Genomic DNA, 53,814 nt, shown 5'->3' with positions numbered 1-53,814 from the left:
TTGGTGAAGCCGCCGATGGCGATCAGCCAGCAAGCTTCAACCGGTAATTCGATGCTGGCGGCCTTTGCAACGGAATAGAAACCGAGGTTGAGGATGGCCATCAGAATATAGTCGATGTGCGCCTTGATGAGTAGGCCGTAGTCTTTGATCACTCCGCCGTCCACTCCCGGAACCGGGAACCAGCGTGCGAAAGTGCCCAGCCACGCGCAGGTGAGTGAGCAGAAGACGAGAAAAATACCGGCAATCAGCAGAATTTCCATGAGAGTTCTCCCTGTTTAGTTTGTTATTGCTTGTAAAAACGTAACGACTTCGGCTATGGCTTCTTCGTTCACGCGATGCCAGGTCTTTCCGGCAGGCATCAGCCGAACGTTAGGGCCATTGATGCACATACTCATGCAGGCAGATTGCTCCACCGTGACAGGCAAACCCGCTCGCCGGATCGTCTCTTCCAGTTGCGCTGCCGTCGTTCGGCTTCCGCTGTTCCCGCAGGAGCGCGGATTTGGCGGATGGCGCAACTGCGTACAGACAAGAAGCTTCATGGGCGGCCTATCTCATGGGTATGCGTTGATGGATACAGGTCTGTATACATTCGTATCGAACTATACAGACCTGTATATTCTTTGCAATAGCTTGCGTGTGAATTTTTAACGGGTTTGAACGGATGTTCGAGAAAGCCGGCGGTATACGGCTTAGAGCCTATTTCAGTAGTACTCATCCGCCGCGCCCGCAGTCAGCCGGCCCGGACTCGGTGGATGAATACTACTCTTGGTTCTGATGCGAGGTTTTGAACGGATTGTGCTCGTTGAGCTCGCCGATATAGTCGCGCATATGCAGCGATTCGCGCGCCAGGAATTCCTCTATTGCACCGGAGAATCCAGGATGCGCCAGCCAGTGCGCGGAATAGGTTTTAGTAGGTAAAAACCCCCGCGCCAGCTTGTGCTCCCCTTGCGCGCCGCCCTCGAACGTCTTGATGCCGCGAGCGATGCAGAACTCAATGGTCTGGTAATAGCAGGTCTCGAAATGCAGGCCGGGGAAATACTGCTGCGATCCCCAATAACGGCCATAGATCGCTTCGTTATCGAAGATATTGAGCGACGCGGCGATATCCGAATTGCCGTCATTGGCCAGAATCAGCAGCACGCTGTCCGGCATCCTGCGCCCAAGCTCGATGAAGAATTCCAGCGTCAGGTAGGGCATGGAGCGATGTTCGCGGTAAGTATTGATGTAGCAATCGGTAAAAAACGACCAGTCCTGCTCGGTAATTTCTGCCCCGGTAAAATGCCGGAAAACAATGCCCCTCTCGTGAATCTTGCGCCGCTCCTGATGGATTTTCTTGCGCTTGTCGTGACTCATCGCCGCCAGATAATCCTCGAAGTTGCGATAGCCCGGATTGGTCCAGTGAAACTGCACACCCTCGCGGATCATCAATCCCGCATCCTCAAAAATGGCGCGCTCGCTTTCGGCAGGAAACAGGCAGTGGAACGAGGACAGTCCTGCGTTGCGAGCATAGTTCACCGCGGCGACCACCAACAACTTCCGGCAATCGTCGTTCTCGGCCAGCAGACGCGATCCGGCTACAGGCGTGAACGGTATCGCGGACAATAGTTTCGGGTAATAAGAAAGACCGCTGCGCTCGTATGCATCGGCCCAACCCCAGTCGAACACATACTCGCCATAGGAATGATGCTTCACGTACATCGGCATCGCCCCGACCAGGTAAGTCCCCAGCCACAACGTCATGTGCTGTGGCATCCAGCCGGTTTCAAGGCTGGCGCAGCCGGTATCCTCCAGGGCGCGGAGAAAGGCGTGTTGCAGAAAAGGTTGGGTTCCCGCCAGCCGGTTCCAGTCTTGAGAAGTGATCTCGGCAATGCTGTCGAACACCCGGAACGTGGGGCTCAGTTTTGGCCTCCGGGCGCTATTGTTTGAGGCATCGTCCGCCATGGCAACCCTGGCCGCAATCAGGCCGAGGTGTCGATGGTGTCTCCGAGATGCGGCGGGTTGGCCGCCGCCGGTTGTTGCAGGGTGTCGATCAATGTCAGGGTGCTGCTGGCTTGAATATCCAGTGTCTTTTTCAGCATGGCAATGCCAATCGCATCCGCAGTCCGCTGGTTTGCCATAGCCGTCACCAGGCTGGCGATATTATTCACGTCCATGATGACCTCTCGCTAGCAAATGAATGATGAGGCAATGCCTTCAAGAACAGGCACCAAGTATTCCACTTATTTCGACCACCGCATACAGAAGCAAATTCCCTGCAACGCAAAGAGAAGTTCGGCTAATGCATTTATCGAGTTCCCGCACCTATCAGTTCTGATGGGTGTAAAACCGACCACTGCCCCCTAGAATCGCCCACAAACAATTCTAATCAGCCAACAATAAGAAATGCCGAGTCATCCGAAGGTGATCCTTCGGATGAGTTTTTTGCGAGCACCAAGAAAGCAGATGGCTGAATCGCCATCGGCGAGCATGCCGTTCCGGGGATTATTCCACCGCCCAATCCGATCCGACAACCGTGCTGGAAGCATGGAGGTGCGGCGAAGGGCGGCTGATATGGTAGCCCTGCGCGAAATCGATGCCCAGATCGCTCACCGCCTCCAGAATTTCGCCGTCCTCGACATATTCTGCAATGGTCTTGATTTTCAATTCCTTGGCCAGTGTCACGATGCTCTTGATGAAGGCCAGGTAGACCTCGTCCTGCAGCATGTTCCTGATGAATTCGCCCTCGATCTTGATGTAGTCGACGGGGAAGCGCTTGATGTATTGGAACGACGAATAGCCTGAGCCGAAATCGTCGATGGCGAAGCTGAAGCCTTGCAGCTTGATGTCGAGCACGAACTTCTCCAGCAGACTCAGGTTGCTGACGGTTTCACGTTCGGTAATCTCGAAGACGATGCGGCTGGGCTCGATGCCGGATTCCATCGCCAGACGATGCACCCGCCCGACGAATTCCCCGACGATCAGCGCCTTGGGCGAAAGGTTGATGAACAGCATGCCCTGATAGTCTTGCTCTTTGATCTGGATGAAGGCCTTCTCTATCAGCTGGTAGTCCATCTTGTGGACGATGCCCATGCTTTCGGCTTCCTCGATGAAATCGTTGGCAGTCACAACCTGGTCGCCCAACTGGATGCGCATCAGCAGTTCGTGAATGACGATCTCGCCACTGGCAGCGTTGCAGATGGGCTGGAAGAACGGCACGATTTTCCCCCGATCCAGCGCGTTCTGGATCATGATGCTTTTCTCGCCGGCCTTCCTGAACACTTCCGCCATTTCGTCTTCGCTGGGGATGGCGATGGCGTTTTTGCCGGATTTCTTGGCCTTGTACATCATGTTGTCGGCAACCAGGAACAGGTCCTTTGGGTCGTCGCCGTGGTTGGGGCAGATGGCGATGCCTATCGAGGTGGTGGCCTTGATGCGGTTGCCGTCCGGGGTCGCCATGGAAAAGTCATCGAGCAGTTCCGCGATGCGCTGCGCCACCGTGTGTGCCTGGGTGTCGTTGGTCTCGGGCAGGATGACACAGAATTCGTCCCCACCGTAACGGGCCAGCAAATCGCCGTCCCTGACCGCGCCATGCAGCAGTTCGGTGAATGCTTGCAGGAAGGAGTCGCCGAAATGATGGCCGAAGCGGTCATTGATCGTCTTGAAATTGTCCAGGTCGAGCATCATTACGGCAAACTGGTGATGATGCCGTTTTGCCCGCCCGACCTCATATCCCAGCAGTTCCCAGAACATGCGCTGGTTGTAGAGATGAGTGAGCGGGTCGCGCGTGGCGTAGTACTCGAGATCCTTGGTGTATTTGTAAATGGCCTTGACTGACCCCACCAGGTTGAGCAGCGTGGTCAGAATACTGCCGATCACCATGCTGCGCACCTCGTCCAGCGCCAGGGTCGATTGCACGCCGATGCCGACGATGCCGCCGATCCTTGGCGTTTCCAGCAGCAGGGATTTGGTTTGCAGCTCGATGTCCTGGGTGCTCAGCTCGTGCAGTGAGTGATCTTTATCGGCAATGTTGTGGGCGATTTGCAACAGCGTGGCGCCGTGGAGGAACGGATTGTCGCGAAGCTGCTTGTGCAGGTACTCCTCGAATAATTGCACGGTGGCGTCGGAAGGAGTGTGGCGCCAGAAAACCTCGCACTCGTAGGATTCCTCCTCGATGCGGAAAATCGTGACCAGTGCATAGGCGTCGATGATCGGGTTGATGTCCAGCAGCAGGGTCTTGATGAACTCGCGCCAGTCCTTCACCACGTTCGAGGTGATGATGAATTTCTCGAGCAGCCGGATCTCGAATTCGAGCACGTTCTTGTCCACCGCCACGCGCCGGATTTTCTCCACCAGCAGGGCGACGTTGTCGAAGGTCTGGTTGAATTCGTCGAAGCCGAAATCGACGCTGCGGACATCGAACTGGCCGAAATCCTTGACGGAATGAATCAACTCCACCTTGTTGCGGAACAAATCCGTCGAACGCTGGATTCGCCTGCCGGCAAAGGCCGTAATGGCGGCGGTCGTCAGCAGCACCAGCGACCCCAGCAGCAGGAAGAGGCCGACGTAATAGATGCGCACCCTGGGCGTCACCGCCTCCAGGCGGTGCTGCGAGGTGATGACGCCCAGCACTTCCCCTTCGCGGCTGTTGACGTGGCAGCCCAGGCAGCTTTGTTTCGCCTTGACCGGATAGGCGAAACGGACATGGTCCTTGGTCTGGGTGACGATTTCCTTGCCGCTCGCCATGGCTTGCAGCACATCCCGGCTGGCCGGGGCAGACTGGACTCGGCCGTACAGATTGTCGACATTGATGCTGCGATACACGTCCAATTTGTCGATAGAGGACGAAAAAGCGAGTTTGCTGGCGGCGGCCGCCGCCAGGATTTGCTGGTGCGATGCACCGCCACCCAGGGATTGCGAGAGCACGTTGAAATTATGGCGGGAGATTTCCCTGGCGGTTTCCTGCGTGATTTCCGCGAACAGCTTTTCGTAAAGCAGGGAAGAGGCGAAGGTGGCGCCGAGAAAAACCATCGACGCAATGCCGATGGTGGCAACAAACACATATCCTCGCAGGGTATTGAGCAGTTCCAGGGCTTTGCGGTACATGCCGATCATCAGTAGTGCTTCCGATTGATTGTTATAAATTTTTCCTGTCGGCCTGTTGATGCATGATGAATGGGTCGATGGCCGAGGGTAAAGCATCATCGACCGACCACGCATGCACCGATAAAGCACTTTCCGGGGTTTGGTGGACCGGAGGAGGATCGAACTCCCGACCTTCGCATTGCGAACGCGACGCTCTCCCAGCTGAGCTACCGGCCCATAGCGGTGACGCCTGAATTATACTTGCAAACCATTGCGTATAAAACCAACAGGATAGCCTGAAAAATGAAGAGTCTCATGGGGAACATCGTCTGGCTGGCGGTGGCTTTGCTCGGGGCATCGGCGGTCGGCGGCATCGCGCTGAATCGCGGCGAGAGCATCAATGCCATCTGGTTTATCACGGCGGCGGTATGCGTTTACGCGATTGCCTATCGTTTTTATGCCGCCTGGATCGCAGCGAAAGTATTGACACTGGATGAGACGCGGGCAACGCCGGCCGAGCGTTTCGACAACGGGCGCGACTTTGTTCCGACCAACAAGTGGATCGTCTTCGGCCATCATTTTGCCGCGATTGCCGGGCCGGGGCCGCTGGTCGGCCCGACGCTGGCGGCGCAGTTCGGCTATCTTCCCGGTACCTTGTGGATCCTTGTGGGCGCGGTCATCGGCGGCTGCGTGCAGGACATGGTTACGCTGTTCTTCTCGATGCGGCGCGACGGGCGCAGCCTGGGGCAGATGGCGCGCGACGAGCTGGGGCCGGTAGGTGGGTTCGCGGCGCTGATCGGTACGTTTGCCATCATGATCATCCTGATCGCAGTGTTGGGGCTGGTGGTCGTCAATGCGATGAAACACAGTCCGTGGGCGACTTCCACGGTGGCGGCGACGATACCCATCGCGATGATCGTTGGTCTTTACATGCGCAATATCCGACCGGGACGGGTGCTGGAAGGCTCGCTGCTGGGGGTGATTCTGTTGCTGCTGGCGGTGGTCGGTGGCGGTTGGGTGGATCACAACGCAACGCTGCGCGCGTTGTTCGATCATGAAGGATTGCCGCTGGCCTGGGGCGTGATTGCCTACGGCTTCGCGGCGGCGATTCTGCCGGTGTGGCTGCTGCTGGCCCCGCGCGATTATCTTTCCACGTTCATGAAACTGGGCACGGTGATTTTGCTCGCCATCGCCATCGCCATCCTCCAGCCCGAGATCAAGATGCCGGCGCTGACGCAGTTCATCGATGGCACCGGGCCGATTTTCGGCGGCACGCTGTTCCCGTTCGTATTCATCACCATCGCCTGCGGGGCGATTTCCGGTTTCCATGCGTTGATTGCTTCCGGCACCACGCCCAAGCTGCTCGCCAACGAGCGCGACATCCGCATGATCGGCTACGGCGGCATGGCGCTGGAATCCTTTGTCGCCATCATGGCGCTGATTGCGGCCACGGTGCTGGAGCCCGGCGTTTACTTCGCCATCAATAGCCCGGCAGGCATTGTCGGCAAGGAGGCCGCAGCCGCGGTGGCGACGATTTCCGCATGGGGCTTTCCGGTGACGGTCGAGCAAATGGCGTCGCTGGCGAAGCAGATGGGCGAAACCACGCTGTTCGCGCGTACCGGCGGCGCACCGTCGCTGGCGGTGGGCATGGCGAGTATTTTCGGCAATGCGTTCGGCAACGGCATGCTGGCGCTGTGGTACCACTTTGCGATCATGTTCGAGGCGGTGTTTATTTTGACCACGCTGGATGCCGGCACGCGCGTCGGCCGCTTTATGCTGCAGGACATGCTGGGCAATTTCTGGCCGAAGCTGGGGCAGACCTCGTGGATGCCTTCGGTGATCCTGACCAGCGGTATCGTGGTCGGCGCCTGGGGCTATTTCCTCTATATCGGCGTGATCGACCCCAACGGCGGCGTCAATCTGCTGTGGCCGCTGTTCGGCATCGCCAACCAGATGCTCGCAGCGATCGCGCTGACGCTATGCGTCGTCGTGCTCTATCGGATGAAGCGCGAGCGCTACGCCTTTGTCGCCATCGCGCCGACGGCGTGGCTCTATATCTGCACGCTGACGGCGGCCTTCGAGAAAATCTTCCATGACGATCCGCGCATCGGCTTTCTGGCGCATGCGAGAAAATTTGCCGCCGCCGCCGATAGGGATCAGCTGCTCGCGCCGGCGAAGACGCTCGCCGAGATGCAGCGCGTCATCTTCAACGACTATGTCGACGCCACGCTTTGCGGGATTTACGTGACGCTGGTTCTGGCGATGCTCGGCTTCGCGATCCGAGCCATTCGCGCCGCGCGCGCCGCGCAACATGTCACAACGCGGGAGACCGAGGATGAATTGCACGATCTGCAGCCTGCCGGGGCTTGATCTCAATCGTCTCGCGCGCAAGCTGCGCGACGGCGCGAAGCTGATGGTCGGCCAAGGCGACTACGACGCCTATGTCGCGCATGTGGGCGCCCAGCACGAAGGCGCGCCGATCATGACGCGCGACGAGTTTTTCCGGGCGCGCGAGAATGCGCGTTTTGGCGCGGGCGGCGAACGCGCGTTTCGCTGCTGTTGAATCTCGTCGAGCTGCTTCACGCCGCCGCGTCGTCGCACAATAAATCAGCGACGAGGCGGATGTCCTCCGGCGTAAAGGGTTTCTCTATGATTGGACACCCCGAACGCGCGATGAAGCGATCTGCGCCGGGACCCAAGACGTCGCCGGTGACGAAGGCGATACGGTTGGTCATCTGCGGATGTTCGACGCTGAGCCAGTCGTAAAAAGCCGGGCCGTCGCCGTTGGGCATACGGATGTCGCAGAGAATGAGGTCCGCCGGCCGCGCGGCGATCGCTTGTTTCGCGTGGTCGCCGCTCGTCGCGATCTCGCAGTCGAAGCCGAGCCGTCGCAAAATTTCGCCGAGCAGGCCTGCGATTTCGACTTCGTCGTCCACGATCAGCGCACGCCTCTGCTTGATCGTCCGCTGCGTCGCCGCCGCCGCATTTTCGTCAACGGCGGCGTTTTCGATGCTCAATGCGTCGATCGGCAGCCTGATCGCGAAAACAGCGCCCGCGCCCGGCTGCGGCGGCTCCAGAGTGAGCGAACCTGCGTGCGACTCGATGAGACCGCGCGAAACGGCAAGTCCGATTCCGGTTCCCACCCCCTGCGGCTTCGTCGTGAAGAAAGGATCGAAAATGCGGCTGCGGATAGCGTCTGGAACGCCCGGCCCATTGTCGGAAATGTGGAGATCGAGCGTCTGGGCCGCTTGATCGGCGCGCGCGACGATCGAAATCCGTCGTGGCGCCGGCTGCGCTTCGAGCGCCTGCTTGGCGTTCACCACCAGATTGAGCAGCACCTGATGCAACTGGTCGCTGTCGGCCAAGAGCGGCGGCAGGTCCGCAGGGACGTCCTTGGTCACCTCGATGCCGGCCGTCCGCAGTCCATACGAAAGCAGTTCGAGCACGCGCTCGACGAGATCGGGAATCTCCACCCTTCCGCGTTCCGCCTCGCGCTGACGGGCCATGGCCAGGAAAACCTTGACGATTCGCGCGCAGCGGTTGGCGGCTGTCTCGATTTTCGCGCCGCGTTCCGCAAATTCCTCAAAATGCTTGTCGAAACTCGCATGCGACTGAGCCGCCTCGCGCAGCATGAGCGCCTGTCCGATGACGATGGAGAGCGGATTGTTGAGTTCATGCGCCACACCGGCGAGGAGCGACCCAAGGGCTGCGAGCTTTTCGTTTTGATAGAGCGCTTCTCTTTGACCTTCGATTTGCGCCTGCGCTTCTCGCGCCGGACGTAGGTCGCGAAGATGCGCAGTGAAGAGAGCGCTTGGGCCCGAACCAACCGCCGTGATCGCTAATTCGACGGGAATGCGCGAACCGTCGGCGCGCATCGCCTCCAATTCGACGCGCCGCCCGATAACGGAGGCCGGCCCGCCCGCTCGGAAGCGCTCAAGCCCACTGTTGTGATGATCGCGCTTCCACAGGGACGATCAGTTCGGCGACGGTCCTACCGATCGCGTGCTCGCGCGAATAGCCGAATGTCGTCGAAGCCGCAGGGTTGAACTCGACGACACGGCCTTGCGCGTCGATGACGACGATACAATCCAGGGCGGAGTCGACCACCGCCGCATGAATCGCCTCTCGCGTCCTGTGCGATTCCAGCAATTCCAGCCGATCGCTTTCGCACTGCTGCTCGGCGTCGGCCAGCGGGCGCGCGACGCAGACGACGCCCTGCATGACCCCGCCGGGCGTGAACGGCCTGAGTTCCTCTTCGATCCAACGAGGGGCGCCGTCAGCGTCGTCAACGAAACGGCGCAGGCGTTGCGGTTCGTTCGCCGAAAGATTTTGCATCGCCGCTTTGTAAAGACTGGCCGCCTGGGCGCCCAAAACGTCATCGACGAACTTCCCGATGACGCAATCCTCTGTCGCTCCGAGCGCCAAGAGAAACTCGCGATTGACGTAGCGATAACGTAGCTCCACGTCGAGAAAGGCGGCGCGGCCTGGCATAGCGTCGAACAACGCCTGCAGCAGCGCGCCGCCGGTCACCGGCGCTTGCGTCGCCCCTTGCTGGATATTCATTTGAGGCGCTCTCTCAATTTGATGCGCGCTCATTGAGCGCCGCGCTGGAGATCTCGTGCAGCCACAACTGCACCGGCTCGGCGATATTTTTGAGCGCGTGCCGTCGCGCCACGAAGTCCTTGCGAATATTCCCGCGCGTCATCGCGTGCGCCACATCCGAAATCATCACCGAACCGGCCGGCGCGGCTTCCTGTATGCGCGCGGCGAGCGCCACGACTTCGCCGAAGCGGTCTCCGTTCCGAACGACCACGTCGCCAACCGCCACGCCGATGCGCAACTGCAGCGTTTGCGCGTGCCCATGCGCCGTCGCATAAGCACGCGTTTCCGTCTGGCATTCTACGGCCCATTCGATCGCGTTGTGCACGCTGGCGAAATCGATCAGCGCGCCGTCGCCGAGCATCTTGAATAAACTTCCGGAGCGGCGAGGAAGCGATTGCGTGACGACGTCGCGAAAGAACCGGTCGATAAGCGCCAATCCGTTATGCTCGTCGTATTGAATCAAGCGCGTGTAGCCGACGATGTCGATCGACGTGATCGCCGCCAGCCTTTTGCCGGCGAGGGCGGCGCGCGCCATCTTTCTGCGCCGCAGCAGGCCGCGGATACGCGCCAGCATTTCACGCATGTGATAAGGCTTGGTGACATAGTCGTCGGCGCCCGATTCGAGCCCGACGATGCGGTCGATCGCCGAATTGACCGCTGTTGCGAAGATGATGCCCGTGGAGCCGCGCGCATTCAGCCATCTCGCGAGCGACAGCCCGTCTTCGCCCGGCATGTTGATGTCAAGAATGGCGAGATCGATCGCCTCGAATTCCACCATGGCGCGGAATTCCGCGGCGCTCGGCGCCGCGAGAACGCGATAGCCGTTCGTCGATAGAAACTCGGCGAGCAGCTCACGCAAGTCCTGTTCGTCTTCGGCAATCGCGACGGTCTCGAGCATCGGCCGATCTGTCTCATCGAGAAAGAGCTTTGATTTGGCGCAATATAGATTGCGCGTATCGCCGCCGCAAAATGTGCGGCTCCACACCGCTTCGGTTGATCTCGCGCCAGCTTCGTTTAGTCTCAATGTCATGCGCGCCGACCTTCCGGAAAATGCTAACGCCCTCATGGCCTTGCTCGACTGGTATGTTCAAAGCGGCGTCGATCTCGCGCTCGACGAGGCGCCGCACGACCGCTACGCGGATAGCGCGCGCGCGGTCGCGGCGTCGCTGACCGAGCCAGCCGAATCGATGGCGGTGCTTCGAACCTTGCCGCAGCCGACGGCCGCCGAACGCCCGCGCCGCGCCGCGGCGCCGATCGCCGCGCCGGATGAAGCCATTCGCGCCGCGGAGCAGGAGGCGTCCGGCGCGCGCGATCTTGACGATCTCGCCGCGCGTCTGGCCGATTTTCCCCACGCGCCGTTTCGCGACATGGCGCAGCATTTTCTATTCGGCGCCGGCGCCCCCGGAGCGCGACTCATGGCGTTCGACGCCGCGCCGGGCGTGACGGAAGAAACAAGCGGCGAGGCGTTCAGCGGGCTTTCGTCTAAACTCCTCGACAATATGCTGGCGGCGATCGGCTTCGATCGCTCCAGCGCCACTCTCGCCTATGTCTCGCCCTGGCGCCCGCCCGGCGATCGCGCGCTGAGCCCGCATGAAGCGGCGATCTTCGCGCCCTTCGCGCGCCGCCGGGTCGAATCGGCGCGGCCGGACGTTCTGCTGATTTTTGGCGAAGCGCCGGCGAGGATCATGCTGACGACGAACGAGCCGGTCGGAAAGCTGCGCGGCAAGGCGTTTGAAGCGCGCTGCGGCGCGCATGTCGCGCGCGCCTACGTCTTTTCGAGCCTCGAAGCGATGCTGAAAAGCGCGGCGCTGAAGCCCGCCGCCTGGCGCGATCTGCGAAAGGCGGCGGAGGCGCTGGAACAAGAGCATCGCTGATTGGTGCGCTCCCCCTCCCCGTCCCTCCCCCGCTTCGCAAACCGGGTGTTCCCGGTTTGCGCATCGACGCCGAAGTCGGCAACAGCCGACTTCGGATGGGAGAGGGGACCCTAACGAGCCGCATTGCGCGAACAGGATCACGCAAGCTCTTGCGGAAATCGGAATGAAGGCGCGGACTGCTCCCTCTCCCGCGAAGCGGGGGAGGGTTGGGGTGGGGGCGGCGCCTACTCCGCCGCTTCGCCCTTCGCGCCGCCGCCGAAGCGGCGCACGATGTAATCGTCGACGATGCGGGTGAATTCCTCGGCGATGCCCTCGCCCCGCAAGGTCATCGCCTTCTTGCCGTCGATGAAGACCGGCGCGGCCGGAGTCTCCCCCGTGCCGGGCAGCGAAATGCCGATGTCGGCGTGTTTCGACTCGCCGGGACCGTTCACGATACAGCCCATCACCGCGACATTGAGCGTCTCGACGCCTGGATATTGCGCGCGCCAGGCCGCCATCCGCTCGCGGATATGCGCCTGGATGTCGCGCGCGAGTTCCTGAAACACGGTCGAGGTGGTGCGCCCGCACCCGGGGCAGGCCGCGACGAGCGGCACGAAGGTGCGAAAGCCCATGGTCTGCAGAATTTCCTGGGCGACGCGCACTTCGAGCGCACGGTCGCCGCCGGGTTCGGGCGTCAGCGACACGCGGATCGTATCGCCGATGCCGTCCTGCAGCAGCACGCCGAGCGCGGCCGAGGAGGCGACGACGCCCTTCGAGCCCATGCCGGCCTCGGTGAGGCCAAGATGCAGCGCATAGTCGCTGCGCTGCGCGAGCATCCGGTAGCAGGCGATGAGATCCTGCACCGCCGAGACCTTCGCCGAAATGACGATGCGGTCCTTCGCAAGGCCGATCTCCTCGGCGCGCTTCGCCGACATCAGCGCCGAACGGGTCAGCGCCTCGCGCATCACGGCGCGCGCGTCGAGCGGCCTGTCGGAAGCGGCGTTGACGTCCATCAGATAGGTGAGCAGCTCCTGATCGAGCGAGCCCCAATTGGCGCCGATCCGCACCGCCTTGCCGTGCTTGGCGGCAAGTTCGACGATCGAGGCGAACTGCTTGTCCTTCTTTTCCTTGAAGCCGACGTTGCCCGGATTGATCCGGTATTTGGCCAGCGCCTCGCCGCAGGCGGGATGATCGGCGAGCAGCTTGTGGCCGATGTAGTGGAAATCGCCGATGAGCGGGACGTGGCATCCCTTCTGCGCGAGCTTCTCGAAAATATGCGGCACGGCTGCCGCCGCCTCGTCGCGATCGACGGTGATGCGGACCAGCTCCGAGCCCTGCTGCGCCAGCGCCAGAACCTGCGTCACGGTCGACTCGACATCCGCCGTGTCGGTGTTGGTCATGGACTGGACGACGACGGGCGCGCCGCCGCCGACGATCACCGCGGCGGGACCCGCGCCAACAGCCACCGCGCATGTGCGGTGGCGGGGCGCCGGCTCGGCGGCGACCGGGTCGGGCAGTCGGGTCTCGGATGCGGCTTCGTTCATGGGGTCGTTTCGGCGGTCGTTGCGGACGCCGATAGGTCGCCCGTAACGGGTTTGAGGTCAAGCCGCCCAATGCCGAAGGGCGATCGCGGCAACGCCCACGACGACAGCGGCCAACGCTAGGAGTCGAACATTCAGTTTAGCCCTTAGCGCAAGGGATGCCCGACCCAGAGAACATTCCAACTTGAAGGAGGCTCCGCCAAATAGATGTAACATTTTCCACGGCTCCGATTCGCTGGTGGTGGCAGCGTAAGCGATCGGGCGTTTGCGGCTTGTGACGTGGCATCTGCTACCTTGTGAAGGTAATGACATCGTCGTTACGTCATGCTAAAAGTAAGCGAATTGCTGGAGAAAACCGTCATGGCGGCCAACCCTGATGCGAAGCGCGAAACGCTCAATCTTCGAGTTAAGCCTGAGGACCGCGAACTCATCGCGCGCGCAGCGACGCTTCTCGGCAAGACGCGCACGGATTTTCTGCTCGACGCCGGCCGCCGCGCCGCCCAGGACGCGTTGCTGGACCGCACGCTGTTCAATGTCAGCTCGGAAGACTATGCGCGCTTCGTCGAACGCCTCGATGCGCCGCCCGCGCCGAACGAGAAATTGCGGCGCATGATGACGACCAAAGCGCCGTGGGAGTGAAGCCCAGTCCTCCCCGCCCGATATCCGACGCCGACGAACTCTCCGCTTTCGACTGCGGCGTTTCCGCGCTCGACGACTGGCTGAGACGCCGCGCCCGCGCCAATCAGGCGAGCGGCGCGTCCCGAACTTACGTCGTCTGCGATGGTTCTCACGTTGTCGCCTATTACGCGCTCGCCTCCGGAGCGGTCGCGGTTATCGCCGCGTCGCCAAGGCTTCGGCGCAATATGCCCGATCCTGTTCCGGTGGCGGTGCTTGGCCGATTGGCGATCGATCGCACGCGCCAGAACCAGGGTCTTGGTCGCGCGCTCATCCGCGACGCCACCCAGCGCGTTATCCACGCAGCCGAGATGATCGGAATCAGAGGCGTCTTGGTCCACGCCATATCCGCTGAGGCCGCCGCCTTCTATCTGGCGGCGGGCTTCGAACCTTCGCCATTCGAACCCTTGACGCTCATGGCGACGCTTTCTGATCTGCGCGCGGCGAGCATGCGGTAGCCGGCGATGAGGTCCTGCACGGCCGAGACCTTCCGTCTAGGCGCTCGGCGGCTTCGGCGTCATCCAGGCGACGAAGGCGCCGCCCGGCTGCTGCAGCACGGCCATGCGGCCGACGCCGGGGATCTCGAAGGCGTCCTTGCAGATCGTGGCGCCGGCGGCTTTGGCCTTCTCCAGGCGGGCGTCGACGTCATCGACGCCGATATAGGTCAGCCAGTGTTCTGGAACGCTCGCCAGTTCCGGGGCTTTCATCTCGAACATGCCGCCGACCTGCGCGCCCTGCGAACTGATGATCCAGTATGTGGCGCCGTCCATGGGCATTCCCTCGAAGCTCCAGCCAAGAGTTTGGCTGTAAAATTTCTTCGCCCGCTCGACATCGTGGACATTGAGTTCGCTCCAGCACACCGCGCCATGTTTGGGCGGCGCGCCACAGTCATTGGCGTTGGACATAGCCTCTCCTTTTCAGTTCAACATCGTTGCGGACGATCGGAAGGATCGTCCCAGGGCGGTCGCCTATTTTGGCGCCAACCCCAGCCGGCGCGCCATCAGCCAGTCGACGAACCGCGCCGGCAATAGGCTGCGGAGCGTATAGTCCGTAAAGCGATTCCTGACGACCGGGATACGGACGGGCGGGCGCGTGGCCGTCAGCGCCCGCAACACGGCGCGCGCGACGACCTCGGGACCGGGCGCGCGGCGGCCGGCCTCGACAAGCCATTTCAGCATCCTCCGGCCTGGCGCGGCATAGGCCGTGCCCTCGAACATCGCGAGATCGGTCTCTTCGGCCTTGTCCCAGATCGGCGTCGCGATCATCCCCGGCTCGACCAGGACGACGTCGACGCCATACACGATCAGCTCGCGGCGCAGCGCGTCCGACATGCCCTCTAACCCGAATTTCGATGCGGCGTAGGCGCCGAGAAAAGGGGCGGCGGAGCGACCGGCGACCGAACTCATATTGACGATGCGGCCGGGCGCGCCGCGCCGCTGCGCGCCCGCGCCAAGCAGGGGCGCAAAGGCCTGAATGACTTGAAGCTGCGCAACGAGATTGATCTCGATCTGGCGTCGAAAGTCGTCGATCGGCAGATGCAGCAGCGGTCCAGGGACGGCGACGCCGGCGTTGTTGACGAGGCCGGCGAGCGTTGCGCCATCGAGCCGCGCCTCGACGTCTCGCGCGGCGGCCGCGATGGATTCGGCGTCGGTCACGTCGAAGAGGAGCGGAATGACGGACGCGCCATGTCGAGCCGTAAGTGTGGCGGCGTCGGAGTCCTTGCGGACCGATGCGAAAACCAGAAACCCGTTCTCGACCAATAGGTCGACGCAGGCCGCGCCGATCCCGGTCGAGGCGCCCGTCACGACGACGGCCTTCATACGCGTTCCCCGAATGTCGCGAGGAGGTTCGCGAGCGCCACGCGCGTTTCGCCGTCGGCGCGGCCGTCTACTTGGGTGCGGCGGAAGTGGCGCTGAAACGCCTCGACCGCCTGGACCGTCTGCGCGTCATAGACGCCGGTTTGCTCCACGCGATAGCCATAAGCTGCGAGGTCGCGCTGGAGGGAGGCGACCTTGGCGCCCGCGTCGCCAAGCGAGATCGTCGTCGCGCCTGCGCCAAGGCTTTCTTCGACGATTCGCCCGACGCCGCGGCGTGCGAGCTCTTCCCAAGGAAAGAACTCGCCCGGGTCCCGTTTGCGGCCCGGGGCAATGTCGGAATGCGCCAGCACGCGCTCGGGCGGTATCGCATGGCGCCGGCAAATGTCCTTCGCGAGCGCCGCCGTCGCCTCGATCTGGGCCGCCGGATAGGGACGCGGGTCGTCGTGGCCGGGATGAACGATTTCGATCCCGATCGAGGCGGAGTTCATGTCGGTTTCGCCGGCCCAGCAGCTTATCCCGGCATGCCAGGCGCGCCGCGACTCCGGCACGAGCTGCAGCACGCGCCCATCCTCCTCGACGACATAATGCGCCGAGACCTCGGAGCGCGGATTGCAGAGCAGGGCGAGCGCCGCCTCCCCGGTTTGCATCCCCGTGTAATGGAGCACCAGCGACGAGATCGGCCGCAGGCGCGCGCCGTGATTGGGGGAGGGGCAGACGCGCGCGGCGGCGTGGTCCGGCTCGAAAAAACCCTCGCGCTCACGCCAGGGCTGCGTCGTCGATCGCCATTCCCGCGCGCGCGCCTCCGGATCGGCGTTGCGCAAAATGTCGGTGACGACGCAGGCGCTGTCGGCGCCCGCGGCAAGCGCGGCGATGGCGCGCTCCGCGGTCAGTCCGCCGATCGCGACAAGAGGCGTCGCGCCGATCCGCGCCTTCCAGGCGCCCAGCCGGGCGAGGCCCTGCGGCGCAAAGTCCATCTGTTTCAGCAGCGTGGGATAGATTGGCCCCAGCGCGACATAGTCCGCGCCGAGGGAAAGCGCCCGGCCAAGTTCGGCTTCGTCATGCGTCGAAACGCCGATCCTGACGCCGGCGCGGCGCAACGCCGGGATGTCCGCCGCGTCGAGATCGCCCTGGCCGAGGTGGACGAAGTCGCAGCCTTCCTCCATCGCCAGCCGCCAGTAGTCGTTGACGACGAGCTGCGCGCCATGTCGCGCGCAGATTTCGCGCGCTGTCGCGATCTGCGCCCTCACGTCAGGCTCGTCGCGATCCTTCACCCGCAGCTGCACGAGCTTAGCGCCCTGCGGCAGCAGGCGGGAAAGCCAATCGGCGTCGTCGACGATGAGATAGAAGGGATCGAGCCTCAGCGCCGCCACCAGCCGTTTCCCTACGCGAGTCTGTCGAAAGGACGGCCAATGATGGGCGTCGAAGGCTCCGCCATGTCGCGCGGCGTCATCGGCTGCGCGCGGAAGCCGGCGCGGCCCGCTTCGATCGCGAGAGCGAAGGCGCGCGCCATCAAAACGGGGTCGCCGGCGCAGGAAACGGCGGTGTTGAGCAGCACGGCGTCATAGCCCATCTCCATAACGTGCGCCGCGTGAGACGGCGCGCCAAGTCCCGCATCGACAATGAGGGGCGTATCGGGAAAATGCGCGCGCAGCGCCCGCAAGGCGAAAGCGTCGTTGACGCCGCGACCGGAGCCGATCGGCGCCGCCCAGGGCATCAGCACGCGGCAGCCGGCGTCGAGCAGCTTTTCCGCCACCACCAGATCGTCGGTCGTGTAGGGAAAGACCTTGAAGCCGTCGTCGGCGAGCGCGCGCGCCGCTTCGACGAGCCCGAAGACGTCGGGCTGTAGCGTGTCCTCTTCTCCGATCACTTCCAGTTTGATCCAGTCGGTCGCGAAGACTTCCCGCGCCATTTGCGCGGTCGCGATCGCCTCCTTGGCGGTGCGGCAGCCGGCGGTATTGGGGAGCACGCGCACGCCGACGTCGCGGATGAGGCTCCAGAAGGCCTCGCCCGCGCGCGCGCCGCCGGCCTCGCGCCGGAGCGAGACGGTGACGATCTCGCATCCCGATGCGCGAATGGCCTCGGCGAGGATTGCTGGCGACGAATAGCGCGCGGTGCCGAGCAGCAGCCGCGAGGACAGCGCCACACCGTAAAGCGTCACCGGGTCATGATGGATCAAGCTCGCTCACCCGCCCTGTCTCGGCGTTACGATCTCGACGGCGTCGCCTTCGCGAAGCCGCGTCTCGGCGCGGTCCTTGGCGCGCACGAATTCCTGGTTCAAAGCGGTGCCGACGGTCTTTTCATCATATCCCAGCTCGTCCAGCAGCATTTGCAACGTGGTCGCGCTCACATCCTGCGGCCGCCCGTTGATTTGAATCAGCATCCATCACCTCTGGGAAATAACCGTCGTTTACAATGACCTCGGCCGCGCGGCGCGCCAGCGCCGGCGCAAGCAGGAACCCGTGGCGGTAGAGCCCATTGATATAGAGTGTGCGACCCCGCTTCAAAAGACGTGGCAGATTGTCGGCGAAGGCAGGTCGGAGGTCCGAGCCGGTCTCGACAATTTCGGCCTCGGCGAAGGCCGGGTGGACCGCAAAAGCGGAGTTGACGAGTTCGACGACCGACCGCGCGGTGACCCGCGCGCGCTCCTCATTCTCGATCATCGTCGCGCCGACCATGAACAGCCCCTCGCCGCGCGGCACGACATAAACCGGCCGGCGCGGATGCAGCATGCGTACGGGACGCGCCAGAGAAATCTCCTCGCTGCGCAAAATCAGCATTTCGCCCTTCACGCCGCGCAGGCCGGGGAGCGCGTCGCGCGCCGCAAAGCCGCGGCAGTCGATTATCCAATCCGGGATCGTCTCCCGTGCGGCGGCGTCCTGCAGAAAATGCAGCGTCACATTCGGCGTTTGCGCGAGGCGCTCGGTCAGCGCGATAAGCGCCGCGCGGGGATCGAGATGCGCTTCTCGCCGAAAAAACAACGCGGCGTCGAAGCGCCCAGCGAGATCTGGCTCGAGCGCCGCGATATCCTTTGCGTCCAGCGAGTCGAAATTGCGGGTGCGCCGGGCGAAATCGGCGAGTTCGGCGCGCTCCCGAGCCGGCGTCACGACAAGACTGCCGGCGACCGTCGCGACGCCGAGCTCGCGCGACCAGAAGTCGAGCGCTTCTTCGCCGAGCGTCGCGACCAGGGGCTCGGCGCTTTCCAGTTCGCACCAGGGCGCGATCATGCCGCCGGCGAAGCGCGAGCAGCCAAGGCCCGGCGCAGACTCGCGCTCGACGATCTCCACCTCCACGCCCTTCCTGGCGAGCGCATAGGCGGCGCAGAGTCCGGCGACGCCGGCGCCGATCACGCGCGCGAACATGAGCGCCGCCTTTTGGGAAATTTCGCTGACACCATCCCTCCGCCAGTCTCAACTGGATCAGGTTCGAAGGGTCGCCGCCCCCCGCGTTTCGCGCGTCTTGCGGCCTCTCAGCCCCGTGGCGGCGTCGTTGGCGCGCCGCCGGGCGGGCTCCCCCGGCAGAGGCAGGCTGGCGCGAAGCGCAGAGGCAGTCAAGCGCTGCGCTCGACTCCTTTAGGTCGCCGCGCCGCGCCGGGGCTTGCCAGACGTCAAGCGATGGCTCAGTTTGCGCAAAGAAAAGCGCGCTAAAAAAAGCGCAGCATACCGGGAGAAACTCATGAGCTTCATCAGCAAAACGGCCAGCGTCCGCAGGACGTTGGCCGGCGCCGTCCTCTATGGACTGCTCGCCTGCGCGATTTCTGCGGCGCCGGCCGGGGCCGCGCAGCTTGGCGAATATTTTCCCATTCCAAATTCGCTGAGCCTCAGCGGGGTTCCGCGCGCCTCGCTCCTCAATATCCAGTCGAAATGGCTGCAGAACGGCCTCGACAATCTCAAGAAGGCGCGCGCTGAAGCCGAAGCGGCGCTCGAAAAAGCCAAGTCCGACGCTCCGGACCAGGTCGCGGCGGCGGAGGAGAAGGTCAAGAAGCTCGATGCGACGATCGCCGAAACTCAGCAAGAACTCGCGCTGTCCGAGAACAATGATTCGTCGCATGACATTCAGCGAGAGCGCAAACGCAACTTGCTGCTCGCTCTCAATCAGTGGATCAATGAACTCAATCGCCTCGCCACAGAGCAGATGAAAATCGCGATTATGAAGGACGGCGCCGAGGCCATGGCGGCGCAAAACCGAAATTATCAATTGTCGGAACAGGCGGACAATCTCGAAAAAGCCAAGCGCGACCCGAGTTTCGAAGATTGGGGCGTGACGAAGTAATCTTAAGCGGGCAATCCGGGGTCATGACTCATTGACCGAGTGCCGCCGATGAGTCGAGGAGACCAGCGGCTGTCGGCGGGCTTTCCGATGACCCCCACCATTACCGCCTTTGAACGGTCGCCCGATGGCGGCAAGGGACTGGCGCGTGACATGCGCGTTCGCTGGGCGCTCGAAGAAGTGGGCCAACCCTACGACGTTCGTCTTCTTTCATTCAAAGCGATGAAGGAGCCCGCGCATCTCGCGCTTCATCCTTTCGGGCAGATTCCGACCTATGAAGAAGGCGGTCTCGCCCTATTCGAGTCGGGGGCGATCGTATTCCATATCGCGCAGCGCCATGCCGGCCTGCTGCCAGACGATGCGAACGCCCGGGCGCGCGCGATCACATGGATGTTTGCAGCGCTCAGCACGATCGAGCCGCCAATCGTCGATCTTGCATTCGCCAGGCTTCTGGAGCGCGACGAGGCCTGGTACGAGCAGCGTCTGCCTCTCGTCGAGGATCGCGTCCGTAACCGGTTGGGCCAACTTTCCCGTCGCCTTGGCGATGCCGACTGGCTCGATGGTCCGTTCAGCGCCGGCGACCTGATGATGGCGTCGGTGCTGCTCAGGGTGAAAGCGTCGGGTCTACTGGACCAATATCCGAACCTCTCCGCCTATGTCGCCCGCGGCGAAGCGCGGCCCGCATACAAGCGCGCTTTCGAGGCTCAACTGGCGGTTTTCACCGCCGCATCCTGGGCCTAGAGACCATCGTCCGGCGATGCGGCGGGCGGCGACAGTTCGCCATTGAGCTTCACGATCCGGCGCGTCGCGTCGACAAGCGCCTTGGCGGCGCGCGCCGACGCGGCGTCGCTCGCCTTGCGTGCGGCGTCGAACTCGGCGCGCAGCGCAGCGATCTCGGTTTCCGTCGCCTGCGCTTTGGCGCGTGCGTCCGTCGCCTCGTCGGCGATTGCGAGCGCGGCCATCACGATGATGCGCTGCTCGCCGATCTCGCCGAAGCTCTCGCGCATCGACTGGATCTTGCTTTCCACGTAACGCGCGAGCTCTTCGATCCGCTGCTCCTCGCCCTCTTCGCAGGACATGCGATAGGTGCGACCGGCGATGGCGACGACGACGGCGGCCATGTCAATCCTCTTGGGTCGAGGCGACGCCCGCCGCGCCGAGCGCCGCAGTGACGCCTTCGCTCGCGGCTTCAAGCCTTCGCAGCACCTCGTCGCGGCTCTTCTCCAGGGCGTTCTGCCGCGCCAGCGCGGCGTCGAGATCGAGGCCGAGACGCGACCGATCGTCCTGCATGATGGCGAGTTCTTCTTCGAGTTCGGCGCTGGACAGCTCGTCTTCGAGCTTTGCGGCGACAGTGCGCTCCAGTTGAGCGAGCGCCGTCTGCAGCTCTGCGACGGCGGCCTCGAGCCTCTTGGCGTTTTCTTCGTCGCGCTTATCTGAATGGGTCATCGCCGGTCGCGGAATGTGCATGGCTTTGCGGCGCGGCGACCGCGCCGAACGATTCGCTTGCCAGCCTGTTCCTAGCATGAATCGCGCAAATCGAAACCGCGCCAATTGGCGCGACCTTGGCGCGTTGACAGGGGGGCGCGAGGTGCTATCACACGCTCGCCTCCAGAGCCCACAGGCTCGATGGCGAGGGCCGCGGAGTTCCAGCGGCGCAAGGAGATTTTCCAAATGACCGTGAGAGTGGCGATCAACGGATTCGGGCGCATCGGCCGCAACATCCTGCGCTATATCATCGAGACCGGACGCACGGACCTCGAAGTCGTCGCCATCAACGATCTCGGCCCGGTCGAGACCAATGCGCATCTGTTGCGATATGATTCCGTGCACGGCCGCTTCCCGCATGAGGTGAAAGTCGCCGGAAACACGATCGACGTCGGCCGCGGCCCCATCCAGGTGACCGCCATCAAAAATCCGGCCGAGCTTCCCTACAAGGACCTCAAGATCGACATCGCGCTGGAATGCACCGGGCTTTTCACCGCGCGCGACAAGGCGAAATTGCTGCTCGACGCGGGCGCCAAGCGCGTGCTGGTTTCAGCGCCCGCTGAAGGCGCCGACATTACGGTCGTCTATGGCGTCAATCACGACAAGATCACCAAGGACCATCTCGTCATTTCCAACGCGTCCTGCACGACCAACTGTCTCGCGCCGGTCGCCAAGGTGCTGCATGAGGCGATCGGCATCGACAAGGGGATCATGACGACGATCCACGCCTATACGGGCGATCAGCCGACGCTCGACACGATGCATAAGGATCTCTACCGCGCCCGCGCGGCGGCGCTGTCGATGATCCCGACCTCGACGGGCGCGGCGAAGGCCGTCGGACTCGTGCTGCCGGAGCTGAACGGTAAGCTCGACGGCTACGCCATTCGCGTGCCGACGCCCAACGTCTCGGCGGTCGATCTGAAGTTTGTCGCCAAGCGGGCGACGACGAAGGACGAGGTGCACGCCGCGATCAAGGCCGCCGCCGATGGTCCGCTCAAGGGCGTGCTCGGCTATACGAGCGAGAAGCTCGTGTCGATCGACTTCAACCACAATCCGCTCTCGTCCTGCTTCCATCTGGACCAGACCAAGGTCCTCGACGGCAATCTCGTGTCGATCCTGTCCTGGTACGACAATGAATGGGGCTTCTCGGGCCGCATGACGGATGTGGCGAGCGTGATCGGCAAGCTTCTGTAAGCATTGTTCCACCACGTCGGCGCGGACTTTCGGGTCCGCGTTTGCCTTTCAAGCCGCGATTGGACGCCCGACATGACCGCTTTCCACACTCTCGACGACGTCGACGTCAAAGGAAAGCGCGTGCTGCTGCGCGTCGATCTCAATGTGCCGATGGAGGATGGGCGCGTCACCGACGCGACGCGCATCGAGCGCGCGCTGCCGACGATCAACGAGATCGTGGAAAAAGGCGGCAGAGTCATTCTGCTTTCGCATTTTGGCCGACCGAAGGGCCAGCGCGTCGATGAGGACTCGCTGCGCCAGGTCATCCCGACGCTGGAACATTTTCTCAAACGCAAGATCGCCTTTGCCGACGATTGCGTCGGCGACGCTGCGGCGAAGATCGTCGACGGGCTCAAGGACGGCGACGTCGCCTTGCTTGAGAACACGCGTTTCCACAAGGGCGAAGAAAAGAACGCCGCCGACTTTATCGACGCGCTCGCCAAGAGCGGCGATATCTTCGTCAGCGACGCCTTTTCGGCGGCGCACCGCGCGCACGCGTCGACCGAAGGGATAGCCCACAGGCTGCCGGCCTACGCCGGCCGCGCCATGCAGGCGGAGCTCGAAGCGTTGCAATCCGCGCTCGCCAATCCGCAGCGACCGGTCATGGCGATCGTCGGCGGCGCGAAAGTGTCGACGAAGCTCGAACTCCTGGGCAATCTCGTCGCGAAGGTTGAATATCTCGTCATCGGCGGCGGCATGGCCAACACTTTCCTGGCGGCGCAAGGCAAGCCCGTCGGCAAGTCGCTGTGCGAACATGATCTCGCCGGGGCCGCGCGGGAAATCCTCGTCAAAGCCGAGAAAGCCGGCTGCGACGTCATTCTGCCGATCGACGCCACGGTCGCGCAAAAATTCGAGGCGCATGCGCCGTCGCATATCGTCTCTGTCGATCATGTTGGCGAAAATGACATGATCCTCGACGTCGGGCCGAAATCGATCGCGCATGTCGAGTCGCTGCTCGCTGCGTGCAAGACGTTAGTGTGGAACGGCCCGTTCGGCGCGTTCGAACTGCCGCCTTTCGACCAAGGCACCAACGCCGTCGCGCAGACCGCGGCGCGGCTCACCGTCGAGGGCAAGCTGCTCTCGATCGCCGGCGGCGGCGACACCGTGGCGGCGCTCAATCAGGCGCATGTCGCGCAGGAATTTTCCTATGTGTCGACGGCCGGCGGCGCCTTTCTCGAATGGCTCGAAGGAAAGACGCTGCCGGGCGTCGCGGCGCTGATGCAATCTTCACAGCGCTGAAATCGCGGCCGCTTGGTCCGCGTTTCTTGGGAAGGAACGCCTAGAGATGGGCGAGAGTGGCTTCGGCGGTCGAGACCGTCGCTTCGCTCGAATTCTCCTCGACATTGATCCATTTGACGACGCCGTCGTCGATAAGCGCCGAATAGCGCTTGCCGCGCACGCCAAGCCCCGCGTCGGTCAGATCGAGTTCGACGCCGAGCGCTTTGGCGAAGGTCGCCGAACCATCGGCGAGCGCGTCGATCTTGTCGCCGCCTCCCGACTCCTTCACCCAGGCGTCGAGCGCGAAAATGTCATTGACCGCCGTGACCGCCACCGCGTCCACGCCTTTCGATTTGATTTCATCCGCCTTGGCGATGAAGCCAGGCAGATGTTTCTTGTGGCAAGTCGGCGTATAGGCGCCGGGAACGCTGAAGAGCGCCACCCTGCGTCCCGCAAAATAGTCTTTCGTGGCGACCGGCTCAGGTCCATTCTTGCCCATGACGGTCAGCTTCACGTCGGGGAGTCGGTCTCCAGCTTTAATGGTCATGCACGATCTCGCTCTGCTTTAGGGTAAGGCCCAGACTAGATAGCGCGCTTCCTGGCTTTGTGTCGCCTGCGCGGCGCGACCTGCTTGCAGCGCACTTGTGAGCTTCGCTGAGGCGAGGCAACATGCGCAAGCGGCCGGCGCAGACGATTCGCTTCTGGAGGACGGGCCAATGTCGGATTCTCGAAATGGAGGCGGCGGCGAGACGCCCCCCTCCGCATGGGTATGGAGCCAGTATCGCGCCGTGTCGCCTGATTCGCCCGATTCGCCTGCGCGACGCGCGCCGGTCCTCACAAAGAGGAGCGTGCAAACGCCGCCGCCGCGGCCCGCTTCCGATCCGCCGCCGCCACGACGCTCCGGCGGGAGTGGGGGCGGGATCGCCTTCTTGGTGGCGCTCGCAATTCTGACTCTTGCCGCAGCGACGTGGTGGTTCGCCGCCTCGCGGTCGCAGCCTCCGGCCGCTCCCGATGCGCAGCCCGTCGAAGAGAGCGGCGCGTCGAGCGCGCCGCCGCCCGAACCCGAGGCCGCGCCGCCGGCTGAATCCGCTGCGCCGTCTTTACCGGAGGAGGTAGCCCCGCCGGCGCAGCCTTCGCCGCCGGCCGCGGCGCCGTCCGACCAGCGGGCGACGCCGGACGCGACGACCGGCGCGAAGCGGAAAAAGCCCAAGAAAAAGCCGCGCTAAACGGCCGCGCCAACGCGCGCGGTTCAGGTGCGCCAGGGATGCTCGGGAAGATCCCAAACGCCGAGCGTCTCGACGCCCGCCTGCGCGACCGCATGATCATTCTCCACGGCCGAACCGCTGACGCCGATGGCGCCGATCATCACGCCGTCAGCATCGACGATGGGGAGTCCGCCGGGAAAGGTGATGAGCCCGTCATTCGAATGCTCGATGCCGTAGAGCGGTCCGCCCGGTTGCGACAGCTTGCCGATCTGCCCTGTCGGCATGCCGAAGAAGACGGCGGTCTTCGCCTTTTTCATCGCAATGTCGATGCTGCCGACCCAGGCGTCGTCCATCCGCTCGAACGCCTTGAGGACGCCGCCGGAATCGACGACGGCGATGCACATCTGAGTGCCGAGCTCGATGGCCTTCCGGCGCGCCGCGGCGATCGCTCGGTCCGCCTGTTCAATCGAAACATGCATTCGCCGATCTCCCTTTTGAAAAAACAGATGCCTCTGGCCTCGATCGCAAAGCTAGAGCGCTCGCGGCCCGAGGGACGCCAGCTGCGCGATCAATTCGAAGGCGTCTCGAGCGCGCGGGAGATCAGCGCCTTGGCGTCCGCGCTGTCCCAGGCGGCGGGACCGTTCATCAGCCCGATCTGGCAGCCGTCCGCGCCGATCAACAGCGTGGTGGGGAGACCCAGCGCTTTGCCCGATTGCTTCAGCTCATAGAAGAGGTTGGCCTTTGGGTCGCCGTAATAGGTCAGCGACTTGACGCCCGTCTCAGCGAGAAACGCCTTCGCCCTTTCAAGACGGGTCGTATCGACGTTGACGGCGACGACTTGAAAGTCCTGCCCGGCGAAGGCCTCTTGCAGCCTGTCGAGCGCCGGCATCTCGGCGCGGCAGGGCACGCACCAGGTCGCCCAGATATTGAGGAGCGTCGTCTTGCCCTTGAAGGAGCCGAGCGAAACCGGCGCGCCATCGGGTCCGTCGAAGGCATAGTCCGGCATCGGCTCCGGCTGTGTGGCGATCGTCATCGCCGCGACTTCGCCCTTCGCGAGATCTTTGAGAGTGGCGGCGATCTTGGTCGACGTCGCGCAGGCCGCGTTAACGTCGGGCGCCGGAGCCGCGCTCTGATCGGCCGCGCCCGCGGGAGCGCCTTCATCCACGGCGCGTTCAGGCGGTTTCTTGCCGCCCATGCTGCCGATCACGTATAGAAACGCCACGCTTGCCGCGATTGTTATGGAGGCCGCCTTCACGACGAGTAGGAAAGATCGCGGGGGCGGCGGCGGTTTGGCCATGAGGCGTGGGCTCCGAGGTTAAAAATGACGAGCAAGATATGGGGCGGCCGCTTCAAAAGCGCAACCGACGCGGTTCTGGAGGCGATCAACGTCTCGATCGACTTCGACAAGCGCCTCGGCCTGCAGGACGTCCGCGGCTCGCTCGCCCATGTCGCCATGCTCGGCGAAACGGGGATCGTGTCGCGCGACGACGCGGCGAAGATCGCCGATGGATTGGAGCGAGTCAAAGCGGAAATCGAGAACGAGCGCTTCGATTTCTCGCGCGCGCTCGAAGACATTCACATGAACGTCGAGTCGCGCCTTGCCGAGCTGATCGGTCAGGCGGCGGGGCGCCTGCACACGGCGCGCTCGCGCAACGACCAGGTGGCGACCGATTTCCGCCTTTATATCCGCGATCAGATCGACGCCCTCGATGCCGAACTCGCCGATCTGCAACTGGCGCTGGCGACACGCGCGCGGGAAGAGGCGGCAAGCGTCATGCCCGGCTTCACGCATCTGCAATCGGCGCAGCCGGTGACGCTCGGCCATCATCTCCTCGCCTATGTTGAAATGATCGCCCGTGATCGCGGACGTCTTCGCGACGCGCGCGCGCGCCTGAACGAATGTCCGCTCGGCGCAGCCGCGCTTGCCGGGACGAGCTTTCCGATCGACCGCGCGATGACGGCGCGCGCGCTCGGCTTCGATCGGCCGACGGCGAATTCGCTGGACAGCGTTTCCGATCGCGACTTCGTTCTGGAGACGCTGAGCGCGGCGGCGATCTGCGCCACGCATCTGTCGCGCTTCGCCGAAGAGATCGTGCTGTGGACGACGCCGCAATTCGGCTTCATCGCACTGTCCGATAAATTCACCACCGGCTCGTCGATCATGCCGCAGAAGCGCAATCCCGACGCCGCCGAACTCGCGCGCGGCAAATCGGGCCGCGTCATCGGCGCGCTTGTCGCGCTGCTCGTCGTCATGAAGGGCCTGCCGCTCGCCTATTCGAAGGACATGCAGGAGGATAAGGAAGGCGCCTTCGACGCGCTCGACACCTTATCCCTCTGCATCGCCGCCATCGCCGGCATGGTCCGCGACATGCGCGTCGACCACGCGCGGATGAAGGCTGCGGCGGGCGCGGGCTATGCGACCGCGACCGACCTTGCCGACTGGCTGGTGCGCGCGCTGTCGCTCCCGTTTCGCGAGGCGCATCACGTCACCGGCCGCATCGTCGCGCTCGCCGAAGCGCGCGGCGTCAGTCTTGAGGATTTGACGCTCGAGGAGATGCGGAGCGTCGAACCGCGCATCAACGCCGATGTTTGCGACGTGCTCGGAGTCGAGAAATCGGTGCAAAGCCGCAACAGCTTCGGAGGCACGGCGCCCGACAATGTGCGCGCCGCCGCGCAAGTCTGGCTCGATAGATTGAAGGACAAATGAACGACATTTCGCCGCGACTATACCTCGCGACCCCGCCGCTTGCCGACGCGGCGGCATTTGCGCCCGCGCTCAACGAGGCGCTCGCGGCGGGCGACGTCGCGAGCCTGCTCATTCGTTTCGCCGACGCCGACGAGCGCGGCCAGGAAGCGATCGTGCGCGCATTGGCGCCCGCCGCGCAGGATAAAGGCGTCGCGGTTCTTGTCGCGGCGGCGCCCAATGTCGCGCTGCGCGCCGGCGCCGACGGCGTCCATGTCGCCGGCAGCGGCGAAGCGCTTGCCGAGGCCATCAAGAAACTCTCGCCGCGCTACATCGTCGGCGCCGGAGATATCGAGACGCGCGACGACGCCATGCGCGCGGGCGAGTTGAGCGCCGACTATGTGATGTTTTCGGATCTTGACCGTGAAGCGCTCATTGAGCGCGTCGCTTGGTGGGCGGAGCTTTTCAACACGCCCTGCGTCGCTCGCGCGGAATCGCTCGACGATGTCGCGCCGCTGGTTCAGGCGGGCGCCGACTTCGTGCGGCTCGACGACGCCGTCTGGAGCGACGCGCGCGGTCCGGCGGCGGCGGTGGCCGAGGCGCAGGCGAGGCTTAAGGGAGAGCAGCAGTGACCCGAGGGCGATCGAGCGAAAGGCTTCCTCATCCTGAGGAGGCCCCGAAGGGGTCGTCTCGAAGGACGAGGAAGCCGCTCACTTTTTTATTTCCATTCGCCCTCGTCCTTCGAGGCTCGCTTCGCTCGCGCCTCAGGATGAGGGCGAAGATCGAGCGATTGCTCGCGACGCTCGCGATCGTTGCCATTTTGGCGCCTGCCGCCCGCGCCGCCAATGATGCGCCGCCCGCGCCAGACTTCGCCTTCGGCGCCTATCAGCGCGGGGATTATCTGGTCGCGATGAAGGAGGCGAAGAAGCGCATCGCCGCCAATCCGAAGGACGCGGCCGCGCTCACCCTTATCGGTCAGCTTTACCTCGAAGGCGCCGGCGTGGGTCGCGATCTTTCTACCGCGATGGAGTGGTTCAAGCGGGGCGCCGACGCCGGCGATAAAGAAGCGGCCTATCTTTACGGCGCTGCGGCGCTCAATGGCGCCGGCGCGCCGAAGAACCGCGCCGTCGCCCGCGCCTATCTGGAAAAGGCCGCGGCTCAAGATCATCCCGCCGCCCTCCATCTGATCGGGGAGCTCGCCCTCGAAAATGAGGGCGCGCCATCCGATTTCGGCAGAGCGGCGGACTATTTCCGTCGCGCCGCGGCGAAGGGCGACGCCGACTCGCTCTACGCGCTTGGCCTTCTTTACAAAACCGGCAGAGGCGTCCCGAAGGACGAGCGCGAAGCCGCGGAGTGGTTCAGGCGCGCCGCTGAACTGGACTTCGCGCCGGCGATGGTCGAGTTCGCCGTACTCCAGTTCAATGGCGTCGGCGCGCCACGCGACCGCGCCGCCGCCGCGCAATGGTTTCGCAAAGCGGCGGCGAAGGGCAACGCCGTGGCGCAAAACCGTCTCGCCCATATCCTCGCCGAAGGCCTCGGGGTCGAGGCCAATCTCGCCGAAGCGCGCGAGTGGCGCGACAAGTCGCGCGAAGCCGGGTTGAACGATCCCTCACTGGATTATCTCTCGAGCGCGTCCGCGCCGGCGAAGCCGACCGCCGTAAAATGAGCGCCGGCGGCGCGAGCGCGGCGACGCGGCGGACCGTCGCGTTCCTTCGGCGTTTCGTCAGGCCGCGCATCTTGGCGCTGACGGCGCCTTTGCGCGGCCTCCAGCGGCTCGTCGAGATGCTGTCTCCCGAACGACGTGCGCCTTTCGCGACACAGATTCCCGGCGATTGGACTCCTGCTTCAGGCAGCGCGATTGCGACGCTGTTCTATCTCCACGGCGGCGCCTTCCTCATCGGGTCGCCACGGCTTTTTCGCTACGCTTCGCGCGCATTCGCGCGCGCGGGCTTCGACGTCTTCGCGCCAGCCTATCGGCTCGCGCCGGAGCATGTCTTTCCCGCCGCGCTCGAAGATGTCTTGCGCGCCTATCGGACCCTCATCGAGGCGCGGCCGGGACCCTTCGTCATCGTCGGCGATTCGGCCGGCGGCGGTCTTGCGGTCTCGCTGATGCTGCGCATACGCGAGGAAGGCTTGCGGCCGCCCGTCGCCGCGGCGCTGTCCTCGCCCTGGGTCGATCTCGCCGCGACCGGCGTCTCGATGCGCGAGAATGAAAATCGTGACCCCCTGTTCACGCGCAAGGACATTCTGCTCGGCGCCCGCGCCGTGCTGGGACGCCAAAGCGCCAGAAATCCACTTGCGTCGCCGATCTACGCCGATCTCTCCCGCCTGCCGCCGATGCTCGTTCATGTCGGCGCGGACGAAGTGCTGAGAGACGATTCGACGCGGCTCGTCGCGCGCGCAAGGCAGGCGGGGGTCGACGCGCAGCTCGAGATCTGGCCTTGCGTGCCGCACGCCTGGCAGCTGATGAGCTTTCTCCCCGAAGCGCGAGACTCGCGGGCGAAAGCGATCGCATTTTTGAAGGCGCGGGTCGCTCAGGCGCCCTCCAACGCGGCCGGCTGATCAGTCCTGGAGCCGGCCCAATCCCATCATTCGGCCGCCAGAGGCAGGTCCTCCGGCATGTCCCGACCCGAACGCGTGAGAAAGCGGCGGCACTGCTGCTCGCGATCATAGCCGAGCAGCGTGCCAAGCATGAAGTCTTCCTCCGCCGTGAGCGCGTTGAGCGGACGCGTGACGATCGAACGCGCCACGGCGACGAAGGCGGGCCGGCCAAAGAAGAGGTTCACCTTGACCGGATTGAGTTCTTGGACGAAGTGATGGATGCCTTGCCGTTCTAACTTGCCGAGCGTCAATTCCAGTTCCCGACGGCTAAGGGTCATCAGAAACAAGCCGCGAACGCCCCGCCCATATTCGTAGATGTTGTGATGAAAGAGCCGCAGCACCGGCGCCGCATCGGCACAGCGACAGCGCGTCGACGACAGAGGCGGAACGCCCTCGTCGATCAAAGTAACTGGCTCAGCCATGCGGTCACTCTCTTTTCGGTCTTGCCGGACTGAGTGTCCTGGTCGAGGGCGAGGCCCACGAACTTGCCATCCCGCTCGGCGGTGGAGCCAACATAGTCATAGCCGGAGGTCTCGGTGAAGCCGATCACCTGGGCCCCGAGCGCCGAGACCTCGTCATAGAGGATGCCCATCGCGTCCACGAAGGAGAGCGGATAGGTCTGCTGGTCGCCAGTGCCGAAGAGGGCGACTTTTTTGCCCTTCAAATTGGCGCCGCGCAGCTTGTCGATGTTCTCTTCCCAATCCGTTTGTAAAGTGCCGTCGCCATAGGTCGGAGAACCCAGGATCAACAGATGGCAATTTTCGAAGTCGTCGGTCGTGGCGTCCTTGATGTCCACGGACCGCCCCTGGCACTTCCTCGAAATTTTTGAAGCAACCCCCTTCGTCGCGCCGCCGTCGGAACCGAAGATGACCGTGATGCTCATGCCCGCGCCTCTTCCGCGAATTGGACGATGAAGTCAGCGGTTAAGCCAAGAAAAGCCGAAAAAGCCGCTCTAACGAAGCACACGCTGCTGATGACCGGTGTATAGCGCAAATCTATTGATCATAAAATTCCTATATTTTGGAATGTATGTAATTGTTGATATTGTTACTTTGTATTTATTGTAATTACGAAGCGGAGTCTCATGGCTGACTCGAAGATCGGCGTCGCCGAAAAGACGACGCTCTTGGAGCTTCGCTTCGAGCCCGCGAGGCGCGCGCTGCTCAGCGTCTGGCGCTGCCCCAGGGACCGCGCGGCGGCCAGAGCGGATGGCGTCCGTCCTTGGGCAGGAAGGCGGCCTCGTCGTCGCGCGGCGCATCGATTGCCTCGCGTTCTTCTCCTAAAGCGGCGACCGACACGTCCCGGCCGCCGCCGAATTCAACGAGGGCCGCGACGCGCGCGTCGACGCTCGGATGGCTCGCAAGCCAGCCGAACTCTGGATGCAGCGCCGGCGTTTCGATGAAGAAATACTGCATGCGCGAGGGCATGTTCGGAATCGCCGCATGCGCTTCGATCTTGCGCAGCGCCGAGATCATCGCGTCGGGGTTCTTCGTCAGCTCGACGCTGCCGGCGTCGGCGAGGAATTCGCGCGAGCGCGACAGCGCGAAGCGGATCAGCACGGAGGCGCCCCAGCTCAGCGCGATGATGAACAGGGCGATGAGAATGGCGAGCGCCGCGCCGCCATTGCCCCTTCGGCCATTGTCGCTTTCGGGGCGATGCGGCGAGAAGCCGAAAGGAAAATCCCAGCGGCGGATCGTCAGATCGGCGACGAAGGCGAAAATGCCGGCGAAAATCACGGCGATCACGAGAAGCTGAACGTCGCGGTTGCGAATATGGGTCAATTCATGCGCGAGAACCGCCTCGAGCTCGGCGTCGGTCAGATAGCGCGTCAGACCGCGGGTCACCGCGATCTTGTACTGTCCCTCTTTGAGCCCGGAAGCATAGGCGTTGAGCGCGTCGCTCTCAATGAGCTGCAGAGCGGGAATCGGCACGCCGCGGGAGATGCAGAGATTTTCGAGCAGATTGTAAACGCGCGGCGATTCGGCGCGTGACAGGTTCGCGGCGCCAGTGGCGAAGTCGATCATCTTCTGATGGAAGAGATAGGCGATGACGAACCAGACGCCCGCCGCAATGACGCCGATCGGCCAGCCGCGTTTCAAATCATCCACCGCGAGCGCCAGGATGTAATCGAAAGGCGCGCCGGGCCGCGCGCTCATCGCCTCGATCAGCAGCGCGAAGGAGAACATCAGCGCGAGAAGCAGAACGACGAAGCCGGCGAGCAGGAATGCCGAGCGCAGTTCGTTGGCGCGAATGTGGGAATAAAGGCCGTAGGCTTTGAACATCGTGTTCCTGATCGCCGGTGAGGCGCTACTCCAAAAGATGGCCGCGATCCTTTGGAAGGAGCGGCGCTTTCGCTCGCGCGCCTAGAACTCCACCTTCGGCGGGGTTTCGATGGCCTTCTGCTGCGCTTCGTCCAACTCGAAATAATCTAGCGGCTCGAAGCCGAAGCGCTGCGCAATCAGGAAACCGGGAAAGCCCTCCCGCGTGGCGTTGTATTCGGCGACGGTATTGTTGAGGAAGCGCCGCGCCGCGGAAATCTTGTTCTCGATGTCTGACAGCTCGCTCTGCAGCTGCTGGAAGTTCTGGTTCGCTTTTAGGTCCGGATAGGCTTCCGACAGCGCGATCAGCCGCGAGAGCGCGCCGGTCAGCGCGCCCTCGGCCGCCCCTATCTGCGCCGGGCCCTGCGCCGCGACGGCGGCGTTGCGCGCCTTGACCACGTCATCAAGCGTGCTTTTCTCATGGGTGGCGTAGCCCTTCACCGTCTCGACCAGATTGGGCACGAGATCGTGCCGCTGCTTGAGCTGCACATTGACGTCGGAAAAGGCCTGCTTGCCGCGCTGGCGCAACGACACGAGGCCGTTGTAAACGCTGACCAGCCAGAAGGCGACGGCGGCGACGAGGCCTAGAAAAATCAGCAAAGACATGGCTCGCGCTCTCCAGGCGCCGCGCCGCTCCGCGCGGCGGCGATAATTTTTGCCCTTGCATGTTAGCCGCCTTTGGCGCCTAGGCAAAGACGCGCGGCGCCCTTTCGATTTGACGGACGCGCCGGTCGCGCCTATCTCAGGGAAACGCAAAGAGCCACGGCGAAACACAATGGCCATTCTGCCGATCATCACCCTTCCGGATCCGCTGCTGCGAAAGATTTCCGAACCTGTCGATCGCGTCGACGCGGAGGTGCGGCGTCTGCTCGACGACATGCTGGAGACCATGTACGAGGCGCCCGGCGTCGGCCTCGCGGCGATCCAGGTCGCGGTGACCAAGCGCATCGTCGTCGTCGATGTCGGCAAGACCGAGGAGACGCGTTCGCCGCTCTTCCTCATCAACCCGGAAATCATCTGGGCGTCGGAGGAATTGAGCGTCTATCAGGAAGGCTGCCTGTCCGTGCCCGACTATTTCGAGGACGTGAAGCGGCCGGCGCGGGTGCGTGTGCGTCATCTCGACCGCGACGGCGCGGTCCAGGAATTCGACGCCGAAGGGCTGCTCGCGACCGTGGTGCAGCATGAGCTGGATCACCTCGAAGGCGGGCTCTTCATCGACCATCTGTCGCGCTTAAAGCGCGAGCGCGTGGTCAAGAAGTTCAGCAAGGCGGCGCGCCATGACGAGATCGCCGCCCAGCATCGCGCCGCCACGGAGCGTCAGTCGGAACAAGCCGGAGCCTGACGATTGCGCGACAGAATGCGCGTCGTCTTCATGGGCACGCCGGATTTCGCAGCCCGCCTGCTCAAGGAAATCATTTCTCGCGGCCATGAGATTGCGGCGATTTACACGCAGCCGCCGCGGCCCGCTGGACGCGGCATGGCGGAGAAGAAATCCGCCGTCCACCTCTTGGCGGAGAGCTCCGGCCTTCCCGTTCGCACGCCCAAAAGCCTGAAAAGCGCCGATGCGCAGGCGGACTTCGCCGCGCTTGACGCCGACGTCGCCGTCGTCGCCGCCTACGGGCTGCTGCTGCCTCAGCCGATCCTCGACGCGCCGGAATACGGCTGCCTCAACCTGCATGGGTCGCTGCTGCCGCGTTGGCGCGGCGCGGCGCCGATTCAGCGCGCGATCATGGCGGGCGACGCCGAGAGCGGCGTCATGGTGATGAAGATGGAGGCCGGTCTCGACACCGGCCCCGTCGCCTTGACGGCGAAAACGCCGATCGGCGCCGAGATGACGGCGGGCGAGCTGCACGATCGTCTCGCCGAGCTCGGCGCGCCGCTGATGGCGCAGGCCCTCGATCTGCTGGCGAAAGGCGAACTGCGCTTTACGCCGCAGGCCGAAGACGGCGCCTGCTATGCGCAAAAGATCGAGAAGGCTGAAGCGCGGATCGATTGGCGCCGATCGGCGCAAGACCTCCATGCTCTCGTGCGCGGCCTCTCGCCCTTTCCCGGCGCTTTTTTCGAAGCCGATCTCGGCCATGGCAAGGAGCGCGTGAAGGTTTTGCGCGCACTGGTCGAGGAGGGAGCGGGAGAGCCGGGCGCCGCGCTCGATGACGAGGGACTCATCGCTTGCGGCGCGGGCGCGCTGCGGCTGCTGCGCGTGCAACGCGCCGGCAAGGGCGAAATGGAATTTGAAGAATTCGCGCGCGGCCGCAGGCTGACGCGCGGCGTTTCGCTCGCCTGACGTGCCTCGCTTCGCATTGACGATCGAATATGACGGCGGCCCTTTCGTCGGTTGGCAGCGGCAGGCGAATGGCGTTTCCATCCAGCAGCGCCTTGAAGAGGCCGTGGCTGCAATCAATGGCGGCGCGCGCGCCGTCGTTCATGGCGCGGGCCGCACCGACGCCGGCGTGCATGCGCTGGGGCAGATGGCGCATGTCGATCTTGCGCGCGACTGGCGCGTCGATCGGCTGCGCGACGCGATCAATGCGCATCTCAAGCCGGACCCGATCGCGGTGCTCGCGGCGCGCGCGGTTGGCGAGGAATTCGAGGCGCGCTTTTCCGCGATCCGCCGCCATTATCTCTATGTCATCGACAATCGCCGCGCGCCCTTGGCGCTAAACCTCGGCCGCGCCTGGCACGTCAAGCGGCCGCTCGATGCGCAAGCCATGCATGAAGCCGCACAGTCGCTCGTCGGCCGTCATGACTTCACGACCTTCCGCGCCTCGGAATGCCAGGCGAATTCGCCGATGCGCACGCTGGAGCGTCTCGACGTGCGCCGTGATGGAGAGCGAATCGAGATCGTCGCTTCGGCGCGCTCCTTCCTGCACAATCAGGTGCGCTCGATGGCGGGCTCGCTGGAGCATGTCGGCAGCGGCAAGTGGCGCGTCGAGGATCTGGCGCTGGCGCTTTTGGCGAAAGACCGTGCGCGCTGCGGACAGGTCGCGCCGCCGCACGGTCTTTACCTTGTTGCTGTCGATTATTAGCGATTTGCGCGAGAATGCCCGCTACGGCTTATCGCCCGCGCCTCCCTCGTCACCCGGCGTGGGTTTGTTCGCATCCTGCTTCGGCGCCGGCTTCTTCGCCGCATGTTTCGCGGCGCCGGGCGCCTTCGCGGATCTTTCGCCCTTGGCAAGCGCGCCGTGAATGGGAAGGAAGCTTGCCGATAGCACGGCAGCCAATATGCCGTTCACGCAGGGTCGCTGATTCATCACTGGATGGTCCCCTCAGAATGAGAGCCCCCGCCGAATCAACCGGCCCGCCCCGCAGGCATCAGGCGGGGCAACGGTGATGAACTTGGGTCGCCGCCACGCCTACGCTGCGGTGATTTCATGACGGAATTCGCGCCATTAGCAGCAGTTTGACGAATTGGTTAATGAAGTCTTAAAAAATGCGGCGTCATTCGCCGTCGGCCGCTTCCGTTTCCTCCGGTTTGACCGCCTCTCCCGCAGAGACCTCGTTCTTGACCGGCAAAGAGGCGGGAAGTCCGACGGCCGGGCGCTGTGCGGTCGGAGTTTTCTCCTGCGCGAGCGCGCCGTGAAGGGGGATAACGCTGGCGGACAGGACCGCCGCGAGAATGCCGTTAACGCAGGGTCGACGATTGGTCATATGTCCTCGCTGTCAGGGCGCCGACTCAGTTGCCGCCGCGACTATAGAGCGTCAAAAAAGTGGCGAGAAAGCGTCGAGCTTAAGTGGGCGGCTCTGGGCGCAGGTCAAGAGCCGCTGAACCAATTGTAGCCTTTGTCCTCCCAATAGCCCCCCGGACAGTCGTTCGTCACGAAGATCTCGCCGATGAACTTCGGATTCTTAAATCCGAGTTTCGTCGGAAGCCGCAGGCGCAGCGGGTAGCCGTATTTGGAGTCGGTGAAGTCAAGCGCCAGCAGCGTTTGCGGATGCAGCGCGCTCGGCATGTCGATGCTCGAGTAATATTTGTCGGCGCATCTGAAACCGACGTAACGCGCCGTCAGATCGGCGCCGATCCGTTCGAGAAAATGCGAAAAGGCGACGCCGCGCCATTTGCCGATCGCGCTCCAGCCCTCGACGCAGACGAGGCGGGTGATCTGGCTCGACTGCGGCAGCGCGCGCAATGCGTCGAGACTCCAGGGCCGTTTGTCGGCGATGAGGCCCGAGAGCTGCAGTCGATAGCTCTGGCCGTCAACGAACGGAACGTCCTTTTCCTCGTAATAGGCGTTGAAGGGGAAGGGCGTCGTGACGTCCGCGTCGGAATAGGTCGGCGCGAGCTTCGCGGGATCGAAAAGCGCCGCCTGAACGCGGTCGTTGAACCGCGACATCGCGAAAAGCAGCCGATCGACGGCGTCGTCGTCCTTCAAGGTGCAGCCCGAAAGGAGCGACAGCGCGCCAAGCGACAGACCTTGCTTGAGAAAGAGCCGGCGCTCGAGCCGCGCGATCTGCGGCCGAAAGGCGGCAAGACGTTCGCTGCGGGGCGGCTTCATCGCGGCGCCTCCGCGCGTCCGGTGAACATCGGCGCCAGAACGCCTTTGACGCTCACGGCGAGTCCGATGTGAACGACAAGGAAAGCGACGATCGTCGCCATGGCGAAGAAATGCACGCGTCGCGCCGTCTCATAGCCGCCCATCGAAGCCGTCAGCGTTTGAAGCTGCACAGGCTTCCAGATGGCGAGGCCCGAAAGTACGGCGACGATCACGGCGAGAATGACGCCGATATAGAGCAGGCGCTGAACCGCATTGTAACGGCCGGGCTCATGGTCGAGCCGGCCTCGACTCGCCAGAAGGACGTCATTGAACGCGCCTTGCAACGAAATCGGCAGAAAGCTCATCCGGAAATGACCTGAAACAAGGCCGTAAGCGATATAGGCCACGCCATTAAGCGCCAAAAGCCACATGGCCGCGAAATGCCAGGCGAGCGCGCCGGCGAGCCAGCCGCCGAGCGTGAAACCCGCCGGAAATTCGAAGCCAAACAGCGGCGAGGCGTTGTAGATGCGCCAGCCGCTCAGCACCATGACGAAGATCGCGAAGGCGTTCACCCAATGCGTCACCCGGACAAGCAGCGGGTGGATCGTCTTTCGCGCGTCGGCTCCGGAGGCGGCGACCATGACGATTTCTCCTGTTCAAGGGAAAAACATAAGGGTTGCCGGGCGGGAAGCGAAGAGCCGCTCGCGGCCGCGTTGACAGGCGGGTCGCCTTCGCCCATGACGGCGAAGCTTTCATCACGCGGGAATATGGCGGCTCATGCGCGTCTTTGTGACCGGCACGGCAGGCTTCATCGGCTTCCACTTGGCGAAGCGCCTGTTAGAGGCCGGGCATCTGGTGGACGGCTACGACGGCATGACGCCTTATTACGATCCTGGCCTCAAGGAGGCGCGGCGCGCCATTCTGCTGCGCAGCAACGGCTATCGCGACACGATCGCCATGCTGGAGGACATGGAGGCGCTGACTCGCGCCGCCGAACAGGCCGCGCCGGACGTCATCGTCCATCTCGCGGCGCAGGCGGGCGTGCGCTACTCGCTGCAAAATCCGCGCGCCTATGTCGACGCCAATCTCGTTGGCGCCTTCAATGTCATGGAGATCGCGCGACTGCTGAAGCCGCGCCATTTTTTGTTCGCCTCAACGAGCTCGGTCTATGGCGCGAGCCCCAGCGTGCCCTTCTACGAGAGCGACCGTACCGATTTCCCTTTGACCCTTTACGCCGCGACGAAGAAAGCCGGCGAAGCCATGGCGCATTCCTATGCGCATCTGTGGTCGATTCCGACGACGATGTTTCGCTTCTTCACCGTCTACGGTCCATGGGGCCGACCGGACATGGCCCCGTTGAAATTCGTCGACGCGATCGAGAACGACCGTGTCATCGACATCTATAATCATGGCGACATGTCGCGCGACTTCACCTATGTCGCAGATCTCGTCGAAAGCGTCGTGCGGCTGATCGACTGCGTTCCCGAGCGGGATTCAGGCGACGACAGCGTGTCGCCCGTGGCGCCGTTTCGTATCGTCAATATCGGTCGCGGCGCGCCGGTGAAGCTTCTCGACTTTATCGAGACGATCGAAAGGGCTCTCGGGAAAAAGGCCAAACGCAACTATCTGGACATGCAACCGGGAGACGTGCCGCGCACCTTCGCCAGCGCCGACCTCCTTGAGCGCCTCACGGGTTATCGCCCGCATACGTCGCTCGATGAGGGAGTCGCAGCGCTCGTCGAATGGTATCGCGCGTATCGCCGCGCTCATGGAGAATTGTCGTATTAACCGGCGGCGGCCGCTCGACGCCCTACGTCGCGGCCTTCCTGTCGTAGCCGTCGGCGAGCGGGCGCGCTCCGCAGCGTGTCTACTTCTTGTTGGCTGAGAGGAATCTGTGCGCGGCGTCTTCATCGAAGACTGGCGTGATGTGATTGACGTTGAGGTCTGTCCAGGATTGGAAGAGCTTGCCGAGGTCGGCGATGTCGTTGGCTTCGACGATGCTCCAGCCCTCGAGCAGCGTGACGGAAAGCCAGTTTCCGACGACTTTCATACCCTTTGGCGCGGCGTCGCCGAATTTCTGAAAGCGCTTGAGAACCTCGTCGCGACGTTCGGGCGTCATCTCATAATAGATCGCAAACAACATCGGCGTTTCTCCCTGCGGACTGGAAAGCGAAAGTGATTCAGCGCGTTTTTTCAAGATTTGCGGCTGGCCCGCGCTCAAGGCTGCCCGGATTCAAAATTCCACACAAGGGCTTGGTCATTGCCGTGAGCGGGCGCTTTCGTGCGCCGCCGCAGTGTCCTGTGCATGACGTCAGGGAAATTGCCCAAGTCCTTTCAGGCTACCGTCCTTCTCGCGCCGCTGCGGCGCCTGTCATATTGGCGCGCCTTCACCGATGAGAGAGCGCACCATGTCGCAGTTTACCTTCAACGACGGCAATATTCCATGGAAGCGCCTCGATGGAATCGAACACTTGCTTTTTTCGGTCCTCGATATCGACGATCGAAACGTCCTCCATGTGCTGTTCAAGCTTTCGGCCAATCAGCGGATCGTGCTTCACCGACACTGCGCGCTCAACAAGACATTCGTCATTCAGGGAGAACATCGGCTCTATCACGCGAATGGCGAACTCAAAGACGTCAGGGCGGCGGGCAGTTATACCGTGAGCCCTCCCGCGGACGAGCCGCATCGAGAAGGCGGCGGCGATCAGGACGTCGTCGTGTTGTTCACCATCTATGATCGTGAAGGCCCATTATATGAGATTCTCGACGATGATTCGAATATTGTCGCGACGCTCTCGACGAGTGATTTCGTAAGCTTTTACGATCGCAAACACTAGAGCGCTTCCCGATCACATGGAATCATGTGATCGATCAGGAATCGCTCAAAATCGAAATGTTGGAGCAGGTTCTCATCGAAAAAGTCTGTCAACTTTTTCGGAACCTTCTCCAGGCGCGTTCTGCGCGCTACGAGAGCCACGCCGGCACATGATCCTGCGCAATGAGCGCGGCGACGCTTGGGCGGGGACGGATCACCGCGAAGCGGTCGCCGTCGACCAAGACTTCCGGGATAAGAGGCCTTGTGTTGTAGGCGCCTGACTGCACCGCGCCATAGGCGCCCGCAGTGAGCACGCAGAGCAATTCTCCAGCGCGCGGCTCGACGATCTCGCGTCCATGCGCAAGATAGTCGCCCGTTTCGCAGACAGGTCCGACGATGTCGGCGACGATCTTTTGCCGATCCGCGCCCTGGCGCACGGGGATGATGTCGTGCCAGGCGTCGTAGAGCGTCGGACGGATAAGATCGTTCATGCCGGCGTCGACGATCACGAAGGTCTTGGCGTCGCCATGCTTCACGTAGATGACGCGCGTCACGAGTATGCCGGCGTTGCCGACGATGAGCCGTCCCGGCTCCAGCACCAGCCTGCAGCCGAGCCCGCCGAAATGCCGGCGCACGATCTCGGCGTATTTGTCGGGATGGTAGGACTGCGGATCGTCGCCGTCGCGATAGGGAATCCCCAGCCCGCCGCCGAGATCGACATGCGAAATATCGTGCCCGTCGGCGCGCAGGTCGCGCACGAGTTCGGCGAGCAGCGAAAAGGCCTCGTCGAAGGGCGCGAGGTCGGTGAGCTGGGAGCCGATATGCATGTCGGCGCCGGCGATTTCGATTCCCTTGAGCTTGGCGGCGAAGGCGTAGACCTCCCGCGCCCGCGACAGCGGCACGCCGAATTTGTTTTCGGCGAGGCCGGTGGAAATCTTCTTATGGGTGCGGGCGTCGACGTCCGGATTGACGCGGAGCGACACGCGCGCCGCACGCCCGAGAGCGACCGCCGCCTGCGACAGGGCTTCGAGCTCGGGCTCGGACTCGACGTTGAAACAGAAGATTCCGGCGTCAAGCGCCGCCACGATCTCCTCACGCGTCTTGCCGACGCCGGAAAAGGTGATTTTCTCAGGCGCGACGCCGGCGGCGAGCGCCCGCGCCAGCTCTCCGCCGGAGACCACATCCATTCCTGCGCCCTCGCGTGCGAGGAGACGCAGCACGGCCTGATTGGAGTTGGCCTTCACGGCGTAGCAGACAAGCGCGTCGAGACCAGCGAAGGCCTGCGAAAAAACCTGATAGTGGCGTCGGATCGTCGCCGCCGAATAGCAATAGAAGGGCGTGCCCACCTCATCGGCGAGCGTCGCCACGGCGACCTCCTCGGCGTGGAGCGCGCCGTTTCGATAGTCGAAAAGATGCATCGGCTTACAGCAGCGGGTCGAGCGGGAAGGGATATTGCGCCGGCGGTCGATTGCCGATGGTGCCCGGGATCGGCGGCGGCGGGAGAGAGGTTTCAGGAGCGCCGGCCGCCGGCCGCGGCGCCCCGCGCGCCGCTCTCGCCTCCGCTTCCGCCCGCAGGATCGCCCCGCGCGCCTGAGTTTCGGGCGGCAGCTCCACAGGCCCGCGCCGGCCGCAAGCGCAAAGGCTCGCGGCGACGAGCGCCAGCGCAAGAACCGCCAAGGGGCGGCGGGTGAGGAGCGGCAATGGAGGCGTCACGGCGATTCGTCCCAGGGGAGAGCCCGCGCACTATAGCGATGAAGCAAAAAAAGGCGAGGGCGCGGGCGTGACGAAGATCGGCTTCTTTGCGGGCGAGGCGCGCCGCGTGCGCGAGCACGAGCTATGCTGTTCCAAAATGGAACGGGGCGCGGCGTTAATGATCGCCGTCGACGTGACCGCACCTCAGCTGCGCTGGACGCGGCGCTCGAAGGAGCCAAATTAACCGAAAAGCGCCAAAAGCCGGGCCTTCCATCGGCGCGCCTTTACGATTTGGCGTCTGCGTGTTTAGGTCAAGCATGGTCAGCGTTCCGCGTTTATTCGCAGCTCTTGCCGCGGCTGTTTTATTCACGGCGGCCCCTGCCGGCGCTGCGGTGCGCGTGCGCATCGACCTTGCGGCGCAAAGGCTCGAGGCGGTCACGCCGCAGGGCGAGACTGTCAACTGGAAAATCTCAAGCGGCCGCCGAGGATATGAAACGCCGACCGGAACCTACAGTGTCATGCGCATGGAGGCCGATCATCATTCCGATGAATATGATCAGGCGCCGATGCCCTACGCCATCTTCTTTTCGCCCCGCGGCCTCGCCATTCACGGGAGCTATGAGCGCGGTTTGGGCCGTCCGCTCTCCCACGGCTGCGTGCGGCTCGCGGTTCCGAACGCGCGGCAACTCTTCGATTGGGTGGAAAAGCACGGGGCGACGATCGAAATCACCGGCGGCGCCCGCCGCGCGGCCGGCCGCCAGGAGGCGGAGCGCCAGGAGGGCGGGCGCCAAGCGGCCGAGCGTCCACGCATGACGCGGCGACCACGCCCTGTTTACGAAGAGCCGTCCTTCGGCTTCAGCATGGAGAGCTACTCCCCCTTCTAGGTCTGCCGGGTCCCGCGGCGTCCGGCGTTGCATCTCGGCAACACTCTCGGACTGAATCGAAATGGATGCCGCGGCGCGTTTGCCGGGCTACTTATTAACGGGTAATGCTCGGATTTCTGGCGCTTGTTGTTGACGAGCAGAGAGAGACATTGACGACATCCAAAACACCCCTTCTCGATCGCATCGCCTCCCCCGAAGATCTGCGCAAGCTTCGTCCCAACGAGCTCAAGCAGGTCGCGGAGGATTTGCGGCGCGAGACGATCGACGCCGTGTCCGTGACCGGCGGCCATCTTGGCGCGGGCCTGGGCGTCGTCGAGCTGACGGTCGCCCTGCACTATGTTTTCGACACGCCGCGGGACAAAGTGATCTGGGACGTCGGCCACCAGACCTATCCGCACAAGATCCTCACCGGCAGGCGCGACCGCATCCGCTCGCTGCGCATGGGCGGCGGCCTGTCCGGCTTCACCAAGCGCGCCGAAAGCGAATATGACGCCTTCGGCGCCGGCCATTCCTCGACCTCCATTTCGGCCGGCCTCGGCATGGCCGTCGCGCGCGATCTCGCCGACGGCGACAATCACGTGGTGGCGGTGATCGGCGACAGCTCGATGTCGGCCGGCATGGCCTATGAGGCGCTGAACAACGCCGGGGCGCTGCACTCTCGCCTGATCGTCATTCTGAACGACAATGACATGTCGATCGCCCCGCCCACGGGCGCCATGTCCGCCTATCTCGCCCGCCTGGTTTCGGGCGGCGCGTACCGCTCGATCCGCGAGGCCGCCAAACAGCTCGCCAGCCATTTGCCGCGCTTCATCTACGACAAAGCCCGCAAGGCCGAGGAGTTCTCGCGCAGCTTCATCACCGGCGGCACGATGTTCGAGGAGCTCGGCTTCTATTATGTCGGGCCGATCGACGGCCACAATCTCGACCATTTGTTGCCCGTGCTCAAGAACGTCCGCGACAAGGACGACGGGCCTGTCCTGGTTCACGTCGTCACGCAGAAGGGCAAGGGATTTGGGCCGGCGGAGGAATCGGCCGACAAATGCCACGCCGTCAATAAATTCGACGTCGCGACCGGCATCCAGATCAAGCCCAAGGCCAATGCGCCGACTTATACGAATATTTTCGCCAAGGCGCTGGTCGCCGAAGCCGAACATGACGACAAGATCGTCGCCATCACGGCGGCGATGCCATCGGGCACCGGCCTCGATATTTTCGGCAAGGCCTTCCCGCATCGCACCTTCGACGTGGCCATCGCCGAGCAGCACGCCGTCACTTTCGCGGCCGGCCTCGCCTGCGAGGGCTATAAGCCCTTCTGCGCGCTGTACTCGACCTTCCTGCAGCGCGGCTACGATCAGGTCGTCCACGACGTGGCGATCCAGAACCTGCCGGTGCGCTTCGCCATCGACCGCGCCGGCCTCGTCGGCGCCGACGGTCCGACGCATGCCGGCGCTTTCGATCTGGCCTATCTCGGCTGCCTGCCGGGATTCGTCATCATGGCGCCCTCAGACGAGGGCGAGTTGATGCATATGGTGGCGACGGCGGCCGCCTATGATGACGGCCCGAGCGCCTTCCGCTATCCGCGCGGCGAGGGGCTCGGCGTCGACCTGCCGGAACGCGGCGAAATTCTCGAGATCGGCAAGGGCCGTATCCTGCGCGAGGGTTCGAAGGTCGCGATCCTCTCGCTCGGCACGCGGCTCGCCGACTCGCTGAAGGCGGCGGCGGAGCTCGAAAACTACGGCGTCTCGACCACCGTTGCCGACGCCCGCTTCGCCAAGCCCATCGACCGTGACCTGCTGCGCCGGCTCGCCGCCAACCACGAGGCGCTTATCGTCGTCGAAGAAGGATCCATCGGCGGTTTTGGCGCCCAGGTCTTTCAGGCGCTCTCCGAAGATGGGATGCTGGACGGCGTGCGCGGCGCGTTCAAGTTCCGCAGCATGACTCTGCCGGACGCCTACATTGATCATGACAAGCATGAGTTGATGATCGCCAAGGCGATGCTCGACAGCAAGGCGATCGTCGGCAAGGCGCTGGAGCTCTTGGGCGACGAAAAGGCCGCGGCGCGGGTGATGATCGCGTAAGCGGCCGCACCAACATTTCGCGGAAGTCTGCATAAAAAACTTGGCGCGGCCGCGCGGCGGGCGCGAACCCTCTCCCTGCGGGGAGAGGTGGTCGCCGAAGGCGACCGGGAGAGGGGACTCGCTTGCATTTCGGGCTTGAGCGAGGGTCCGCCCGACGAAATTCTCTTCGATGCGAATAAAATCGCCAGAGCCAAACCCCTCACCCGGCTGCTCCGCAGCCACCCTCTCCCTGTGGGAGAGGGTTTGGCGCCTGGGATTTTGATTGAGCATGCTGATGATTTTTTGCGCCCCCGCCGTCTCCGCCCCAGCTGCCCCAGGCGCCTATGCCCTCTGGCTGCGCCTCGCCTCGCCGCTCGACGTTCGCGTCGGGAAAATCTCAGCGACGCTTCCCGCCGGCGATTATCTTTATTGCGGCTCGGCGCGAGGCCCCGGCGGATTGCGGGCGCGACTGGCGCGACACATGCGGCCGCACAAGCGAGCCCACTGGCATATCGACCAGCTCACCGCAGCTGCGAGCCTGCTCGGCGCCTTTGTTGAGGAACAGGGCGACGAATGCGTCCTCAACGCCGCGCTCTCCGATCTACCAATCCCGATCGCCGGCTTCGGCAGCTCCGACTGCCGTCGCTGCGCAGCGCATTTGCGTCTTCTCCCGAAAGGCGCGGCGCTTCCTTCCGACTGGGAAAATGCTAGGAAGGCGGCCCACCTCCCCCTTAAGAGGGGAGGTCGCGCGGCGTAGCCGCGCGGAAGGGGGTGGATTCCCCGATCGCGGGCGCTCACCCCACCCCGCGCCTTCGGCGCGACCCTCCCCCTCGAGGGGAGGGTGGCGCGCGCATCGGAACAGGTCTGGATGTCCAAAGACGAAATCAAAACCAAAGTTGAAGCGCGCACGCCGCGCGGGCTCGCTGACCGCGAGGCCGGCGAACTCGCCGCCACCGCCCGGATGCTCGACGTCATCCGCGAGGTCTATGAGCTCTACGGCTTCGAGGCGCTCGAGACGCCGGCGATCGAATACACGGACGCGCTCGGCAAGTTCCTGCCCGACCAGGATCGGCCGAATGAGGGCGTCTTCTCCTTTCAGGACGACGACGAGCAGTGGCTATCGCTGCGCTACGACCTGACCGCGCCGCTGGCGCGTTTCGTCGCGCAGAACTTCGACCGGCTGCCAAAGCCCTATCGGTCCTATCGCGTTGGCCATGTCTACCGGAACGAGAAGCCGGGGCCGGGGCGGTTTCGGCAGTTCATGCAGTTCGACGCCGACACGGTCGGCTCCGCCTCGCCGGCCGCCGACGCCGAGATCTGCATGATGGCGGCGGACGCCATGGAGCGCTTAGGGATCGCCCGCGGCGACTACGTCATCAAGATCAACAGCCGCAAGGTGCTTGACGGCGTGATGCAGTCGATCGGCCTTGCCGGCGAGGAGAACGCGGGCCGCCGCCTCGTCGTGTTGCGCGCCATCGACAAGCTCGACCGGCTGGGCCCCGACGGCGTCCGGCAGTTGCTTGGCGAGGGCCGCAAGGACGAAAGCGGGGATTTCACCAAGGGCGCGGGGCTCCCTCTGCCGGCGATCGACACGATCCTGTCCTTCAGCCTCGGGGGACAATATCGCGACGGCGCGCCGGCTTTCGATCTCTTCGGCCTGCTCGGCAAGAGCGAGGTCGGCGCCCAGGGCGCGGAGGAGCTTCTAGAAATCGAGGATCTCGCGCGCGACGCGGGCTTTGGGCCGGATCGCATCCGCGTCGACCCTTCCGTCGTGCGCGGCCTCGAATATTACACCGGCCCCGTTTTCGAGGCCGACCTCACCTTCGAAACCAAAGACGAGAAGGGAAATCCCGTGCGCTTCGGCTCCGTGGGGGGCGGTGGCCGTTACGACGGTCTCGTCGGGCGTTTCAGATCGGAAAATACGCCGGCGACCGGCTTCTCGATCGGCGTTTCAAGGCTCTTCGCGGCCTTGAAGCTCATCGGCAGCCCGATCGTCTCGGCGCGTCCGCATGTCGGCCCGGTCGTGGTGCTGGTCCTCGATCGCGAGAGGCTCGCCGACTATCAGCGGATCGCGGCGCAGCTGCGGGGCGCCGGGATCGCCGCCGAAATCTATCTCGGCGCTTCGGGCATGAAGGCGCAGATGAAATACGCCGACCGGCGCAACAGCCCGCTTGCGATCATCCAGGGCTCCGACGAAAAAGCGCGCGGCGAGGTCACCATCAAGGATCTCGTCGCCGGCGCGAAGGCCGCCGCCAATATCGCCACCAACGAGCAATGGAAGGCGCTTCGTCCCGCCCAATTCGCCGTGCCGGAAGCCGAGCTGGTCGAAGAGGTCCAAAAGGCGCTCAAGGAACAAATTTAACCTGCGGCGAAGCTGATCATTGCCAGGCGCGCTAGCGCGTATAGTTTTGCGAAGGGGTAGAGGAGCAAACGCAGATGAATGGCGACACGCCCAAATCAATCGTCCATCCCACCGATCTCTCCTTCGCGAGCCAGGACGCCTTCGCGCATGCGCTGCGGATCGCCGTGGCCTGCAAGAGCATGTTGCACATTCTGCATATCGAAGCGCCCGAGACCGAGGAGGATGATTGGGATCGCTTTCCGCAGGTGCGCGAAATGCTGGCGCGCTGGAAGATGATCTCGCCGACCGCGACGCGCGCCGAGGCGGCCGAACAGCTCGGCGTCAAAATCGTCAAGGCGTCGGTCGAATCGGAATCGCCCGTCGTCGGCGTCACCGCCTATGTCGAGCGGCACCTGTGCGATCTTCTTGTGATGATGACCCGGCCGCGCAGCGCTCTGGAGCGTCTGCTCGCCAGCTCGGTCGCCGAGGAAACGGCGCGCGAGACGCATGTGCCGGCGCTGTTCCTGCGCGAGGACCAGAAAGGCTTCGTCGACCGGGAGACGGGCGCCGTCTCGCTCAATACGGTGCTGATGCCGGTCGAGGCGACGGTCTCGCCGCTCGACGCCTTCCGCCACGTCGCCGCGCTCGCGCATTGTCTCAACCCGGCCGCCGACGTCATGATGCTGCACGTTGGCGACGAACTGCCGCTTTTTGAAGGGCTGCTGCCGCATATCGAGTTGCGCCGCGGCCCCGTCGTCGAAACCATTCTCGCCTATGCGCAGGAGATCAAGGCCGACATGATCGCCATGCCGACGCGTGGCCGAAAGGGCCTGCTGGAGGCGCTGCGCGGCTCGACGACGCAGCGTGTGCTGCACGAGGCGCCCTGTCCGCTGCTCGCGTCGCCGGTGAAATAATCGCCGGCGCATCGCCGCTCATTCCCGACAGGCCGAAGGCCTGATCGGGATGCGGGAATCGCGGTCTGAATCTTGAGAGCCGATTCGGAAATCTCGCTCAACGCGCGAGCGTCGGGCAGCGGTCGCGCCGGTTTTAGAGCGAGCGCTGGAAATGCAGCACGCCGCCCTGCGCGCCCTTCAGGAAGAGGTCGTCGCCCTTCGTGTCCCAGAACGGCCCCGAGAGCAGGACCGCCCAATAGTCGCGCTCGAAGGCGGCAAGCGGGCCTTCACATTTCCGTTCGTTGACCGCCGGCATGGTGCGCGGTCCGAGCCGGTTGGGGCCGATGATGAAGATGCCGGACCAGTTCTTGCAGCCCGAAAAACCGTTGGCGCGGCCGGTTGAGTCGATGGAGATCCACATCTCCACCGGCGGCGCTTTGCCGTTGATCTCCTTGAGCACGAAGTTCTGGTTGTGCGGGAACGGCTGATAGCGCGGAATGCCGCCCGTCTCCTTGTTTTCGTCTTCCGGTTGCTTCTGCTCCGCGCCCTGAGGCGGTTTTGCGCGGCTCTTGGCGTCGGCTGGCGCGGCGGCGAGCGCAATGGCGCAGAGCGAGGCGGCTAAGGCGAGCAAAATCCTGTTCATCGCGTCAATCATCCTCCCCATAAGGCGACCCGCGCCAGTCGGTCCCGGCCCGCGGCGCAGCGCCTTATAGCATGCTCGGCAGGACGCGGTCAGGCGGCCGGTGGCCGTCCATGAAGGTTTTGATGTTGATGATCACTTTCTCGCCCATATCGATGCGGCTTTCGATGGTCGCCGAGCCCATATGCGGGAGCAGCGTAACCTTCCCGGCCTTGGCGAGCTTCAATAATTTGGGAGAGACGGCGGGTTCATGCTCGAACACGTCGAGGCCGGCGCCGGCCATCTCACCCGCTTCAAGCATGCGCACCAGCGCGTTCTCGTCGACGATTTCGCCGCGCGCGGTATTGATCAGAATGGCGTGGGGACGCAGATGCGCCAGTCTGCGGGCGGAGAGAAGATGATAGGTCGCCGGCGTATGCGGACAGTGGATCGACACGACGTCGACTCGCGCCAGCATCTGATCGAGCGATTCCCAATAGGTCGCCTCCAATTGCTCTTCGAGATCGGCCGAGACCCGCCGACGATTATGGTAATGGATTGAAAGTCCAAAGCTTTTCGCCCGCCGCGCCAAGGCTTGGCCGATCCGGCCCATGCCGACGATGCCGAGCCTCTTGCCGGTGATCCTGTGGCCGAGCATCCAGGTCGGCGACCAGCCCGCCCAAGCGCCGTCGGGAATGGCGCTCGCGCCTTCGACGAGACGACGCGCCACCGAAAGGATCAGCGCCATCGTCATGTCGGCCGTGTCTTCGGTCAGAACGCCGGGCGTGTTGGTGACGGTGATGGAGCGATCGAGCGCCGAGGCGACGTCGATATTGTCGACGCCATTGCCAAAATTGGCGATCAGCTTCATTTGCTCGCCGGCCTGGGCGATCAGATGGGAATCGATACGGTCGGTGATGGTCGGCACCAGCACGTCGGCCGTGCGCATGGCCTCGACGAGTTCGTCATGCGTGAGCGGCTTGTCGCTTTCGTTGAGGCGCGTGTCGAACAGCTCGCACATGCGGGTTTCGATGACCTCGGGCAGCCGGCGCGACACGACAACGAGCGGCTTCTTTTTCGGCATATCCCTGGTCGTGCCTCCGCGTTCATGTTGTGTTGCAGCAGCGTTTCTGCGATTGCGCTATGATCGTCGCCGCGTCGCCGCGGCGGATGAAAAGACGCCGGCGAGTTTCGCCGGCTTCAACCGGGTCTTAACGACGGTCAGCGACAAAACCAATACGCCTCCTCGGCGGACGCATTCGACTTCCTAGCAGATGACGGGCCAAAGACAAGCGAGCGATCAGTCCACCATGTCGCGAATAAATACAGAATCTGCGCCAATTTCGGCAGCCTTCTCAAACGCTCAGGAATTTTTCCAAAAGCGTCGCCGCGCGGTTTTCGCCGCGCTCCTATGCGCGCTTTTTTGCGCAGCGCACGCCGACGCTCAGGAGCCGCAGAAGGGGCCGGTGAGCGGCCTGCCCTTGCCCCGCTACGTCAGCCTCAAATCGGATCGGGTCAATGTTCGCGAGGGGCCGAGCAAGGAACATCCGACTCTGTGGATCTTCGAACGCGCTGCGCTCCCCGTCGAGATCACCGCCGAATTCGAAACCTGGCGCAAGATCCGCGATTCCGAAGGCGCCGAAGGCTGGGTGCTGCACTCGCTGCTCTCCGGACGGCGCACCGCCTTGGTTGCGCCGTGGAAAAAGGAGCCGCAACTGCTCGTCGCCGCCGATCATTCGACGCCCGCGGCCAAGCTCGGCCCCGGCGTCATCGGCAATTTGCGCAGCTGCGACGGCAAATGGTGCCGCATCGCCGGCAAGGGCTTTGACGGCTATATGGCGCAGGAAAATCTCTGGGGCGTCTATCCGGGCGAGAAATTCGAATAGTCAGCCGGATGGACCGCCCGGCAGGCGGCTCTTGAGTTTCTCCAACGCCGTCGAAACGGCGTCCCGACTGAAGGGCTTGGCGACGACCGGCGCATCGGCATGCGCCTCAAGCACGCCCTGTTCGCCGTAACCGGTCACGAAGGCGAAGGGCTTATGCCGGCGCTCCAGAACGCCGGGGAGAACATGAGCCTTCTGGCCATTGAGGTTGACGTCGAGAAAGGCGATATCGAAATCTTCGCTCGTCGCCTTTTGCAGCGCGTCCTGCACATTGCCCGCGGTGGCGACGACTTGCGCGCCAAGCTCCTCGAGAAACATTTCGAGCGCCATGGCGATCACGGCCTCGTCTTCGACGATCAGGACGCGAGGCGTGTTCATTTGAGCACTTCCACGCCAAGAGGAATGTCCATCTCGCAGCGAAATCCTTCGCAGGGGAATTCGACCGCGATCCGCGCGCCCGCTTCGGACGCTAGCGTTTTCTCGATCAGGCGCATGCCAAATCCTTTGACCAATGGGGGCGAGATCGGCGGTCCGCCGTATTCGCGCCAGACGAGATGGAGCTTAGGCGTGCGTCCTTTGGCGTCAACGCTCCACTCGACGGCGACTCGTCCGCTCGGCGCCGAGAGCGATCCGTGTCTGACGGCGTTCGTGCACAATTCATGCAGCGTCATCGCCAAGGCCGCCGCGATGCGCGGGCAGACGTCGACAGGCGCTCCTGAAATGTCGAAATTCTCCTGGCCCGCCGGGGCGATCGCAGTACGCACGAGTTCGTCGACCTGCGCCTTCGTCCAGTTTTCGCGGGTCAGCACGTCATGCACGGCGGCGAGCGCCAGCAGACGATTCTCAAAGAGCTCCACCGAATTCTGCTTCAATTCGCGCAATGAATGCAAAGCGATCGAGTGAACCGTCGCAAGCGTATTCTTGACGCGATGGTTGAGCTCGTGGATCAGAAGCTGCAGGCGTTCGCGGTCGCGTTCCTGTTCGGTGACGTCGGTGTTCGTGCCGAACCAGCCGACGACGGCGCCGTTCTCGCGCAGCGGTTCGATGCGCGTCAGAAATGGCCGGTAGAGCCCGTCGGCGCCTCTGAGCGGAAAGATCATTTGGAAAAATTCGCCGTGCTGGATCGCATGCGTCCAGCGCTCCAGCATCTTGGGCAGCACGCCCGGATGATGTACCGATTGCCAGCCCCATCCCGCCATCTCCTCGGGAGTCGTGCCGGTATATTCGTACCACCGGTCATTGTACCAAAACACCCAGCCATCCGGTCGCGCCATCCAGGCAAGATTCGGTATGGAATTGGCGAGCGCCTTGAACTGCGCGTAGGTGATCTCGGATTCCTGTTGGCTCGCCCGCTGCGACATTGCTCCTCGCCCCGCCCTGGTTTTCGAATAGGTCTCGACGGCCCTGCGGCGATGTCGAGCTGCTTCGAAACTTGTCGTCTCCCGGAATATAGGGCGGGCTTAGGCGCGGCGAAGACGCACCACGACATCTACGCGTGCGACGCGCAAACCGTCGGGCGGCTGAGGAAGATCGGAGACCGAGACATTCGCGCCGGCGATATCGTAAAGCTCTCCGTCGTCTTCGAGAAGAAAATGATGGTGGTCGGCGGTATTGGTGTCGAAATACACTCGGGCGCCGTCGACGGCGATCTCCCGCAGCAGGCCTGCCTGGGTGAACTGGTGAAGCGCATTGTACACGGTCGCGAGGGACACGGAGAGATTGGCGGCGAGCGCCTCTTCGTAGAGCCGCTCCGCCGTCACATGACGATCGCCGCTCTGTCCAAACAGCAACTCGCCGAGCGACAGCCGCTGACGGGTCGGCCGCAGCCCCGCGTCGGCCAGCAACTCTGCGACGCGCTTGCGCGGCGCACAGTCTGGCGGAACGGTCGAATTCGGCTCGGCGTCCATTGCAGCGGCTCGCGGTTTTCCACTCTCGCGGTTTTCTACATGGCATCATAGGGGGAACGGCGGGAAATTCAACGCCGCCCGGCTGTTGCGACCCCGCTTGCGACGGCGCTTCCGGCCCGGGCGAGGCTATGTTACGGATCGCTTCGCCCAAAAGCGGATAAGAGCGGCGCCGCCGCCGGCGCTAAAAAGATAAGGGCGCGCCCTTTAGGGCGCTTGGGGAAGAATGGGCCTTCAAAGGCTCCAACGCGAGGAACAAAGGACGATGGGCGAAAGGCGCTCCTCATTCGGCTACGAGGATTTACTGGCATGCGGCGAGGAGAAGCTGTTCGGCCCGGGCAATGCCCAGCTGCCGCTTCCGCCGATGCTGATGTTCGACCGGATCACCGAGATCTTCGAAGACGGCGGCGAGCACGGCAAAGGCTACATGCGCGCCGAACTCGACATTAAGCCGAGCCTTTGGTTCTTCGACTGCCATTTCAAGGGCAATCCCGTGATGCCGGGCTGCCTTGGCCTCGACGCGCTGTGGCAGATGGTCGGCTTCTATCTCGCCTGGCTCGACAATCCGGGCCGCGGCATGGCGCTGGGCGTCGGCGAGGTGAAATTCAGCGGGCAAGTTCGCCCGACCGTGAAAAAGGTGACCTACGGCATCGACTTTAAGCGCGTCTTCAAGGGCAAGCTTGTGCTCGGCATCGCCGACGGCTGGGTCGCGGCGGACGGAGAGCGCATCTATGAGGCGAAGGATTTGAAGGTTGGGCTCGCCAAGGCCGAGGCGCCGGCCGCCGCCTGAAGCGCACACAAAGGCGCGGGAAAGCGCCGCCAAGGAGTTGGACCAATGAGACGAGTCGTCGTCACCGGCATGGGGATTGTGTCGTCGATCGGCAACACCACCCAGGAAGTGATCGCTTCGCTGCGCGAGGCGAAGTCGGGCATCGCCCGCGCGGAGAAATACGCCGAACTCGGCTTCCGTTCGCAGGTGTACGGAATGCCGTCGCTCGACCCCTCGACGCTCGTCGACCGGCGCGCCATGCGCTTCCATGCGACAGGCACGGCGTGGAACCACGTCGCCATGGATCAGGCGATCGCCGACGCCGGCCTGACCGAAGCGGAAATCTCCAACGCGCGCACCGGAATCATCATGGGGTCCGGCGGCCCCTCGACCCACACGCTCGTCGAATCCGCCGACATCACCCGCACCAAAGGACCCAAGCGCGTCGGTCCTTTCGCCGTGCCCAAATGCATGTCTTCGACCGCCTCGGCGACGCTTGCGGTCTGGTTCAAGATCAAGGGCGTCAACTATTCGATCTCGTCGGCCTGCGCCACGTCCAATCACTGCATCGGCAACGCCTACGAACTGATTCAGTATGGCAAACAGGACATGATGTTCGCGGGCGGTTGCGAGGAGCTGGAGTGGGAGCTGTCGGTCCTCTTCGACGCGATGGGCGCCATGTCCTCCTCCTATAATGATCGTCCGGCGACGGCCTCGCGCGCCTATGACAAGAATCGCGACGGATTCGTCATCGCCGGCGGCGCCGGGGTGCTGGTGCTCGAAGAATTCGAACACGCCAAGGCGCGCGGCGCGAAGATCTACGCCGAAGTCGCCGGCTATGGGGCGACCTCCGACGGCCATGACATGGTGGCGCCCTCGGGCGAAGGCGCGGTGCGCTGCATGCAGCAGGCGCTCGCGACGGTGAAG

The 53,814-nt window shown here is 63.6% G+C and carries 63 protein-coding genes and 1 tRNA gene (1 of these 64 only partly in view); 28 read left to right on the top strand and 36 right to left on the bottom strand.

All coding sequences use genetic code 11. The annotated features are described in order from the left end of the window. The 6 genes from ACR65W_RS07205 to ACR65W_RS07180 form a co-directional block, all read right to left on the bottom strand. Positions 1-260, bottom strand: partial view of a hypothetical protein gene (locus ACR65W_RS07205; protein ID WP_434502430.1) — the 5' portion only. The gene continues 142 nt to the left of window position 1, outside the view; the window shows 260 of its 402 coding nt (coding positions 1-260); it begins with the start codon at positions 258-260; its stop codon lies off the left edge, out of view. Positions 261-275: 15 nt separating this feature from the next. Then, positions 276-539 carry a (2Fe-2S) ferredoxin domain-containing protein gene (locus ACR65W_RS07200; RefSeq protein ID WP_434502428.1) on the bottom strand — a complete coding sequence of 88 codons (264 nt, stop codon included), beginning with the start codon at positions 537-539 and terminating at the stop codon, positions 276-278. 220 nt (positions 540-759) lie between these two features. Beyond that, the gene (locus ACR65W_RS07195; RefSeq protein WP_434502426.1) at positions 760-1,941 is read right to left on the bottom strand and encodes a GNAT family N-acetyltransferase; all 1,182 of its coding nucleotides are present in this window, start codon (positions 1,939-1,941) and stop codon (positions 760-762) included. A 17-nt stretch (positions 1,942-1,958) separates the two neighbouring features. After that, positions 1,959-2,153 (bottom strand): YjfB family protein, encoded by a 195-nt coding sequence (locus ACR65W_RS07190; RefSeq protein ID WP_434502424.1) that lies wholly within the window; start codon positions 2,151-2,153, stop codon positions 1,959-1,961. 328 nt (positions 2,154-2,481) lie between these two features. Next, entirely contained in the window at positions 2,482-5,091 is a 2,610-nt protein-coding gene (locus ACR65W_RS07185) for an EAL domain-containing protein (RefSeq protein WP_434502422.1), read from the bottom strand. A 131-nt stretch (positions 5,092-5,222) separates the two neighbouring features. Next, positions 5,223-5,298 (bottom strand) — tRNA-Ala (locus ACR65W_RS07180). Between the two features lie 78 nt (positions 5,299-5,376). Between ACR65W_RS07180 and ACR65W_RS07175 the strand changes: the two genes are divergently transcribed. After that, positions 5,377-7,431 carry a carbon starvation CstA family protein gene (locus tag ACR65W_RS07175; protein WP_434502420.1) on the top strand — a complete coding sequence of 685 codons (2,055 nt, stop codon included), beginning with the start codon at positions 5,377-5,379 and terminating at the stop codon, positions 7,429-7,431. Continuing rightward, positions 7,397-7,624 carry a YbdD/YjiX family protein gene (locus ACR65W_RS07170; RefSeq protein ID WP_434501119.1) on the top strand — a complete coding sequence of 76 codons (228 nt, stop codon included), beginning with the start codon at positions 7,397-7,399 and terminating at the stop codon, positions 7,622-7,624. The genes ACR65W_RS07175 and ACR65W_RS07170 overlap by 35 nt, the downstream gene beginning before the upstream one ends. Positions 7,625-7,640: 16 nt before the next feature. Here ACR65W_RS07170 and ACR65W_RS07165 read toward each other — a convergent pair whose 3' ends face one another. The 3 genes from ACR65W_RS07165 to ACR65W_RS07155 are packed head-to-tail and all read right to left on the bottom strand — an operon-like array spanning position 7,641 to position 10,561. Further along, a complete protein-coding gene (locus ACR65W_RS07165) occupies positions 7,641-8,936 on the bottom strand; it encodes an ATP-binding protein (RefSeq protein WP_434501118.1) in 1,296 nt (431 codons plus the stop codon). A gap of 58 nt (positions 8,937-8,994) precedes the next feature. Continuing rightward, positions 8,995-9,624, bottom strand: coding sequence for a PAS domain-containing protein (locus ACR65W_RS07160; protein ID WP_434501117.1), 630 nt, complete (start codon positions 9,622-9,624; stop codon positions 8,995-8,997). Positions 9,625-9,637: 13 nt separating this feature from the next. Beyond that, positions 9,638-10,561 (bottom strand): response regulator, encoded by a 924-nt coding sequence (locus ACR65W_RS07155; protein WP_434501116.1) that lies wholly within the window; start codon positions 10,559-10,561, stop codon positions 9,638-9,640. A gap of 34 nt (positions 10,562-10,595) precedes the next feature. Here ACR65W_RS07155 and ACR65W_RS07150 point away from each other — a divergent pair, with 34 nt between their 5' ends. Beyond that, positions 10,596-11,537 (top strand): uracil-DNA glycosylase, encoded by a 942-nt coding sequence (locus ACR65W_RS07150; RefSeq protein WP_434501115.1) that lies wholly within the window; start codon positions 10,596-10,598, stop codon positions 11,535-11,537. Between the two features lie 224 nt (positions 11,538-11,761). Here the strand turns inward: ACR65W_RS07150 and ispG are convergent, their stop codons facing one another. Next, positions 11,762-13,060: a flavodoxin-dependent (E)-4-hydroxy-3-methylbut-2-enyl-diphosphate synthase gene (gene ispG, locus ACR65W_RS07145; protein WP_434498665.1), complete on the bottom strand. Its 1,299-nt coding sequence runs from the start codon at positions 13,058-13,060 to the stop codon at positions 11,762-11,764. A gap of 357 nt (positions 13,061-13,417) precedes the next feature. Here ispG and ACR65W_RS07140 point away from each other — a divergent pair, with 357 nt between their 5' ends. Both ACR65W_RS07140 and ACR65W_RS07135 read left to right on the top strand, forming a co-directional pair. Further along, positions 13,418-13,696 (top strand): DUF1778 domain-containing protein, encoded by a 279-nt coding sequence (locus ACR65W_RS07140; RefSeq protein WP_196400278.1) that lies wholly within the window; start codon positions 13,418-13,420, stop codon positions 13,694-13,696. Then, positions 13,693-14,190, top strand: a complete 498-nt coding sequence (locus ACR65W_RS07135; RefSeq protein ID WP_434498666.1) for a GNAT family N-acetyltransferase — start codon at positions 13,693-13,695, stop codon at positions 14,188-14,190. The genes ACR65W_RS07140 and ACR65W_RS07135 overlap by 4 nt, the downstream gene beginning before the upstream one ends. A 36-nt stretch (positions 14,191-14,226) precedes the next feature. Here the strand turns inward: ACR65W_RS07135 and ACR65W_RS07130 are convergent, their stop codons facing one another. The 6 genes from ACR65W_RS07130 to ACR65W_RS07105 all read right to left on the bottom strand — a co-directional run bounded on the left by ACR65W_RS07130 (position 14,227) and on the right by ACR65W_RS07105 (position 18,908). After that, the gene (locus ACR65W_RS07130) at positions 14,227-14,637 is read right to left on the bottom strand and encodes a VOC family protein (protein ID WP_434498667.1); all 411 of its coding nucleotides are present in this window, start codon (positions 14,635-14,637) and stop codon (positions 14,227-14,229) included. A 63-nt stretch (positions 14,638-14,700) separates the two neighbouring features. Next, entirely contained in the window at positions 14,701-15,552 is an 852-nt protein-coding gene (locus tag ACR65W_RS07125; protein ID WP_434498668.1) for an SDR family oxidoreductase, read from the bottom strand. After that, positions 15,549-16,919, bottom strand: coding sequence for a thiamine phosphate synthase (locus ACR65W_RS07120; RefSeq protein WP_434498669.1), 1,371 nt, complete (start codon positions 16,917-16,919; stop codon positions 15,549-15,551). Before ACR65W_RS07120 ends, ACR65W_RS07125 begins: the two co-directional genes overlap by 4 nt. An 11-nt stretch (positions 16,920-16,930) precedes the next feature. Further along, the gene (locus ACR65W_RS07115) at positions 16,931-17,725 is read right to left on the bottom strand and encodes a thiazole synthase (protein WP_434498670.1); all 795 of its coding nucleotides are present in this window, start codon (positions 17,723-17,725) and stop codon (positions 16,931-16,933) included. Positions 17,726-17,731: 6 nt separating this feature from the next. Beyond that, a complete protein-coding gene (thiS, locus tag ACR65W_RS07110; protein WP_328516948.1) occupies positions 17,732-17,875 on the bottom strand; it encodes a sulfur carrier protein ThiS in 144 nt (47 codons plus the stop codon). Beyond that, entirely contained in the window at positions 17,850-18,908 is a 1,059-nt protein-coding gene (locus ACR65W_RS07105; RefSeq protein WP_434498671.1) for an FAD-dependent oxidoreductase, read from the bottom strand. The genes thiS and ACR65W_RS07105 overlap by 26 nt, the downstream gene beginning before the upstream one ends. 313 nt (positions 18,909-19,221) lie before the next feature. Here ACR65W_RS07105 and ACR65W_RS07100 point away from each other — a divergent pair, with 313 nt between their 5' ends. Both ACR65W_RS07100 and ACR65W_RS07095 read left to right on the top strand, forming a co-directional pair. Then, a complete protein-coding gene (locus ACR65W_RS07100) occupies positions 19,222-19,818 on the top strand; it encodes a hypothetical protein (protein WP_434498672.1) in 597 nt (198 codons plus the stop codon). Positions 19,819-19,905: 87 nt separating this feature from the next. Continuing rightward, complete coding sequence (locus ACR65W_RS07095; protein ID WP_434498836.1) at positions 19,906-20,556, top strand: glutathione S-transferase family protein; 651 nt, start codon at positions 19,906-19,908, stop codon at positions 20,554-20,556. Here ACR65W_RS07095 and ACR65W_RS07090 read toward each other — a convergent pair. Further along, on the bottom strand, positions 20,553-20,936 hold the full coding sequence (locus ACR65W_RS07090) for a cell division protein ZapA (protein WP_434498673.1): 384 nt from the start codon (positions 20,934-20,936) through the stop codon (positions 20,553-20,555). The two genes, ACR65W_RS07095 and ACR65W_RS07090, sit on opposite strands and share 4 nt — an antisense overlap. A 1-nt stretch (position 20,937) precedes the next feature. Continuing rightward, positions 20,938-21,261, bottom strand: a complete 324-nt coding sequence (locus ACR65W_RS07085) for a DUF4164 family protein (protein ID WP_434498674.1) — start codon at positions 21,259-21,261, stop codon at positions 20,938-20,940. Positions 21,262-21,486: 225 nt separating this feature from the next. On the opposite strand from ACR65W_RS07085, the gene gap reads away from it, so the two are divergent. Next, positions 21,487-22,494, top strand: coding sequence for a type I glyceraldehyde-3-phosphate dehydrogenase (gene gap, locus ACR65W_RS07080; protein ID WP_434498676.1), 1,008 nt, complete (start codon positions 21,487-21,489; stop codon positions 22,492-22,494). A 72-nt stretch (positions 22,495-22,566) separates the two neighbouring features. After that, positions 22,567-23,772, top strand: coding sequence for a phosphoglycerate kinase (locus tag ACR65W_RS07075; RefSeq protein WP_434498677.1), 1,206 nt, complete (start codon positions 22,567-22,569; stop codon positions 23,770-23,772). Between the two features lie 40 nt (positions 23,773-23,812). Here the strand turns inward: ACR65W_RS07075 and ACR65W_RS07070 are convergent, their stop codons facing one another. After that, on the bottom strand, positions 23,813-24,298 hold the full coding sequence (locus tag ACR65W_RS07070; RefSeq protein WP_175095029.1) for a peroxiredoxin: 486 nt from the start codon (positions 24,296-24,298) through the stop codon (positions 23,813-23,815). A gap of 169 nt (positions 24,299-24,467) precedes the next feature. Between ACR65W_RS07070 and ACR65W_RS07065 the strand changes: the two genes are divergently transcribed. Beyond that, positions 24,468-24,977, top strand: coding sequence for a hypothetical protein (locus ACR65W_RS07065; RefSeq protein WP_434502418.1), 510 nt, complete (start codon positions 24,468-24,470; stop codon positions 24,975-24,977). Positions 24,978-25,000: 23 nt separating this feature from the next. Here ACR65W_RS07065 and ACR65W_RS07060 read toward each other — a convergent pair whose 3' ends face one another. Both ACR65W_RS07060 and tlpA read right to left on the bottom strand, forming a co-directional pair. Continuing rightward, entirely contained in the window at positions 25,001-25,435 is a 435-nt protein-coding gene (locus ACR65W_RS07060) for a GlcG/HbpS family heme-binding protein (RefSeq protein ID WP_256034850.1), read from the bottom strand. Positions 25,436-25,524: 89 nt separating this feature from the next. After that, positions 25,525-26,253, bottom strand: coding sequence for a thiol:disulfide interchange protein TlpA (gene tlpA / locus ACR65W_RS07055; RefSeq protein WP_434498679.1), 729 nt, complete (start codon positions 26,251-26,253; stop codon positions 25,525-25,527). Positions 26,254-26,277: 24 nt separating this feature from the next. Here tlpA and argH point away from each other — a divergent pair, with 24 nt between their 5' ends. From argH to ACR65W_RS07035, 4 genes are all read left to right on the top strand, one after another. Beyond that, positions 26,278-27,663 (top strand): argininosuccinate lyase, encoded by a 1,386-nt coding sequence (argH, locus tag ACR65W_RS07050; protein ID WP_434498681.1) that lies wholly within the window; start codon positions 26,278-26,280, stop codon positions 27,661-27,663. Beyond that, positions 27,660-28,271: a thiamine phosphate synthase gene (locus ACR65W_RS07045; RefSeq protein WP_434498682.1), complete on the top strand. Its 612-nt coding sequence runs from the start codon at positions 27,660-27,662 to the stop codon at positions 28,269-28,271. Before argH ends, ACR65W_RS07045 begins: the two co-directional genes overlap by 4 nt. A gap of 137 nt (positions 28,272-28,408) precedes the next feature. Then, positions 28,409-29,305, top strand: a complete 897-nt coding sequence (locus ACR65W_RS07040) for a tetratricopeptide repeat protein (RefSeq protein WP_434498683.1) — start codon at positions 28,409-28,411, stop codon at positions 29,303-29,305. Further along, a complete protein-coding gene (locus tag ACR65W_RS07035; protein WP_434498684.1) occupies positions 29,302-30,201 on the top strand; it encodes an alpha/beta hydrolase in 900 nt (299 codons plus the stop codon). Before ACR65W_RS07040 ends, ACR65W_RS07035 begins: the two co-directional genes overlap by 4 nt. A gap of 26 nt (positions 30,202-30,227) precedes the next feature. Here the strand turns inward: ACR65W_RS07035 and ACR65W_RS07030 are convergent, their stop codons facing one another. The 4 genes from ACR65W_RS07030 to ACR65W_RS07015 form a co-directional block, all read right to left on the bottom strand. Beyond that, positions 30,228-30,662: a DUF2023 family protein gene (locus ACR65W_RS07030; RefSeq protein WP_434498685.1), complete on the bottom strand. Its 435-nt coding sequence runs from the start codon at positions 30,660-30,662 to the stop codon at positions 30,228-30,230. Continuing rightward, complete coding sequence (gene fldA, locus ACR65W_RS07025; RefSeq protein WP_434498686.1) at positions 30,641-31,123, bottom strand: flavodoxin FldA; 483 nt, start codon at positions 31,121-31,123, stop codon at positions 30,641-30,643. The genes ACR65W_RS07030 and fldA overlap by 22 nt, the downstream gene beginning before the upstream one ends. A gap of 280 nt (positions 31,124-31,403) precedes the next feature. Beyond that, positions 31,404-32,522, bottom strand: coding sequence for a M48 family metallopeptidase (locus ACR65W_RS07020; RefSeq protein ID WP_434498687.1), 1,119 nt, complete (start codon positions 32,520-32,522; stop codon positions 31,404-31,406). A gap of 81 nt (positions 32,523-32,603) precedes the next feature. Next, complete coding sequence (locus ACR65W_RS07015; RefSeq protein ID WP_123174587.1) at positions 32,604-33,164, bottom strand: LemA family protein; 561 nt, start codon at positions 33,162-33,164, stop codon at positions 32,604-32,606. Between the two features lie 169 nt (positions 33,165-33,333). Here ACR65W_RS07015 and def point away from each other — a divergent pair, with 169 nt between their 5' ends. The 3 genes from def to truA are packed head-to-tail and all read left to right on the top strand — an operon-like array spanning position 33,334 to position 35,584. After that, the gene (gene def, locus ACR65W_RS07010; protein WP_434498688.1) at positions 33,334-33,900 is read left to right on the top strand and encodes a peptide deformylase; all 567 of its coding nucleotides are present in this window, start codon (positions 33,334-33,336) and stop codon (positions 33,898-33,900) included. Positions 33,901-33,915: 15 nt separating this feature from the next. Next, positions 33,916-34,842: a methionyl-tRNA formyltransferase gene (gene fmt / locus ACR65W_RS07005; protein WP_434498837.1), complete on the top strand. Its 927-nt coding sequence runs from the start codon at positions 33,916-33,918 to the stop codon at positions 34,840-34,842. A gap of 1 nt (position 34,843) precedes the next feature. Continuing rightward, positions 34,844-35,584, top strand: coding sequence for a tRNA pseudouridine(38-40) synthase TruA (truA, locus tag ACR65W_RS07000; protein ID WP_434498689.1), 741 nt, complete (start codon positions 34,844-34,846; stop codon positions 35,582-35,584). Positions 35,585-35,996: 412 nt separating this feature from the next. Here the strand turns inward: truA and ACR65W_RS06995 are convergent, their stop codons facing one another. The 3 genes from ACR65W_RS06995 to ACR65W_RS06985 form a co-directional block, all read right to left on the bottom strand. Further along, positions 35,997-36,206: a hypothetical protein gene (locus ACR65W_RS06995; RefSeq protein ID WP_434498690.1), complete on the bottom strand. Its 210-nt coding sequence runs from the start codon at positions 36,204-36,206 to the stop codon at positions 35,997-35,999. Between the two features lie 104 nt (positions 36,207-36,310). Further along, positions 36,311-37,051 (bottom strand): molybdopterin-dependent oxidoreductase, encoded by a 741-nt coding sequence (locus ACR65W_RS06990; RefSeq protein WP_434498691.1) that lies wholly within the window; start codon positions 37,049-37,051, stop codon positions 36,311-36,313. Beyond that, the gene (locus ACR65W_RS06985) at positions 37,048-37,671 is read right to left on the bottom strand and encodes a cytochrome b/b6 domain-containing protein (protein ID WP_434498692.1); all 624 of its coding nucleotides are present in this window, start codon (positions 37,669-37,671) and stop codon (positions 37,048-37,050) included. Before ACR65W_RS06985 ends, ACR65W_RS06990 begins: the two co-directional genes overlap by 4 nt. A 136-nt stretch (positions 37,672-37,807) precedes the next feature. Here ACR65W_RS06985 and ACR65W_RS06980 point away from each other — a divergent pair, with 136 nt between their 5' ends. Further along, a complete protein-coding gene (locus ACR65W_RS06980; RefSeq protein WP_434498693.1) occupies positions 37,808-38,818 on the top strand; it encodes an NAD-dependent epimerase/dehydratase family protein in 1,011 nt (336 codons plus the stop codon). Positions 38,819-38,897: 79 nt separating this feature from the next. Here the strand turns inward: ACR65W_RS06980 and ACR65W_RS06975 are convergent, their stop codons facing one another. After that, the gene (locus ACR65W_RS06975) at positions 38,898-39,173 is read right to left on the bottom strand and encodes a DUF3303 domain-containing protein (protein WP_123174597.1); all 276 of its coding nucleotides are present in this window, start codon (positions 39,171-39,173) and stop codon (positions 38,898-38,900) included. Positions 39,174-39,438: 265 nt separating this feature from the next. Between ACR65W_RS06975 and ACR65W_RS06970 the strand changes: the two genes are divergently transcribed. After that, positions 39,439-39,867, top strand: coding sequence for a regulator (locus tag ACR65W_RS06970; protein WP_434498694.1), 429 nt, complete (start codon positions 39,439-39,441; stop codon positions 39,865-39,867). A 127-nt stretch (positions 39,868-39,994) separates the two neighbouring features. Here ACR65W_RS06970 and lysA read toward each other — a convergent pair whose 3' ends face one another. After that, complete coding sequence (gene lysA, locus ACR65W_RS06965) at positions 39,995-41,263, bottom strand: diaminopimelate decarboxylase (protein WP_434498695.1); 1,269 nt, start codon at positions 41,261-41,263, stop codon at positions 39,995-39,997. A gap of 4 nt (positions 41,264-41,267) precedes the next feature. After that, a complete protein-coding gene (gene lptM / locus ACR65W_RS06960) occupies positions 41,268-41,558 on the bottom strand; it encodes an LPS translocon maturation chaperone LptM (RefSeq protein WP_434498696.1) in 291 nt (96 codons plus the stop codon). A 67-nt stretch (positions 41,559-41,625) separates the two neighbouring features. Between lptM and ACR65W_RS06955 the strand changes: the two genes are divergently transcribed. The 6 genes from ACR65W_RS06955 to ACR65W_RS06930 all read left to right on the top strand — a co-directional run bounded on the left by ACR65W_RS06955 (position 41,626) and on the right by ACR65W_RS06930 (position 47,733). Then, complete coding sequence (locus ACR65W_RS06955) at positions 41,626-41,781, top strand: hypothetical protein (RefSeq protein WP_434498697.1); 156 nt, start codon at positions 41,626-41,628, stop codon at positions 41,779-41,781. Positions 41,782-41,839: 58 nt separating this feature from the next. Beyond that, positions 41,840-42,421: a L,D-transpeptidase gene (locus ACR65W_RS06950; protein WP_434498698.1), complete on the top strand. Its 582-nt coding sequence runs from the start codon at positions 41,840-41,842 to the stop codon at positions 42,419-42,421. A 149-nt stretch (positions 42,422-42,570) separates the two neighbouring features. Then, entirely contained in the window at positions 42,571-44,499 is a 1,929-nt protein-coding gene (gene dxs, locus ACR65W_RS06945) for a 1-deoxy-D-xylulose-5-phosphate synthase (protein WP_434498699.1), read from the top strand. 274 nt (positions 44,500-44,773) lie between these two features. Continuing rightward, positions 44,774-45,235, top strand: a complete 462-nt coding sequence (locus ACR65W_RS06940) for a GIY-YIG nuclease family protein (protein WP_434498700.1) — start codon at positions 44,774-44,776, stop codon at positions 45,233-45,235. Positions 45,236-45,346: 111 nt separating this feature from the next. After that, positions 45,347-46,840 carry a histidine--tRNA ligase gene (hisS, locus tag ACR65W_RS06935; RefSeq protein ID WP_434498701.1) on the top strand — a complete coding sequence of 498 codons (1,494 nt, stop codon included), beginning with the start codon at positions 45,347-45,349 and terminating at the stop codon, positions 46,838-46,840. Between the two features lie 74 nt (positions 46,841-46,914). Beyond that, positions 46,915-47,733, top strand: a complete 819-nt coding sequence (locus tag ACR65W_RS06930; protein ID WP_434498702.1) for a universal stress protein — start codon at positions 46,915-46,917, stop codon at positions 47,731-47,733. Positions 47,734-47,866: 133 nt separating this feature from the next. Here the strand turns inward: ACR65W_RS06930 and ACR65W_RS06925 are convergent, their stop codons facing one another. Together ACR65W_RS06925 and ACR65W_RS06920 are read right to left on the bottom strand one after the other, a co-directional pair. Continuing rightward, positions 47,867-48,355 carry an META domain-containing protein gene (locus ACR65W_RS06925; RefSeq protein ID WP_434498704.1) on the bottom strand — a complete coding sequence of 163 codons (489 nt, stop codon included), beginning with the start codon at positions 48,353-48,355 and terminating at the stop codon, positions 47,867-47,869. Between the two features lie 64 nt (positions 48,356-48,419). Beyond that, entirely contained in the window at positions 48,420-49,415 is a 996-nt protein-coding gene (locus ACR65W_RS06920; protein WP_123174605.1) for a 2-hydroxyacid dehydrogenase, read from the bottom strand. Between the two features lie 190 nt (positions 49,416-49,605). On the opposite strand from ACR65W_RS06920, the gene ACR65W_RS06915 reads away from it, so the two are divergent. Further along, a complete protein-coding gene (locus ACR65W_RS06915) occupies positions 49,606-50,217 on the top strand; it encodes an SH3 domain-containing protein (protein WP_434498705.1) in 612 nt (203 codons plus the stop codon). Here ACR65W_RS06915 and ACR65W_RS06910 read toward each other — a convergent pair whose 3' ends face one another. The 3 genes from ACR65W_RS06910 to irrA form a co-directional block, all read right to left on the bottom strand. Continuing rightward, a complete protein-coding gene (locus ACR65W_RS06910) occupies positions 50,218-50,592 on the bottom strand; it encodes a response regulator (RefSeq protein WP_434498706.1) in 375 nt (124 codons plus the stop codon). Then, positions 50,589-51,575 (bottom strand): sensor histidine kinase, encoded by a 987-nt coding sequence (locus ACR65W_RS06905; RefSeq protein WP_434498707.1) that lies wholly within the window; start codon positions 51,573-51,575, stop codon positions 50,589-50,591. The genes ACR65W_RS06910 and ACR65W_RS06905 overlap by 4 nt, the downstream gene beginning before the upstream one ends. A 99-nt stretch (positions 51,576-51,674) precedes the next feature. After that, entirely contained in the window at positions 51,675-52,121 is a 447-nt protein-coding gene (irrA, locus tag ACR65W_RS06900) for an iron response transcriptional regulator IrrA (RefSeq protein WP_014891798.1), read from the bottom strand. A 262-nt stretch (positions 52,122-52,383) separates the two neighbouring features. On the opposite strand from irrA, the gene fabA reads away from it, so the two are divergent. Both fabA and ACR65W_RS06890 read left to right on the top strand, forming a co-directional pair. Beyond that, positions 52,384-52,908 (top strand): 3-hydroxyacyl-[acyl-carrier-protein] dehydratase FabA, encoded by a 525-nt coding sequence (fabA, locus tag ACR65W_RS06895; protein ID WP_014891799.1) that lies wholly within the window; start codon positions 52,384-52,386, stop codon positions 52,906-52,908. A 45-nt stretch (positions 52,909-52,953) separates the two neighbouring features. Then, positions 52,954-53,814: beta-ketoacyl synthase N-terminal-like domain-containing protein (locus ACR65W_RS06890; RefSeq protein WP_434502416.1), on the top strand; the 861-nt coding region annotated here is incomplete at its 3' end.

The organism is Methylocystis sp. (assembly GCF_051062815.1).
In the GTDB taxonomy this organism is placed as follows: domain Bacteria; phylum Pseudomonadota; class Alphaproteobacteria; order Rhizobiales; family Beijerinckiaceae; genus Methylocystis.
Note: the sequence above shows the minus strand (reverse complement) of the source record. Positions and strands in the feature narration are given on the sequence as shown.

Coding starts and splice junctions, on each gene's coding strand:
- ACR65W_RS07020 (WP_434498687.1), bottom strand. CDS start 32,522: ATGTTCAAAGCCTACGGCCTTTATTCCCACATTCGCGCCAACGAACTG.
- ACR65W_RS06995 (WP_434498690.1), bottom strand. CDS start 36,206: ATGACCAATCGTCGACCCTGCGTTAACGGCATTCTCGCGGCGGTCCTG.
- tlpA (WP_434498679.1), bottom strand. CDS start 26,253: ATGGCCAAACCGCCGCCGCCCCCGCGATCTTTCCTACTCGTCGTGAAG.
- ACR65W_RS07095 (WP_434498836.1), top strand. CDS start 19,906: ATGACCCCCACCATTACCGCCTTTGAACGGTCGCCCGATGGCGGCAAG.
- ACR65W_RS07125 (WP_434498668.1), bottom strand. CDS start 15,552: ATGAAGGCCGTCGTCGTGACGGGCGCCTCGACCGGGATCGGCGCGGCC.
- argH (WP_434498681.1), top strand. CDS start 26,278: ATGACGAGCAAGATATGGGGCGGCCGCTTCAAAAGCGCAACCGACGCG.
- ACR65W_RS07015 (WP_123174587.1), bottom strand. CDS start 33,164: ATGTCTTTGCTGATTTTTCTAGGCCTCGTCGCCGCCGTCGCCTTCTGG.
- irrA (WP_014891798.1), bottom strand. CDS start 52,121: ATGGACGCCGAGCCGAATTCGACCGTTCCGCCAGACTGTGCGCCGCGC.
- ACR65W_RS07130 (WP_434498667.1), bottom strand. CDS start 14,637: ATGTCCAACGCCAATGACTGTGGCGCGCCGCCCAAACATGGCGCGGTG.
- ACR65W_RS07105 (WP_434498671.1), bottom strand. CDS start 18,908: ATGTTCGCGCGCGTGATCGGCGCCGGCGTCGCCGGACTCTGCGCCGCC.
- ACR65W_RS07200 (WP_434502428.1), bottom strand. CDS start 539: ATGAAGCTTCTTGTCTGTACGCAGTTGCGCCATCCGCCAAATCCGCGC.
- ACR65W_RS07160 (WP_434501117.1), bottom strand. CDS start 9,624: ATGAATATCCAGCAAGGGGCGACGCAAGCGCCGGTGACCGGCGGCGCG.
- ACR65W_RS07100 (WP_434498672.1), top strand. CDS start 19,222: ATGAGCTTCATCAGCAAAACGGCCAGCGTCCGCAGGACGTTGGCCGGC.
- ACR65W_RS07185 (WP_434502422.1), bottom strand. CDS start 5,091: ATGATCGGCATGTACCGCAAAGCCCTGGAACTGCTCAATACCCTGCGA.
- ACR65W_RS06905 (WP_434498707.1), bottom strand. CDS start 51,575: ATGTCGCAGCGGGCGAGCCAACAGGAATCCGAGATCACCTACGCGCAG.
- fldA (WP_434498686.1), bottom strand. CDS start 31,123: ATGAGCATCACGGTCATCTTCGGTTCCGACGGCGGCGCGACGAAGGGG.
- ACR65W_RS06925 (WP_434498704.1), bottom strand. CDS start 48,355: ATGAACAGGATTTTGCTCGCCTTAGCCGCCTCGCTCTGCGCCATTGCG.
- ACR65W_RS07045 (WP_434498682.1), top strand. CDS start 27,660: ATGAACGACATTTCGCCGCGACTATACCTCGCGACCCCGCCGCTTGCC.
- ACR65W_RS07030 (WP_434498685.1), bottom strand. CDS start 30,662: ATGGCTGAGCCAGTTACTTTGATCGACGAGGGCGTTCCGCCTCTGTCG.
- ACR65W_RS06985 (WP_434498692.1), bottom strand. CDS start 37,671: ATGGTCGCCGCCTCCGGAGCCGACGCGCGAAAGACGATCCACCCGCTG.
- ACR65W_RS07155 (WP_434501116.1), bottom strand. CDS start 10,561: ATGCTCGAGACCGTCGCGATTGCCGAAGACGAACAGGACTTGCGTGAG.
- ACR65W_RS06910 (WP_434498706.1), bottom strand. CDS start 50,592: ATGAACACGCCTCGCGTCCTGATCGTCGAAGACGAGGCCGTGATCGCC.
- gap (WP_434498676.1), top strand. CDS start 21,487: ATGACCGTGAGAGTGGCGATCAACGGATTCGGGCGCATCGGCCGCAAC.
- ACR65W_RS06930 (WP_434498702.1), top strand. CDS start 46,915: ATGAATGGCGACACGCCCAAATCAATCGTCCATCCCACCGATCTCTCC.
- ACR65W_RS07170 (WP_434501119.1), top strand. CDS start 7,397: ATGAATTGCACGATCTGCAGCCTGCCGGGGCTTGATCTCAATCGTCTC.
- fabA (WP_014891799.1), top strand. CDS start 52,384: ATGGGCGAAAGGCGCTCCTCATTCGGCTACGAGGATTTACTGGCATGC.
- ACR65W_RS06980 (WP_434498693.1), top strand. CDS start 37,808: ATGCGCGTCTTTGTGACCGGCACGGCAGGCTTCATCGGCTTCCACTTG.
- ACR65W_RS06940 (WP_434498700.1), top strand. CDS start 44,774: ATGATTTTTTGCGCCCCCGCCGTCTCCGCCCCAGCTGCCCCAGGCGCC.
- ACR65W_RS06915 (WP_434498705.1), top strand. CDS start 49,606: ATGACGGGCCAAAGACAAGCGAGCGATCAGTCCACCATGTCGCGAATA.
- ACR65W_RS07195 (WP_434502426.1), bottom strand. CDS start 1,941: ATGGCGGACGATGCCTCAAACAATAGCGCCCGGAGGCCAAAACTGAGC.
- ACR65W_RS06975 (WP_123174597.1), bottom strand. CDS start 39,173: ATGTTGTTTGCGATCTATTATGAGATGACGCCCGAACGTCGCGACGAG.
- ispG (WP_434498665.1), bottom strand. CDS start 13,060: ATGAACGAAGCCGCATCCGAGACCCGACTGCCCGACCCGGTCGCCGCC.
- ACR65W_RS06990 (WP_434498691.1), bottom strand. CDS start 37,051: ATGAAGCCGCCCCGCAGCGAACGTCTTGCCGCCTTTCGGCCGCAGATC.
- ACR65W_RS07085 (WP_434498674.1), bottom strand. CDS start 21,261: ATGACCCATTCAGATAAGCGCGACGAAGAAAACGCCAAGAGGCTCGAG.
- ACR65W_RS07090 (WP_434498673.1), bottom strand. CDS start 20,936: ATGGCCGCCGTCGTCGTCGCCATCGCCGGTCGCACCTATCGCATGTCC.
- ACR65W_RS06970 (WP_434498694.1), top strand. CDS start 39,439: ATGTCGCAGTTTACCTTCAACGACGGCAATATTCCATGGAAGCGCCTC.
- thiS (WP_328516948.1), bottom strand. CDS start 17,875: ATGCTGCTGGACGAGCTGGGATATGATGAAAAGACCGTCGGCACCGCT.
- ACR65W_RS07035 (WP_434498684.1), top strand. CDS start 29,302: ATGAGCGCCGGCGGCGCGAGCGCGGCGACGCGGCGGACCGTCGCGTTC.
- ACR65W_RS07175 (WP_434502420.1), top strand. CDS start 5,377: ATGGGGAACATCGTCTGGCTGGCGGTGGCTTTGCTCGGGGCATCGGCG.
- lysA (WP_434498695.1), bottom strand. CDS start 41,263: ATGCATCTTTTCGACTATCGAAACGGCGCGCTCCACGCCGAGGAGGTC.
- ACR65W_RS07190 (WP_434502424.1), bottom strand. CDS start 2,153: ATGGACGTGAATAATATCGCCAGCCTGGTGACGGCTATGGCAAACCAG.
- ACR65W_RS06920 (WP_123174605.1), bottom strand. CDS start 49,415: ATGCCGAAAAAGAAGCCGCTCGTTGTCGTGTCGCGCCGGCTGCCCGAG.
- ACR65W_RS07060 (WP_256034850.1), bottom strand. CDS start 25,435: ATGCATGTTTCGATTGAACAGGCGGACCGAGCGATCGCCGCGGCGCGC.
- ACR65W_RS07040 (WP_434498683.1), top strand. CDS start 28,409: ATGAGGGCGAAGATCGAGCGATTGCTCGCGACGCTCGCGATCGTTGCC.
- ACR65W_RS07065 (WP_434502418.1), top strand. CDS start 24,468: ATGTCGGATTCTCGAAATGGAGGCGGCGGCGAGACGCCCCCCTCCGCA.
- fmt (WP_434498837.1), top strand. CDS start 33,916: ATGCGCGTCGTCTTCATGGGCACGCCGGATTTCGCAGCCCGCCTGCTC.
- hisS (WP_434498701.1), top strand. CDS start 45,347: ATGTCCAAAGACGAAATCAAAACCAAAGTTGAAGCGCGCACGCCGCGC.
- ACR65W_RS07070 (WP_175095029.1), bottom strand. CDS start 24,298: ATGACCATTAAAGCTGGAGACCGACTCCCCGACGTGAAGCTGACCGTC.
- def (WP_434498688.1), top strand. CDS start 33,334: ATGGCCATTCTGCCGATCATCACCCTTCCGGATCCGCTGCTGCGAAAG.
- ACR65W_RS07140 (WP_196400278.1), top strand. CDS start 13,418: ATGGCGGCCAACCCTGATGCGAAGCGCGAAACGCTCAATCTTCGAGTT.
- ACR65W_RS07075 (WP_434498677.1), top strand. CDS start 22,567: ATGACCGCTTTCCACACTCTCGACGACGTCGACGTCAAAGGAAAGCGC.
- ACR65W_RS07165 (WP_434501118.1), bottom strand. CDS start 8,936: ATGCGCGCCGACGGTTCGCGCATTCCCGTCGAATTAGCGATCACGGCG.